At 60.5% G+C, this 57,671-nt stretch carries 51 protein-coding genes and 1 pseudogene (1 of these 52 running past the window's edge); 43 read left to right on the top strand and 9 right to left on the bottom strand.

What is annotated here, in order from left to right; genetic code table 11:
• From H7C19_RS12300 to H7C19_RS35695, 12 genes are all read left to right on the top strand, one after another.
• Window positions 1-1,951, top strand: the 3' portion of a protein-coding gene (locus H7C19_RS12300) for a chitobiase/beta-hexosaminidase C-terminal domain-containing protein (protein ID WP_185142945.1). It extends 977 nt beyond the left edge of the window; 1,951 of the gene's 2,928 nt are visible here — the last part of the coding sequence; the start codon falls outside the window, past its left edge; it ends in the stop codon at window positions 1,949-1,951.
• 100 nt (window positions 1,952-2,051) lie between these two features.
• The gene (locus H7C19_RS12295; RefSeq protein ID WP_185142944.1) at window positions 2,052-3,347 is read left to right on the top strand and encodes a sulfotransferase family protein; all 1,296 of its coding nucleotides are present in this window, start codon (window positions 2,052-2,054) and stop codon (window positions 3,345-3,347) included.
• The gene (locus H7C19_RS12290) at window positions 3,344-5,308 is read left to right on the top strand and encodes an asparagine synthase-related protein (protein ID WP_185142943.1); all 1,965 of its coding nucleotides are present in this window, start codon (window positions 3,344-3,346) and stop codon (window positions 5,306-5,308) included. The genes H7C19_RS12295 and H7C19_RS12290 overlap by 4 nt, the downstream gene beginning before the upstream one ends.
• A gap of 85 nt (window positions 5,309-5,393) precedes the next feature.
• Window positions 5,394-5,531 carry a paeninodin family lasso peptide gene (locus H7C19_RS12285; RefSeq protein WP_185142942.1) on the top strand — a complete coding sequence of 46 codons (138 nt, stop codon included), beginning with the start codon at window positions 5,394-5,396 and terminating at the stop codon, window positions 5,529-5,531.
• A gap of 268 nt (window positions 5,532-5,799) precedes the next feature.
• Window positions 5,800-6,768 carry an HPr kinase/phosphorylase gene (locus tag H7C19_RS12280; RefSeq protein ID WP_246469459.1) on the top strand — a complete coding sequence of 323 codons (969 nt, stop codon included), beginning with the start codon at window positions 5,800-5,802 and terminating at the stop codon, window positions 6,766-6,768.
• Window positions 6,765-7,067: a lasso peptide biosynthesis PqqD family chaperone gene (locus H7C19_RS12275; protein ID WP_246469458.1), complete on the top strand. Its 303-nt coding sequence runs from the start codon at window positions 6,765-6,767 to the stop codon at window positions 7,065-7,067. The genes H7C19_RS12280 and H7C19_RS12275 overlap by 4 nt, the downstream gene beginning before the upstream one ends.
• Window positions 7,067-7,555, top strand: a complete 489-nt coding sequence (locus H7C19_RS12270) for a lasso peptide biosynthesis B2 protein (protein WP_185142940.1) — start codon at window positions 7,067-7,069, stop codon at window positions 7,553-7,555. Before H7C19_RS12275 ends, H7C19_RS12270 begins: the two co-directional genes overlap by 1 nt.
• Window positions 7,533-8,705: a nucleotidyltransferase domain-containing protein gene (locus H7C19_RS12265; RefSeq protein WP_185142939.1), complete on the top strand. Its 1,173-nt coding sequence runs from the start codon at window positions 7,533-7,535 to the stop codon at window positions 8,703-8,705. The genes H7C19_RS12270 and H7C19_RS12265 overlap by 23 nt, the downstream gene beginning before the upstream one ends.
• A 15-nt stretch (window positions 8,706-8,720) precedes the next feature.
• Complete coding sequence (locus H7C19_RS12260) at window positions 8,721-10,526, top strand: ABC transporter ATP-binding protein (protein ID WP_185142938.1); 1,806 nt, start codon at window positions 8,721-8,723, stop codon at window positions 10,524-10,526.
• Window positions 10,527-10,556: 30 nt separating this feature from the next.
• Window positions 10,557-11,243 carry an adenylyl-sulfate kinase gene (gene cysC, locus H7C19_RS12255; protein ID WP_185142937.1) on the top strand — a complete coding sequence of 229 codons (687 nt, stop codon included), beginning with the start codon at window positions 10,557-10,559 and terminating at the stop codon, window positions 11,241-11,243.
• A gap of 24 nt (window positions 11,244-11,267) precedes the next feature.
• The gene (locus H7C19_RS12250; protein WP_185142936.1) at window positions 11,268-11,807 is read left to right on the top strand and encodes a VanZ family protein; all 540 of its coding nucleotides are present in this window, start codon (window positions 11,268-11,270) and stop codon (window positions 11,805-11,807) included.
• 55 nt (window positions 11,808-11,862) lie between these two features.
• Window positions 11,863-11,979 (top strand): phosphotransferase, encoded by a 117-nt coding sequence (locus H7C19_RS35695; protein WP_185142935.1) that lies wholly within the window; start codon window positions 11,863-11,865, stop codon window positions 11,977-11,979.
• A gap of 27 nt (window positions 11,980-12,006) precedes the next feature.
• Here the strand turns inward: H7C19_RS35695 and H7C19_RS12240 are convergent, their stop codons facing one another.
• Window positions 12,007-12,873: a helix-turn-helix transcriptional regulator gene (locus H7C19_RS12240; RefSeq protein ID WP_185142934.1), complete on the bottom strand. Its 867-nt coding sequence runs from the start codon at window positions 12,871-12,873 to the stop codon at window positions 12,007-12,009.
• Window positions 12,874-13,018: 145 nt separating this feature from the next.
• On the opposite strand from H7C19_RS12240, the gene H7C19_RS12235 reads away from it, so the two are divergent.
• Window positions 13,019-13,972 (top strand): phytanoyl-CoA dioxygenase family protein, encoded by a 954-nt coding sequence (locus tag H7C19_RS12235; RefSeq protein WP_185142933.1) that lies wholly within the window; start codon window positions 13,019-13,021, stop codon window positions 13,970-13,972.
• Window positions 13,973-14,054: 82 nt separating this feature from the next.
• On the opposite strand, the gene H7C19_RS12230 is transcribed toward H7C19_RS12235, so the two are convergent.
• Window positions 14,055-14,984, bottom strand: a complete 930-nt coding sequence (locus H7C19_RS12230; protein WP_185142932.1) for a hypothetical protein — start codon at window positions 14,982-14,984, stop codon at window positions 14,055-14,057.
• Between the two features lie 191 nt (window positions 14,985-15,175).
• Here H7C19_RS12230 and H7C19_RS12225 point away from each other — a divergent pair, with 191 nt between their 5' ends.
• The 7 genes from H7C19_RS12225 (at window position 15,176) to H7C19_RS12195 (ending at window position 22,362) form a co-directional block, all read left to right on the top strand.
• Window positions 15,176-15,952 carry an SIS domain-containing protein gene (locus H7C19_RS12225; protein WP_185142931.1) on the top strand — a complete coding sequence of 259 codons (777 nt, stop codon included), beginning with the start codon at window positions 15,176-15,178 and terminating at the stop codon, window positions 15,950-15,952.
• A gap of 136 nt (window positions 15,953-16,088) precedes the next feature.
• The gene (locus tag H7C19_RS12220) at window positions 16,089-17,123 is read left to right on the top strand and encodes a LacI family DNA-binding transcriptional regulator (protein ID WP_185142930.1); all 1,035 of its coding nucleotides are present in this window, start codon (window positions 16,089-16,091) and stop codon (window positions 17,121-17,123) included.
• 161 nt (window positions 17,124-17,284) lie between these two features.
• Entirely contained in the window at window positions 17,285-18,676 is a 1,392-nt protein-coding gene (locus tag H7C19_RS12215; RefSeq protein WP_185142929.1) for an extracellular solute-binding protein, read from the top strand.
• Window positions 18,677-18,735: 59 nt separating this feature from the next.
• A complete protein-coding gene (locus H7C19_RS12210) occupies window positions 18,736-19,689 on the top strand; it encodes a carbohydrate ABC transporter permease (protein ID WP_221469212.1) in 954 nt (317 codons plus the stop codon).
• Between the two features lie 16 nt (window positions 19,690-19,705).
• Window positions 19,706-20,560 (top strand): carbohydrate ABC transporter permease, encoded by an 855-nt coding sequence (locus H7C19_RS35470; RefSeq protein ID WP_185142927.1) that lies wholly within the window; start codon window positions 19,706-19,708, stop codon window positions 20,558-20,560.
• A gap of 12 nt (window positions 20,561-20,572) precedes the next feature.
• Window positions 20,573-21,259, top strand: a complete 687-nt coding sequence (locus H7C19_RS12200; protein ID WP_185142926.1) for a sugar isomerase domain-containing protein — start codon at window positions 20,573-20,575, stop codon at window positions 21,257-21,259.
• 59 nt (window positions 21,260-21,318) lie between these two features.
• Window positions 21,319-22,362: an N-acetylglucosamine kinase gene (locus H7C19_RS12195; protein WP_221469211.1), complete on the top strand. Its 1,044-nt coding sequence runs from the start codon at window positions 21,319-21,321 to the stop codon at window positions 22,360-22,362.
• A gap of 331 nt (window positions 22,363-22,693) precedes the next feature.
• Here H7C19_RS12195 and H7C19_RS12190 read toward each other — a convergent pair whose 3' ends face one another.
• The 3 genes from H7C19_RS12190 to H7C19_RS12180 form a co-directional block, all read right to left on the bottom strand.
• A complete protein-coding gene (locus H7C19_RS12190; RefSeq protein WP_185142924.1) occupies window positions 22,694-22,861 on the bottom strand; it encodes a hypothetical protein in 168 nt (55 codons plus the stop codon).
• An 878-nt stretch (window positions 22,862-23,739) separates the two neighbouring features.
• A complete protein-coding gene (locus tag H7C19_RS12185; protein WP_185142923.1) occupies window positions 23,740-24,513 on the bottom strand; it encodes an OmpA/MotB family protein in 774 nt (257 codons plus the stop codon).
• Entirely contained in the window at window positions 24,473-25,288 is an 816-nt protein-coding gene (locus tag H7C19_RS12180) for a flagellar motor protein (RefSeq protein WP_376775355.1), read from the bottom strand. The genes H7C19_RS12185 and H7C19_RS12180 overlap by 41 nt, the downstream gene beginning before the upstream one ends.
• Window positions 25,289-25,451: 163 nt before the next feature.
• Between H7C19_RS12180 and uvrB the strand changes: the two genes are divergently transcribed.
• The 10 genes from uvrB to H7C19_RS12130 all read left to right on the top strand — a co-directional run bounded on the left by uvrB (window position 25,452) and on the right by H7C19_RS12130 (window position 37,251).
• Window positions 25,452-27,440: an excinuclease ABC subunit UvrB gene (gene uvrB, locus H7C19_RS12175; protein WP_185142921.1), complete on the top strand. Its 1,989-nt coding sequence runs from the start codon at window positions 25,452-25,454 to the stop codon at window positions 27,438-27,440.
• A 436-nt stretch (window positions 27,441-27,876) separates the two neighbouring features.
• Complete coding sequence (gene uvrA / locus H7C19_RS12170) at window positions 27,877-30,735, top strand: excinuclease ABC subunit UvrA (protein WP_185142920.1); 2,859 nt, start codon at window positions 27,877-27,879, stop codon at window positions 30,733-30,735.
• 193 nt (window positions 30,736-30,928) lie between these two features.
• Window positions 30,929-31,591 (top strand): ribose-5-phosphate isomerase RpiA, encoded by a 663-nt coding sequence (rpiA, locus tag H7C19_RS12165; RefSeq protein ID WP_185143008.1) that lies wholly within the window; start codon window positions 30,929-30,931, stop codon window positions 31,589-31,591.
• Window positions 31,592-32,274: 683 nt separating this feature from the next.
• Window positions 32,275-33,705 carry a sensor histidine kinase gene (locus tag H7C19_RS35465; RefSeq protein WP_185142919.1) on the top strand — a complete coding sequence of 477 codons (1,431 nt, stop codon included), beginning with the start codon at window positions 32,275-32,277 and terminating at the stop codon, window positions 33,703-33,705.
• Window positions 33,698-34,402, top strand: coding sequence for a response regulator transcription factor (locus H7C19_RS12155; protein WP_185142918.1), 705 nt, complete (start codon window positions 33,698-33,700; stop codon window positions 34,400-34,402). Before H7C19_RS35465 ends, H7C19_RS12155 begins: the two co-directional genes overlap by 8 nt.
• 128 nt (window positions 34,403-34,530) lie before the next feature.
• Entirely contained in the window at window positions 34,531-35,250 is a 720-nt protein-coding gene (locus tag H7C19_RS12150; RefSeq protein WP_185142917.1) for a YwaF family protein, read from the top strand.
• Entirely contained in the window at window positions 35,247-35,711 is a 465-nt protein-coding gene (locus H7C19_RS12145; protein ID WP_185142916.1) for a hypothetical protein, read from the top strand. Before H7C19_RS12150 ends, H7C19_RS12145 begins: the two co-directional genes overlap by 4 nt.
• A 125-nt stretch (window positions 35,712-35,836) precedes the next feature.
• On the top strand, window positions 35,837-36,019 hold the full coding sequence (locus H7C19_RS12140; RefSeq protein ID WP_185142915.1) for a VOC family protein: 183 nt from the start codon (window positions 35,837-35,839) through the stop codon (window positions 36,017-36,019).
• Between the two features lie 37 nt (window positions 36,020-36,056).
• Window positions 36,057-36,569, top strand: a complete 513-nt coding sequence (locus tag H7C19_RS12135) for a GNAT family N-acetyltransferase (RefSeq protein ID WP_185142914.1) — start codon at window positions 36,057-36,059, stop codon at window positions 36,567-36,569.
• A 55-nt stretch (window positions 36,570-36,624) separates the two neighbouring features.
• Window positions 36,625-37,251 (top strand): YkoP family protein, encoded by a 627-nt coding sequence (locus tag H7C19_RS12130; protein WP_246469456.1) that lies wholly within the window; start codon window positions 36,625-36,627, stop codon window positions 37,249-37,251.
• Here the strand turns inward: H7C19_RS12130 and H7C19_RS12125 are convergent.
• The gene (locus tag H7C19_RS12125) at window positions 37,248-37,949 is read right to left on the bottom strand and encodes a hypothetical protein (RefSeq protein WP_185142913.1); all 702 of its coding nucleotides are present in this window, start codon (window positions 37,947-37,949) and stop codon (window positions 37,248-37,250) included. The two genes, H7C19_RS12130 and H7C19_RS12125, sit on opposite strands and share 4 nt — an antisense overlap.
• A 148-nt stretch (window positions 37,950-38,097) precedes the next feature.
• Between H7C19_RS12125 and H7C19_RS12120 the strand changes: the two genes are divergently transcribed.
• Both H7C19_RS12120 and H7C19_RS12115 read left to right on the top strand, forming a co-directional pair.
• Window positions 38,098-38,847, top strand: coding sequence for a hypothetical protein (locus H7C19_RS12120; protein ID WP_185142912.1), 750 nt, complete (start codon window positions 38,098-38,100; stop codon window positions 38,845-38,847).
• Entirely contained in the window at window positions 38,847-39,671 is an 825-nt protein-coding gene (locus H7C19_RS12115) for a DUF817 domain-containing protein (RefSeq protein ID WP_185142911.1), read from the top strand. Before H7C19_RS12120 ends, H7C19_RS12115 begins: the two co-directional genes overlap by 1 nt.
• Window positions 39,672-39,868: 197 nt before the next feature.
• Here H7C19_RS12115 and H7C19_RS12110 read toward each other — a convergent pair whose 3' ends face one another.
• A complete protein-coding gene (locus H7C19_RS12110; RefSeq protein WP_185142910.1) occupies window positions 39,869-40,390 on the bottom strand; it encodes a DinB family protein in 522 nt (173 codons plus the stop codon).
• A gap of 93 nt (window positions 40,391-40,483) precedes the next feature.
• Window positions 40,484-41,272 carry an SDR family oxidoreductase gene (locus tag H7C19_RS12105; RefSeq protein ID WP_185143006.1) on the bottom strand — a complete coding sequence of 263 codons (789 nt, stop codon included), beginning with the start codon at window positions 41,270-41,272 and terminating at the stop codon, window positions 40,484-40,486.
• A gap of 319 nt (window positions 41,273-41,591) precedes the next feature.
• Here H7C19_RS12105 and H7C19_RS12100 point away from each other — a divergent pair.
• Window positions 41,592-41,807: pseudogene (locus H7C19_RS12100) on the top strand (transposase); the annotation flags it as partial.
• A 16-nt stretch (window positions 41,808-41,823) separates the two neighbouring features.
• On the opposite strand, the gene H7C19_RS12095 reads toward H7C19_RS12100, so the two are convergent.
• Window positions 41,824-43,443: a nitrite/sulfite reductase gene (locus tag H7C19_RS12095; protein ID WP_185142909.1), complete on the bottom strand. Its 1,620-nt coding sequence runs from the start codon at window positions 43,441-43,443 to the stop codon at window positions 41,824-41,826.
• A gap of 280 nt (window positions 43,444-43,723) precedes the next feature.
• On the opposite strand from H7C19_RS12095, the gene H7C19_RS12090 reads away from it, so the two are divergent.
• The 10 genes from H7C19_RS12090 (at window position 43,724) to H7C19_RS12045 (ending at window position 57,391) form a co-directional block, all read left to right on the top strand.
• Window positions 43,724-43,933, top strand: a complete 210-nt coding sequence (locus H7C19_RS12090) for a hypothetical protein (protein ID WP_185142908.1) — start codon at window positions 43,724-43,726, stop codon at window positions 43,931-43,933.
• Window positions 43,934-44,318: 385 nt separating this feature from the next.
• Entirely contained in the window at window positions 44,319-46,115 is a 1,797-nt protein-coding gene (locus tag H7C19_RS12085) for a cache domain-containing sensor histidine kinase (RefSeq protein ID WP_185142907.1), read from the top strand.
• A 144-nt stretch (window positions 46,116-46,259) separates the two neighbouring features.
• Window positions 46,260-47,612, top strand: coding sequence for an ABC transporter substrate-binding protein (locus tag H7C19_RS12080; protein ID WP_185142906.1), 1,353 nt, complete (start codon window positions 46,260-46,262; stop codon window positions 47,610-47,612).
• A gap of 66 nt (window positions 47,613-47,678) precedes the next feature.
• Entirely contained in the window at window positions 47,679-48,560 is an 882-nt protein-coding gene (locus H7C19_RS12075; protein ID WP_185142905.1) for a carbohydrate ABC transporter permease, read from the top strand.
• Window position 48,561: 1 nt separating this feature from the next.
• Window positions 48,562-49,416, top strand: a complete 855-nt coding sequence (locus H7C19_RS12070; protein ID WP_185142904.1) for a carbohydrate ABC transporter permease — start codon at window positions 48,562-48,564, stop codon at window positions 49,414-49,416.
• Between the two features lie 111 nt (window positions 49,417-49,527).
• Entirely contained in the window at window positions 49,528-51,171 is a 1,644-nt protein-coding gene (locus tag H7C19_RS12065) for a response regulator transcription factor (protein ID WP_185142903.1), read from the top strand.
• Window positions 51,172-51,469: 298 nt separating this feature from the next.
• Window positions 51,470-53,986, top strand: a complete 2,517-nt coding sequence (locus H7C19_RS12060) for a U32 family peptidase (protein WP_185142902.1) — start codon at window positions 51,470-51,472, stop codon at window positions 53,984-53,986.
• A 381-nt stretch (window positions 53,987-54,367) separates the two neighbouring features.
• The gene (locus tag H7C19_RS12055; protein WP_185142901.1) at window positions 54,368-55,732 is read left to right on the top strand and encodes a UDP-glucose dehydrogenase family protein; all 1,365 of its coding nucleotides are present in this window, start codon (window positions 54,368-54,370) and stop codon (window positions 55,730-55,732) included.
• 21 nt (window positions 55,733-55,753) lie between these two features.
• The gene (galU, locus tag H7C19_RS12050) at window positions 55,754-56,629 is read left to right on the top strand and encodes a UTP--glucose-1-phosphate uridylyltransferase GalU (RefSeq protein ID WP_185142900.1); all 876 of its coding nucleotides are present in this window, start codon (window positions 55,754-55,756) and stop codon (window positions 56,627-56,629) included.
• A gap of 102 nt (window positions 56,630-56,731) precedes the next feature.
• Window positions 56,732-57,391 (top strand): hypothetical protein, encoded by a 660-nt coding sequence (locus H7C19_RS12045; protein ID WP_185142899.1) that lies wholly within the window; start codon window positions 56,732-56,734, stop codon window positions 57,389-57,391.
• Window positions 57,392-57,671 lie beyond the last annotated feature (280 nt).

The following is a 57,671-nucleotide window of genomic DNA, read 5'->3' as shown; positions in this document are numbered from 1 at the left end:
GAAGCTGAAGTTCTACGTTTCGCCGGACGGCAAGCAGTACGGCGAGATCGCCGCCGAATCCTATCCGTCCGGCTTTCCCGTGAGCAATTGGCAGCCGTACGCGTACGAGAATATGTCCCTGCCCGCGGGCACGCGCTATCTCAAGATCGAGATGCTCGGCCAGGCCAAAGCCTGGACGCCGCAGGTGTCCGAGGTGGCGATCAACCTGAACACGGCGTCCGTCATGCTGGCGACGTCCAAGACGGCAAACGGCATGCAGGCCACGCTCTCGACGGAGACCTCCGGGGCGCGCATTTATTACCGGCTGAACAAGGGCGCCAACTATCTCCCGTATTCGGGGCCGATTCCGCTGGAGGGTTACGTCCAGCTGGAGGCGTACGCGGTCAATAACAGCCTTAAGCCGAGTCCGATCCGCAGCTACACGGTCAACGCCGGCAAGGACGTGCTGCTAGACCGGTTCGGCCAGATGGAGGATGCGAGCTTCGCCGGCAAGGTGACCTCCGAGTCGCAGCTTGACGACGACGCGGAAGCCGACGCCGCCTACTATGGCGGCTTGAAAGCGCCCGCAGGCCGCGACGCTTACGGGGGATTGGCCGGCAGCAAGATCAAGTACGGCCTCCAGGCCACCGGCTTTTTCGCGATCCAGCAGATGAACGGGCGTCCGGTCATGACGACGCCGACGGGCAATCTGTACTTCAGCCTGGCGGTCAACGGGGTCACGGCCCACGAGACGTATACGCTCGTCAAGGGGCGGGAGACGAAGTTCGAAGCGGTGCCCCCCTACGCCGGCGAATACAAGCCCGCCTATCTCGGGACGGACAACTTCTCGTTTTTCGTGGCCAACAAGTACCGCAAGACCGGCGTCTTCCCGACGGAGCACGCCATCTACATGGAGGCGATCGAACGGCTGCAAAAATGGGGCTTCAACGGCATCGGCGGCTACTCGCCCGAGAAATACGGCGAAGAGGGACTGTTCCCCTATACGCGCATGCTGCCGCTGGAGGGGATGAGCTGGGCCAAGATCGACGGCCTGTCGATCTTCGATATTTACGCGCCCGGCGCGGAGGCCAAGTTGGACGAGGCGTTCGCCCAGTCAGTCGCCCCGTACAAGGACGATCCGATGCTGATCGGCTACTTCATCGGCAACGAGTACGACTTTCACCGGTTCTACGCCGAGGTGCCGAAGCTTAAGGCGAGCAAGGCGGCGATCAAGGGCAAGCTGGTCGAGCGCCTGAAGGCCAAGTACGTCACGATCGAGGCGTTCAATACCGCGTGGAAGACGAGCTTCGCTTCGTTCGACGAGCTGAAGGAGGCGGCGCTGCCGCTGAATTCGTCGCCGGCCTGGCGGGATATGGACGAGCTGTATACGGATTATCTGGACCGGTTCTTCGGCACCGTGTCGCGGCTTTACCGCAAGTACGATCCGAACCATCTGCTGCTCGGCGACCGATGGATCGTGACGACCTTCCACAACGAGAAGGTGCGGGACATGCTCGCGGCTGCCGAGGGCAAGTACGTCGACGTGATCAGTCTCAACTACTATGCGTACAAAATCGAGACGGACCAGCTCGCCGATCTCTATGCCAAGTCGGGCAAGCCGATCCTCATGAGCGAGTTCGGCTACGGCACGTCGGAGCAAGGGCTGGCGCCGCTGATGAAGAATTCGGCGACGAACCAGTTCCAGCGCGGCATGCGGTACCGGAACTACGTAGAGGGCGTCGCGACGCTGCCGTACGTGGTCGGGGCCAACGTGTTCAACTACGTGGACCAGGCGGGTCTCGGCCGCTACTGGCAGGGCGAGTGGGGGGAGCACTACAACTCCGGCCTCGTCAACGTCGCGGATCGTCCGTACAAGGACTATCTGACCGGCGCGAAGGCGACGAACGACGACATCTACAAGGTCATCCTCGGCGAGCGGCCCAAGTTTTATTACGATTTCAGCCAAAAGTGAAGGTCGCAGCGCATCTAGCGAAAGCGAAGGATTGCGATTCGCGCGGATAGGCGAAGGAAAGGCGAAGGGAAAGCGAAATGAATCGAAGGAGGCGCCCCGGATGGTCGACGCAGCGGGCAACAATCTGGTATTCCTGCTCTGCACGCCGCGGAGCGGCAGCTCCCTGACCACGGTCATGCTGCAAAATCACGGCAGGCTGTTCGCCGCGCAGGAGATGTGGTTTCTGATGAGCCTGCTCGACCTGAAGGCGGCGCAGCGGCGGGCATACGGCGGCGGGGCCATCCTCGAGCGGTTCTTTAACGGCGTGCTGCCGGACGACGCGTTCGCGGACGCGTGCCGGTCGTTCGCGGTCCAGGCTTACAACGGTCTCTTGCGCGGCGGCGGCGGCGCGGACATCGTCATCGACAAGTCGCCCAGATATTATTACCTGCTGGAGTTTCTGGACGCGCTGTTCCCGCGCGCCAGGCGCATCTGGCTCCTGCGCAATCCGCTGGCCGTGCTCGCTTCTTACAAGAAACTTGGCGCGTCCCGCGGCGGCGCGGCGGACCTGGCGGGGCTGCTGGAGGGACCCGCGTTCGACATCAAGGCCGCGGATCTCACGATCGGGCTGATGCGCTACCTGCGCTACTTCGCGAATCCCGACCCGTACGTCTACCGGCTGCGTTACGAGGAGCTGGTGGCCGATCCGCGCGGACAGTTGGACGGCGCGTGCCGGTTCCTCGGCACGGCGTACGAGGAAGGGATGGAAAATTACGGCGCCCGCATGGGGACCGCGAAGTCGGAGCTGTACTTCAGCATGGGCGTCGGCGATCCGAACGTGGCGGACCATGCGGCGCCGCATCGGGAATCCGTGGATGCCTGGAAGGACGTGCTCACGAAGCGGGAGGCGGAGCTGTACGTCCGCCTCCTCGGGGCGCAGGTGTTCGAGGAGCTCGGCTACGGCGAGGCGCTGGCGGTCGCGGAGCGCTGGACGGGCGTCCGCTTCGGGCGGGAACCGGACGAGCGGCTGATGGCGCTGAGAGAGCGGCAGCTGTCGGAGACGACCGGATGCCGCTGGGAGCCGGAGTACGCGATGCGAGCGGGCGCTGGCGGCGGAGCGGCGGCGGGCTCGAAGGGCGTGCCGGACTTGGCGGGCCAAGCAGGCTTCTCGGGCGCGGCGGACGAGGCGGATGGCGCCATGCCGGGTGCGAAGACCGACCCGCGGGTGCTGCAGCTGCAGATGACCGTCCGCGCGCTGGAGCTTCGGCTCGAAGCCGGCATCCGGGAGCAGCGGCATCTCCGCGCCCAGCTCGGCGCCATGAAGCGGAAGGCGGACTGGCTGAAGTCGGCGATTCCCTTCGGCAAGCGTCTCTCACGGTTCGCCTCGGCCTGCATGGCCGGCGGAGGCAAGAAGTGAGCGCGCTCGCGGGCATCGTCCGGTTCGACGGCCGGGCGGCTTCGGCCGCGGACGGCGAAGCGATGATGGACGCCATGGCCCGGTACGTCGCCGACGACGCGCGAACATGGCGGGGAGGACCGGCGTTTCTCGGCTGCCGCATCCGCTGGATCACGCCGGAATCCGTCTTGGAGCGCATGCCGGACGGCGATCCGAACGGGCGGCTGCGTATCGTCGCGGACGCTATTCTCGACAACCGCGCGGAGCTGTTCGAGCGGCTCGAGGTGCCTTCCTTCCGCCGCGGGGCGACGACGGACGCAGAACTGATCCTGCTCGCCTACCGGAGATGGGGGCGGGCGGCGCCCGAACGTCTCGTCGGCGACTTTGCGTTCATGATCTGGGACGAGGAACGCCGGGAGCTGTTCGGCGCGCGGGATCTGTTCGGCAGCCGCTCGCTGTACTACCACATCGGCGCCGGGCGGCTCGCCTTCGCCACGACGATGGCGCCCCTGCTGGCGCTGAAGGACGCGGCGGGCGGGCTGGACGAGGCATGGCTCGCCGAGTTCATGGCGATCCCGGAGATGTTCGAATCGACGGACGCCGGAGCGACGCCGTACCGGGGGATCCGACAGGTGCCGCCGGGCCATTCGATCGTCTTCGCGGACGGCCGGGCGCGGCTCGACGCCTACGGCACGATCGAGCCGGACGAGCCGCTGCGCTTGAAGTCCGACGGCGAATACGAGGAGGCGATGCGCGCCGTGTTCGGAGAGGCCGTCCGCTGCCGGCTCCGCACGCACCGCGAGGTCGCGGCGACGCTGAGCGGCGGCCTCGACTCGGGCGCCGTCGCGGGATTCGCCGCGCGGGCGCTGCGGCAGGAGGGCAAGACGCTGCAGACGTACAGCAGCGTGCCGGCCAGCGGCTTCGCCGATTGGACGCCGGGACACGTGGCTGCGGACGAGCGTCCGTACATCGCGGCGACGGTCCGGCATGTGGGCAATATCGAGGAGACGTACATGGACTTCGAGGGGATCAGCCCGCTCACCGAGGTGGACGAGTGGATCGACCTGCTCGAGTCCCCCTACAAGTTCTTCGAGAATTCCCATTGGCTGAAGGGCATTCACGAGCGGGCGGGCAGCCGGGGCGCGGGCGTGCTGCTGACCGGCGCGCGGGGCAACTTCACGGTCTCGTGGGGACCCGCCCTGGACTACTACGCGCTGCTGCTGAAGCGCATGAAGTGGCTGCGGCTCTCGCGAGAGCTGCGCATGTTCGGCGCGAATAAAGGCATCGGCAGACGGCGTCTGCTGCAGGCCCTGGGCAAGCTCGCCTTCCCGGCGTTGGCGGGCCGTTCGCGGGATGCCGGGGGGGCGGACCTGCCGGCGATGCTCATCCATCCCGACTTCGCCGAGCGCATGGGCGTGTTCGACAGGCTGCGCGGCGGCCCGGACGGCCGTAGCGACGGCGGAGTTCGCGGCCGCGGCGGTTCCGCGGCCGCCGATCCGTTCGCGCTGCGCAGGGACAAGCTCGGCAGCCTCGCGGCCGCGAACAAGAACGGGGCGACGGCGACCAAGCTGTCGCTGCGGTACGGCGTCTGGGAGCGGGACCCGACCTGCGATCTGCGGGTCGTGCGCTTCTGCCTCTCCGTGCCGGTCAAGCAGTACGTGCGAGACGGGATGGACCGCGCGCTGATCCGCAGGGCGACGAAGTCCGTGCTGCCCGACGAGGTCCGGCTCAATCAGCGGGTGCGGGGCGTCCAGGGCGCGGATTGGATTCACCGGGCCGCGCCGATGTGGCCGCGCCTGCTCGACGAGCTGCGGCGGCTCTGCGACGATTCGGCCGTCGCCGGCTATCTCCACGTCGACCGCATCCGCGCCGCCGCGGCGGGGATCGGACGGGAGCCGCGCCCCGAGCTCGCTTTTCACCCGGAGATGAGGCTGCTCCTGCGCAGCGTGATTCTGTACCGCTTCATCAAGCGGCATGCCTGACGGGGCCGAAAGGCTTCGCGCGTTAACCTTTCGAATCGATCCAACACCGTTTGTAAAGGAGGTGATAACTAAGGAGGTGATAACTATGGAAAATCGTGCAAAGCAACAATGGCAAACGCCGGAACTCGAAACGCTGAACGTCAGCGAGACGATGTACGGCAAAGGCATGACCGACATCGACTTCGTCACGGTCGAGGATTTGGACATCTACACGCCGAGCTGAGCAGGCAATCTCGAAGCACCAAAGCGTCCTTATACAGTTCGATCGGACTGTATAAGGACTTCTTTATCGATGCGGAAAGGCCGCATCGCGGGCGGAGGCGCGCGCAGCGGTTAGACGCTCAGGAGGCAATAGCGATAAATGCGTGCGCGTAGATCGACAGTTGGCGGTCTTGCCAGCTACCTGCGCTCAAAGTGTGCGCGTACGCAAGATTTGGCGAGTAGATCGGCTACTTACGTTCAAAGCGTGTGAAATCATCCCAAAGAAAAGGATGAATACGATGATCGATGCGGCATTGGCCGAAAGAACGACGACGGTCCACAGGGCTTTCGGCCTTCGCATGGCGAGCCGGATCCCGCTTCCCGAATTGCCGTTGTCCGGCGACGGAACGGCGGAAGAGGCCGCGGACGTTACGATCGGCACGGCCGATCCGGGGCCGCTTCGGGCCGAGCTCGAAGCCGCCGGCAGCAACTTCTCTCTAACGCGCGACGGCAGCCGGTTCCTGTTCCTCATCCCCGAGACGGCAGTATTCTGCATCGACGAGGGGCGTCAGGTTACGGTCGCGCCGCTGCCCGGCGCGGACGGCGAAAAGGTGCGCGTCTATCTGCTCGGCACGTGCCTCGGCGCGCTGCTCATGATCCGAGGGCTGCTGCCGCTGCACGGCAGCGCGGTCGTGATCGGCGGCAGAGCATACGCCTTCGTGGGCGACTCGGGCGCCGGCAAGTCGACGTTGGCCGCAGCGTTCGTAGGCATGGGGCACCGGCTCGTCAGCGACGACGTCGTTGCGGTAGCCGCAGGCGCCGACGGCGGGCCGGTCGTCATGCCCGCCTATCCGCAGCAGAAGCTGTGGCGGGAGAGTCTCGACGGACTCGGCATCCATGCGGCGCCGTACCGTACGATCTACCGGGAGACCGAGAAGTTCGCAGTGCCGGTCGCCGAATCGTTCTTCGCCGAACCCGTTCCGCTCGCCGGCGTGTTCGAGCTTACGCGGTCGGACGGGGAGGCGATGGGCGTCAGCCCGCTGCCCGTGCTCGAGCGGCTGCGCGTCATGCTGCAGCACACGTACCGGCATGCGCTGATCCCCCGGCTCGGCCTCGCGGACTGGCATTTCCGCGCGGCGTCGGGCATCGCCTCGCGCGTCTCCGTCGGCCGGCTGTGGCGGCCGCTGGCCGGATTCACGGCGCGCGAGCTCGCGGAGACGCTGATTCGTTATAACCAGAGAGGAGAGCTGAGAGCATGAGCGCAAGCTTGACGGACATGATGGAAGCCGGGCGGATCGTCGTCAGGGCAGAGGGCAACATGGTGAGCGACATGAACGGGGAGAAGGTCATGTTCAGCACCCGCACGGGCAAGTACTACAACCTTGGCAGCGTCGGCGGCCGAATCTGGGACCTGATCGCGGCGCCGGTCGTCATCGGCCAGGTGGTCGACGCGCTGGCCGCGGAATACGAGGTCGATCGGGAGGATTGCGAATGGGAGGTCGGCGCGTTCCTGAGGCAGATGTACCGGGAATCGCTGATCGAGGTACGTTCGTTCTGATGCGCCGGCTGAGGACGTTCATGGCCTGGCCCGCGGCGCGCAGGCGGCTCATGCTGGAGGCGCTGTTCTTCCTGGCATGGGCGCGCTTCCTGAAGGCGCTGCCGTTCAAGCGGATCGCGCCGAAGCTTGGCCGTCCGATGTCCGAGACGCCGCACGTGCACGATCTGCCCGCGGAACGCGTCGTCCGGAGCATCTCGGAAGCGGTGCGGGTGATGAGCTGCCATACGTTCTGGGAGAGCAAGTGCCTCGTACAGGCGCTCGCGGCCAAAAAAATGCTGGAGCGGCGCAGCATGGACAGCACGCTCTACCTCGGCACCGCCAAGGACAAGCAGGGGAATCTGATCGCGCACGCCTGGCTGCGCAGCGGCCCGGTCTATCTGACCGGAGGCGGGGAGCGTCGCATGTTCACGACGGTGGCGGTATTCGGAAAGGACTATTCGACTGAAAAGATAGAAGGTGAGAGGCATGAACCAAGCGCTCGGGCTTGATATGACCGCTATTCCCCGGGAGCTGACCGCGATGCTGACGGCGCTGCGGAGCGAAGCCGCGCCAGAGGAGAAGGGCCCGCCGGGGCCTCCGTTGCCGAACATCGATTGGAATCAATTCGTGAAGCTGGTCCGCCATCATCGCGTCTATCCGCAGATTCACGCGGATCCGGACGGCGCCGGCTTGATTCCGTCCGATGTCCTGCAAGCCCTGAGCGGCGACTATACGCAGAACACGTGGCGGATGCTCCGTCTGAGCGGCGAGCTGGACCGCGTGAGCAGGTCGCTGACGAAGCGGGGCGTGCGCTCGCTGGCGCTGAAGGGGCCGGCACTGGCCAGACAGCTGTACGGGGACATCTCGCTGCGGACGTCCAAAGACCTCGATATCCTGATTCCCGTGGACGACCTTAGGCAGGCCGAGCGCCTGCTCCAGGAGCTCGGCTACGAGGCGGACGAGCCGATCCCGTACGGTCTCGGAGATTGGAAGTGGAAAATCCACCATGTCTCCTTCACAAACCCGAACACGGGCATCCAGGTGGAGGTGCACTGGCGGCTGAACGGCGACAACGGCAAGGAGCCGCCGTTCGAGGCGCTCTGGCGCGACCGGCAGGCTTGCGCGCTCTCGGACGGTCTCCATATGCCGGGGGACGCGCATCTGTTCATGTATCTCGTGACGCACGGCGCGCGCCACGGCTGGTTCCGGCTCCGCTGGCTGGCGGATATCGACCGGATGGTCCGCCGAGGCCTGGACTGGGAGGCGATCATTCCGCTGCTCCGGCGCTACCACGCCCTCGATCAGACGAGCCAAGCGCTCGTGCTGGCCGACGCGCTGCTGCATACGCCGGTCCCGGCCCCGATGCGCCCGATCCTCGCCGCCGGGCGCGGACGGGCGCTGGCGGATCGCGCGCTCGGCTTCATCCGCGACCCCGTCGTGCTGACCACCGATCCGAGCGCGGGCGAAGTGTCCAAGACGTACAAGCGGTACTTGTTCGAGCTGAAGACGACGCGGCAAAAGTGGTGGTACGCGGTCAGCCGGCTCTATCCCAGCTTCAGGGACGCCGAGGCGCTGCCGCTGCCGAGGCCCTTGTATTTTCTTTATTTTCCGCTGAGGCCGTTCGTCTGGCTGTGGAGACAGTTCCGGCAGCAAACGTGAGAGCGAGGGACGCGGATGACCGATCTTAGGCATTACTTGAACAGACTGCGCGGCTACGCGGGGATGCGGCTGTACGCCCAGCTCGCCGCGATGGTCGCGCTCGGGCTGTTCGACGGCATCGGCATCTACATGCTCGTTCCGATGCTGGGCCTGCTGGGCCTGCTCGGCGACGACGCGGGCGCCGGCAGCCTCCCGCTGGCCGGGGACTGGTTCGAAGCGCTCCGCGGCCTGCCCGCGGACTACGCCCTGCCCGTCCTGCTGGCGGCGTTCGTCCTGGTCATGACGATGCAGGCGCTGCTGCAGCGGGAGCAGAGTATCCGCAGCGCCCGGCTGCAGCAGGGCTTCGTCCGCCACCTGCGACTGACGCTGTACGAAGCGCTGATGCGCTCGAACTGGATTTTTTTCGTTCGGCGGCGCCGGTCGGACTTTCACCACCTGCTCACCTCCGAGCTGGCGCGGGTCAGCCAGGCGACCTACCTGCTGCTGCAGCTCGTCTCCTCGCTCGTCTTCACGATCATCCAGGTCGGGATCGCCTTCTGGCTGTCGGCGAAGCTGACGGCGATCGTGCTGGTCTGCGGCGCGGCGATCGCGCTCGTCATGCGGCGCAGAATCCGGCGGGCGAAGGACGTCGGCAACCGGACGAGCGAGCTGTCGCAGCGTTATTACGCGGGCTTGACCGACCATTTTAACGGGATTAAGGATATCAAGAGCAACCGTCTGGAGTCGTCTTATCTCGACTGGTTCCGCGCGTTGACCGGCCGGATGGAGTCCAACTTCGCGGACTTCGCGCGGCTGCAGGCCACGACGGCGAGCCTGTACAAGATCTCGGCCGCCGCGTTGATCGCGCTGTTCGCGTACTTGGCCGTCGAGGCGCTGCACGTCGGGGCGGGCGAACTCCTGCTCATCGTCGTCCTGTTCGCCCGGCTGTGGCCCCGCTTCACCGCGATTCAATCCGGGGCGGAGCAGATCGGTTCCTCCATCCCCGCGTTCCGCAGCTTGCGCCAGCTCGAGCGCGAGAGCGCCGAGGCCTGCGAGTCGGCGGAGGCCGAGCCTGCGGAGCGCGCCGAAGGCCTGCAGGTGAAGGACGGCATCGCGTGCCGCCACGTCTACTTCAGGTACGGCGACGAGGACGATGCCGAATACGCGCTGAAGGACGTGTGCCTCCAGATCCCCGCGGGGAAAATGACGGCGATCGTCGGGAAGTCGGGCGCGGGCAAGAGCACGCTCGTCGACCTGCTGATGGGGCTGCTCGAGCCGGAGAGCGGAACGGTGCTGATCGACGGCAAGCCGGCTTTGCGGGAGCGGAGGCTCGCGCTGCGCCACGCCGTTAGCTACGTCGCGCAGGATCCGTTTTTGTTCCACGACAGCATCCGGGACAATCTCCTGGCGGTCCGGCCGGACGCGGGCGAGGACGAGCTGTGGACGGCGCTGCGGTTCTCCGCCTCGGAGGACTTCGTCAAGCGTCTGCCCGAAGGGCTGGACACGGTCGTCGGCGACCGGGGAATCCGGCTGTCGGGCGGGGAGCGGCAGCGGCTCGTCCTTGCCAGGGCGATCCTCCGCAAGCCCTCGATCCTCGTGCTGGACGAAGCGACGAGCGCGCTCGACGCCGACAACGAAGCGCGAATCCAGGAGGCGATCGACAGGCTCAAAGGGACGATGACGATCATCGTCATCGCGCACCGGCTGTCGACGATCCGCGGCGCGGACCAAGTCGTCGTGCTGGAGCGGGGAGAAGCCATCGTGAAGGAAGTAGAACGGCAAGGCCTGACGGGCGAGACGTCCGCAGGCGGCGGGAGCGAACCGTCGGCGGGCGCCAGATAAGGTCCGCGATCACTTGGGGAGGGATCGGACATGGCCGTGAACGAGACGATCGGAATAGCCGGCAGGACCGACAAGGAGGACTATTCGGGCGCCGCCTTCGGGCGCGTGACCTGGCAGCGCTCGAGCTTGTCGCGGAAGGACCGCGAACGGGCGAACGGTCACCCGGGCCGGGTACTGTGGTTCACGGGACTGCCGGGGTCGGGCAAATCGACGCTCGTTTTCGCGCTGGAACGCGAACTGCATGATCGCGGGATCGCTTGCCGCGTGCTGGACGGGGACAACGTCCGTCACGGCCTGTGCGGCGACCTCGGCTTCTCGGAAGCCGACCGGCGGGAGAATATGCGCAGGGTAGGCGAGGTATCGAAGCTGTTCGTCGAGTCCGGCATCGTCGTGCTGGCCGCGCTCGTCTCCCCGGGCGCCGAGGACCGCCGGATGGTCAGGGAGATGTTCGGAAGCGGCGACTTCGCGGAGATCTACGTGAATTGCCCGCTGGAGGAATGCGAGAGAAGGGATCCGAAGGGATTGTACAAGAAGGCCAGGAGCGGCCAGATCCCGAGCTTCACGGGGGTCGGCGCGCCCTACGACGTTCCCGAGCGTCCCGAGCTCGTCCTCGATACGCACAGGCGTACGGTAGCGGAATGCGTCGCCGCATTGATCGGCTTCCTGAAGGAGCGAGGCGACCCGGTATGCAAGCCGAACGAGGCTTGGCAAATCTAGCGGTGGACAGGAGGGAGCCGTATCATGTTCGATAAAAAGAGGTGGGGACGACGCGTCTCGCTCGTTCTGTTGTGCTGCGTCGTCGTCGCCATTTTTAAGCTGTCCTCTCAGCCGTACAGCGTTCAGACGATTCAGCCCCTGTTGAGCAAGACGCTGTCTTTCGAAAAAGCGGAACGGATGCTGCCGGGCGTGGACATCCGCTATGACGGGAAAGAATATCGCCGTGACGTCAATCCGTACGGCATGATCGAATTTCTGTTCCGCAAGGGCGCCCATTTGTTCGTGTACGGCGTGCTTGCGGCCGTGACCGCGCTCGTGCTGCGGCTGTTCCGCCTCCGTCCGGCGGCCGCCGTGGCACTGTCGCTCCTGGCCGTCGCGTTCGTCGCCATGTTGGACGAGTGGAACCAGCGCTATACGCCGGCGCGCACGCCGACCTATCAGGACGTGCTCGTCGATCTCGCCGGCGGCGCGCTGAGCCTGGCTTTGTGCTTCGGCATATCGGCGCTGTACCGGCGATTCGCAAGCGCCCGTCGCCGGGACACGGCCGAGAGCGGTCGCCGATAATTCCCGTTAGGCCTCGCAGAGCGGCCCGCCATAGGCGGGCCGCTCTTTTGTTCGCTTGGCAGAGCTGCGCGAATCGAAGGCAGGCTGGGTGCATCGGGATCTGTGGCGGAACAATCTGCCAGTGGAAGACGACGACGTCACCGCCTTGCTGGACTTCGCCCGCTGCCTTTAGGGCGGCAGGTTCTCGGAAATGCCGGAACTACAATTGCTTTCTTCGCTTCCGGTACTCCATCGGCTGTTCGCCCGTCGTTTGTTTGAACCACTTGCAAAAGTAATGCACGCTGCCGAATTGCAGTTTGTCGGCCATGACGGTAGAGGTGAGGTCCGTTTGCTCCAGCAGTCTTTTGGCGGCTTCCAGCCGCATCTCCGCATGATGCGCGTGCGGGGATTTGCCATACCGGCTGCGGAACACGCGGGACATGTAGTCGTGGCTGTAAGGAGTCCATTGCGGCAGCCATTCTTTTCGGTAGGGCTGATCCGCCGCCTCTTCGAGTTTCTTTCGTACGAACGCCGCGTGCCTATCCAACGGTGAAACGGGCTGCGCATGGTCCAGGATCCAACGGTGCACGCGGGCGGCAAGCTGGATGAAAATCCCGCGAAGCAAGACGGACTCGTATGGCTTGGCTTTGCGGTATTCTTCCACTAACGACTCGAAAAAAGGAAGCGGCCATGTCCCTGTCTGGGCATGCGGCGGGAGCAGCGTGTCCCGCCGGATCGCCGTATTCTTGTCCGATTCCGGAGCGGGTGCGATCCATTCCAACACATCGAAAGGCTCCCCGTTCAAGCTCCCGTTCGGCGAGAAGTGCACGCCGTATAGGACAAAAGGATCGTCATGGCTCGCTTGAATGAAGTGCGGTTCTCCGAGGCCGTAACTGAAGAAGCTTCCCGCGTGGGCCGGATAAGCGCGCTCCCCGATTCTGACATGCCCAGTGCCGCGTTGAACGTATAGCCACTGATGATCGCCGATCACTCTCGGCCCCCACGATTCGCCGGGACCGCAAATCAGTTTATTGGCGAAATGCACGACAGGCTGAAAACGATCGTTATCGGGTGTCCAGATTTCCATGGCGTCTCCCCCTCGTTCCGTCCGACTCCCCCTTCCAAACTAAAACAAATTCCCACAAAGTGCAATCCGATCCTTCGTCTTGCAAATACAAATGACTAAGGATGACGTTACAATGAAGGAAATGGGATGAAAGGGGATCGGACGCATGAACCATTCGCCGATGCTGGACAACGACAAGAAACCCATCTCGGGACAGTTCGTCGATTCGACGCCGATATTGGAAAACCCCGCGCAGCTCCGCGAACGCGCGCAAGAAGACGGCATGCTGTTTTTCAAAGGATTGATTCCGCAAGAGCGCGTACTCTCTTTAAGACTCGATATCCTCGGCAGTCTCGGCAAATACGGGGTGTTGAACAATCGTTATCCGACGATGGAGGCTATGGCGGATGTCGAGGCAATTAACCGGTATGATGCCGATAAATTACAATGGAACGGCGTAGGCGTCACTTTGGAGATGTACCGGGATATTCAAAAACTGGAGTCGTTTCACGCACTGGCGCATGCCCCGGAATTGAAGGCGATGTACCGGACTTTGTTCGGCGCCGAGCCGTTCCCGCATCCGCGCAATATCGGGCGGATCATGCTGCCCCATCGCGACCTCAAGGCGACGCCTTCGCACCAGGATTTTCTTCATATTCAAGGCGCGACGAACGCTTGGACTTGCTGGATGCCTCTCGGAGACGTGCCCCGGAAACTCGGCGGACTTGCCGTTCTCAAGGGAAGCCATAAAGCGGGCCTCTTGGGCGTCGCGAATGCGCCCGGCGCCGGCGGGCTGGAATCGATCTTGTGCGGCCTCGATTATCGTTGGGAGACGACGGACTATGAGCCTGGGGACGTGCTCACATTCCATAGCCTAACCGTTCATAAGTCGATGCCGAACGCGGTTCCCGGCAAAATCCGTCTCTCGGCGGATTACCGTTACCAGCCTGCCGATGAAGTCATTGAGCCGGCTTCTTTGCTCCCGCACGGCCCTTATACGTGGGAGGAACTGTACGAAGGCTGGCAGCGGGCGGATTTGCAGTATTATTGGAAGGATCGCGAATTCTCGTTGGCCGCGTTCGACGAATCGATCAGATGGCAGAAGGACAAAATTTGCTGAATCATTAACGGAAGGAAAAGGCGGGGGCGGCCCCGCCTTTTTCGATTTGCATCGCATTTTCGACCGGCTAGGCTAATCCGCTTTACTTGGGCATCGTTCTGTAAGTGTTGTACCACTCTACGGCGATTCCCGCATAGCCCGGATGATCCTTGTAGTATTTATCGATCAGCTTGAATTGGCCTTCCATATACTTCAATCCCTCGTCGTAATACGTGATGAAAGGAGGGAGTCCCGTTCCTTCCGGGGTCGTCGTTTCGGCGCCGACATAGGCTTTTTTCCCTACGGTTGCGGCATAATCGACGTCATGCTGGGAGACCTCGATTTGCGCTTCGGCGTTGTCCCGATAGGACATAATGGCAACCGAATCGACGATGTCCAGGATGTGATGATCGAGCGGTTTCTCTACGCCGTTATAAGTCAGACTGATCGGGGCGGGTTCGGCTGTCGCGTACCAGAATGGGATCGCTACCTCGAAAATCATGTCTTTGTCCGCGTGGACCAAATCTTCGCATTGTTTCAGAACGTCAAGGAATTGCGAGCCGTAGCTTTGCACGTTGTCGAAAAAGTCCGGCATGCCGAACGGTTCGATGTCGTGCTGGAAGCCGTCGAACTTTGCTAGGGGATGCGTTTTGTTATAATCCATTACGTTCTGCACCGGTTGCAGCGCATAGGGATGATTGGATTCAAGCGCCCAGTAGGGGTCTCCATCAAGCCCATAAACGCGGATCTTGTTTTTATGGGCGGTCCGGATCAGGGCCTCGAATGCATCGGGATATGTCGTCACGAGGCTCCCCGTATAAACGACGAGCAAGTTGATGTTATGCTGTTTGGAAAATTGAATGAGGTCGTTTCGGTTCTGCTCGGTGGACACGGAGGAATCGAAGTCCCATACCCACATGGCGCGGTTAACCCCGTCTTTATTTTCTCCGGCAAGACTCCCATCCTGCGCATAAACCGTTCCCGCAAAAGCCACCATGGAGATCAACGTCAGCACCAATAGCCATTTTCTCATTTTGGTTCATCCTCCTCCATATTCATCATTCGCCTGCTTCGAAACCGTGCAAATGTCCTCCTTTCGAATGGAGTTCATATGTAAGCGCTTTACCAAGATGCATATAAAGAATACGATGAATTAATTCAAAAGTACATACTAAAATTAAATTTATATTCAATAAATTGAATCGAAACAAACGATGTTATATAATGAATGAAATTTCCCGAGGAATGGATGTGACTGGGCGGATGCCATTCAAGTATCTTTCTGTGATTAACGGGATGCTGTCGAGGCTGGCGGAAGAGCAAGGGGAAACCATGAATGCCGTAGCCTCTCTTTTAGAAAATCGTTTTCGTGCTGGAGGCGTTCTCCATGTGTTCGGATCCGGACATGCGGGGATTGTGACCGAAGAATTGTTCTACCGGGCCGGGGGGTGGATTCCGGTAAATCCCATTTTCGCCGACGGCATGATGTTGAATACCCGGCCGATCACGAAGACCACGGCGCTAGAACGGCTTCACGGCTATGCGGAGATCGTAATGGAGGGCGTTCCTCTTCAAAACAGCGACGTCCTGCTGGTCCATTCCGTGTCGGGAAGAAACGCGCTGCCGATCGAAATCGCGCTATGGGCGAAATCGAAGGGGATCCCGGTCATCGCTTTAACCTCAACCGTCTATTCATCCGCCCAGGGTTCCCGGCATCGCAGCGGTAAACGACTATACGAGATCGCGGATTACGTGCTGAACAATATGGCCGAGGTGGGGGATGCCGCGATTGAATTGCCGAAGTCCCGGCTCAGAACGGGTCCGACATCCACTGTGATCGGTATCGCGATATTACAGGCCATTCTTGCCGAAGTGGCGGAGCGAATGGAGAATGCGGGCTTGCGGGCGCCGCTTTTCGTCAGCGCCAATATCGATGGCGGCGAGGAAGCAAATCGGTTGGCGATGGAGCCGTACAAGGGACGGCTGAGCTACTTGTTATAGGTGGGCGAGCGGCAGCCGTATTCTTGACTTTTGCAACTTGTTGAATAAATATGATAGGAACGGAGTGGAAATATTGAATCCTATTAAACTGTTGCGATGAGGGAAACCTACTTTTGACGGATGAGAGGTATTGTCGATGGCAAAAGGAAGAACGACGATGAAAGACATTGCGCAAGCGTTGGGGGTCACGCCTTCCACGGTTTCGTTGGCCATGAAGGACGATCCCCGAATCAGTCTGGAGACGAAACAGCGGGTGATGTCCATGGCGCGAACGATGAATTTCCGGCTGAATCCGCACATGGCGAACCTGAACCAAAAAACCCATACGATCGGCATCAGCATTTACGGCTTCGATTTCGCCAACCATCCTTTTATCGGCGGCATGATCGGCGGCATTCAAGCGGAAGCAGGCAAACACGGATTTTCCGTCATGCTGTGCAACAACAACACGGAACGGATCGGCAACAGCAACAAGTCGTTTTTCGTTAATCTGGCCGAGGAAGGAAGAATCGACGGCCTGATCATCCATCGGGGCCATGCGGAAGACATACGCAAGGTTACGAATCTAGGCATCCCCGTCGTGCTTCTGAATACCCACCACGAGTCTCTTCCCGATATCCCGGTCGTACACGTGGATTTCGAGCATGCCATCTACGCGGCGACCGAGCATCTCATTGAATCGCTGGGCCACGGCAGAATCGGATTTATCGGCTCCAGCCTGTACGATCAGGTAGGTCGCAAAGGTTTGGAGGGCTATAAAACGGCGTTGGAGAAATACGGACTGCCCTACGACGAATCGAAAATCAGATTTGCGGAGTACGACGACCCGGAGCAGGAGTACAAAATGGCTTACGACCTGTTGTCTTCCGAAGACAGGCCCACCGCGGTCGTGACGATCGACGATTACTTCGCCATGTACACGATAAACGCGGCATACGATTTGGGATTATCCGTACCGGAAGAACTCAGCGTCACGGGCGTCTATGATTTTCCCACATCCGCCATGCTGTCCAAACCGCTCACGACGATACGGATTCCGCTCGACGAATTGGGCATGAAAGCATTCCATCTGTTGAACCAGCAGCTGCAGGGAACCGAGATCCCGCAAAAACAGTATTGGATCAGAGGCGATCTCATCACGCGGAAAACGACCCGATTTGTAAAGTCATAACAACAAAAACTTGTCCGATCCGGGCAAGTTTATTTTTTACATTTCAATTCAATAAAATGAATTAAAATTGAATTTTTGTATTTACAATGCATTTGATTTCCGTTAATATTACTACCGTAAGATAAAACGCTTACATTGCACAATTTAAGGGGGATAAGGCTGTGAAAAAACCGATTTTTTCATTACTAGCCATCGTACTAATCCTCGGCTTGGTTTTGGCCGGATGCGGCAGCAAGAACGATGCGGGTGCAGCTTCGGATTCCGGAACGTCATCGGAAGCGAAGGGGGCGGATAGCGGTTCGCCGGACGATCAGAAGCAGGTAACGCTGAAGGTTGCCTTTTTCCAAGGAGGATATGGCGATGTCTGGTTCAAGTATTTGAAAGAACAATTCGAAGCTTCCCATAAAAACGTAACCGTAGAGCTGGAAGGCAGCCCGAAAATGGGCGAGATTATCGTTCCCCGCATCGAGGGGAATACGAACGTTCCGGACGTCGTGTTCCTGAACGGTCTCGATCAAATGAAGAAGTGGGGCCCATCGGGCAAAATGGTCGATATCACGGATCTATACGCCGCGCCGATGCCGGACGGCAATACGATTCAAGATACCGCGACGGAAACGGCCCTGCAATCCCAGCAATGGCTGGGCAAGCGTTACAGCGTACCCTGGTCCCAATCGCCCCTCGGCATCGTTTATAACGTCGATATCTTCGAAAAGAACGGCTGGACCTACCCGACGACGTGGGAAGAGATGGAGAAGCTGGCCAATGAAATGAAGGCCAAAGGGATCGCGCCGTTTACATACCCGGGCATCTATGCCGGATATCTTAGCGCGCTGGTCTTCCCGGCTTATACCCAATTCGGCGGCGACGCATTCGTAAACAAACTCACGAACCCGCAGGAAAGCGATATCCCGGACCTGTACAAAGATCCGGCCTTCCTGAAGACGTATACCCAATTGGAGAGCCTATTCAAAAACGGCTGGATCATGAAGGGCACGCAAGCGCTGGATCATACCGCATCCCAGATGGAATTCCTGAATGGCAAAGCCGCGATGATCTTTAACGGAGCGTGGATGGAAAACGAAATGAAAGACTCTCTTCCGGAAGGCTTCCGGATGAGAATCATGCCGATCCCGCCGACGTCCGACGCCAAAGTGAAAGAAATGATGGCGGTTGCGGATTCCAGGGATTGGGGCGGCATCCCGTCCGCGTCCAAACATATCGATGTCGCGAAACAATTCCTGCTGCTGGCGTCGACGGAGGCGTCGAACCGCAAATTCACCGAATTGACCGGCGCGCCCCGCGCCTTCAAGTATTCGATCGACGGAATGAGCCTGAGCGACTTCACGAAAAGCGCGATCGAAATGTTGAGCGCATACAAAACCGTTTCCTACATTTACGAACCGCAAGCGATCGGCGACGGGCCAAGCGGCGTCGACTTCTACGCGGCGATCGCGTCAGGCGACATGACTCCGCAGCAAGTCATCGACAAGAACGTCGGCGCAGCGCCGGATAAGTGGAAGGAACAACAAAAAACGATTAACAGCAAATAACGGATTTTGAATCTTCGGGAAAGGAACGGAAGGTCTGAATGCGGTCGGTTCAGGCCTTCTTGTTTCCAACCGGAAAGGAGATCGGCATGGGCGGAGGCGGAAAGTCCGGCTTCAGGAACAAAAGCAAAGTACAACGCAGCATCTTCATTGCCGTCATGCTGGCTTGGCCGTTATTGTATTTCGCCGTGTTCGGCATCTATCTGCAGGTCCAGACCGTCTTGTATTCCTTCCAGCGCTGGAACTATGTGTCGGGAACGCAGGTTTGGGTGGGCTTGGACAATTACAGGCAGGCCGTTAAAGAGCTGATCGGCGGTTCTTACTGGAGAACGGGCATGACGAACGCGCTTCTCTTCATTCCGGTGAACTACGCGCTCATCGCTTTGTCTATTCTGGTAGCCGTTATTTTAAGCCGGAAATTTCCTTTTGCGAGCTTCTACCGGATCGTGTATTTCTTTCCCACCATCTTATCGGTCGTCGTTCTGACCATGGTCTATCAATTCAGTCTGCACCCCACGAACGGCATCGTGAACGGCCTCCTCGGTTTTCTCGGATTGGAGGATTGGCAGCGCTCCTGGCTGGGGGAACGGCAAACGGCATTCCCCGCCGTCATCGTCTATTGCCTGTGGGCGGGCATCGGCTTCTATAACGTCATGTTCACCGGGGCGCTGCAGCGGATTCCGGGCGAGTATTACGAAGTCGGGAAATTGGAAGGCATCACGTTCTGGAAGGAGCTGTTCTCCGTGGTCCTTCCGACCATCTGGCCGACCATATCCACCTTCATCATTCTCGGTACCAGCGGCGCTTTTCTGGTCTACCTTCAACCGCTGCTGCTGACGAACGGAGGTCCGAATCACTCCTCTACGACCGCGGCTCTCGAAATGTTCCAAGCCGTGCTCGGAGCCGGGAATTACGGAATGGCCGCGACCTTCGGCATCCTTTTTGCGGTGATCGGTTCCCTGGTTACCTACATCGTCAAGCGCGTAGTGGACAGGGTGGATACGGCGGATTACTAAGAGGGAGGCAAAAAGTGTGGAACTCGTTCGGCGGACGCATGCGGGTAAACGGTACTCGGCATGGAAGTGGGCGCTGCAGCTTCTCTTTTTGGGTTATGCCTTGTCCCTGATTTATCCGTTTGTCTGGATGGGGATCAATTCTCTGAAGAACAATCGCGAGTTTTACAAAAGCGTATGGGCGCTGCCGACGACATGGGAATGGTCGAACTATGCAAACGCCTGGCAGGAAGCGCACATCGGTCAATATTTTCTGAACAGCGTCTGGATGACCGCGGTAGGCACCTTTACGACGGTCATGTCCGCGGCTTTGCCGGCATACGTGATGGCGAAATATAAATTCAGAGGATCGACGTTCATCTACAATCTGTCGATCTTCAGCATGCTGATTCCGGCGATCGGCACGCTAGGGCCCTGGTATATGCTCATGAGAAATCTGGGCTTGTTCAACGAGTGGGGCGTCATGCTCGGCTATACGGCGGGAATCGGATTCAACATGATCGTCCTGATGTCCTTCTTCAAGGGAATCAGCTGGGAGTATGCGGAGGCCGCTTTCATCGACGGCGCAGGGCACTTTCGCGTGTTTTTCTCCGTCATGCTTCCGCTCGCCAGACCCGGTCTGGTGGCCATTGCCACGGTCTCGATGATCGCGATATGGAACGACTACTTGAATCCGTACATTCTCATACAGGATCCGAAGAGGTATACGATCGGAGTCGGACTGTTCTATCTCGTGGAGAAGCAGAAGTACGCGTCCGATTTCACGACGTTATTCGCCGCGATGTGGATCGCCTTGCTCCCGGTGCTGATCGTTTACGCCTTCATGCAGGAAAAGCTGATCAACGGTTTTACGGTAGGCGGAATAAAAGGGTAAGGGAGTGTGCGTATGCTGGCTGAACGGCTGCTTCAATATTACAAGGAACATATCGATAAGCTCGCTGCGTCCGAATTGCCCCCTATTGAGCGTTTTGCCGAAGCCGCGGCGGACCGCATTTCGAAAGGCGGCGCCTTGTATTTGTACGACAGGGGGCATCTGCTCAGCCAGGAGCTGTTCCATCGGGCCGGGGGGCTCGCCTTGATCCGCCCGCTGGAGCTGCCCGAAAAGGGAACGGATATCGGCCGGGCGGAACATGCGGTGAAAGAATCCGGTTTACGTTCAGGCGACGTGCTGATCATCGGTTCGGTGTCGGGCAAGAACGCATTCGTCGTGGAACTGGCCGTTCAGGCGAAGAAAATCGGCGTAACGGTCGCCGCGTTAACTTCATTGCCATTCTCGGCTCTGGTGGAATCGGACCATCCGGGAGGGCAGCGGCTTTTCGAAGCGGCGGATTACGTTTTGGATATCCATGCCGAGGCCGGAGACGCCATTCTGGAAGTGCCGGGGCTCGAAGAGAAAATGGCCCCGATCTCGGGCATATCGGCGGCTATGATCGGCTGGTGCCTGAAAGTTCAGATTGTCGAGCATCTATTGAAGCGGGGCATAAAACCCACGGTATATATTAGCGTCAATCTGCCGGGCGGACCCGAGCGGTTTGATTCCGCAAACCAGCGCGCGCGAGAATTGGGCTATTAAACACAGCATGCTGGACAAGGTTTGGAGGGAACGACTTGGCAGTCATACAACCATATATTTTGAGCATCGAAAGCGGCGGATCCAAAACGATCAGCGTCATATTGAACGAGGATGCCGAGCTTTTGGGTTTCGGCATAGGGGGCTCGGCCAACGAGGTATTCGCCGGACACGAGATCGCCGTCCATTCCATCGTGGAATCGATTCAAGCCGCGCTGGACGACGCTTCCGTCCATCCGCGGCAAATTACCATAGTCGCCGCTTCCGTACTCATGTCGCGCGAACTGTTGAACAAGGCCATATCGGCTGCGGATATTGCCGCGGAGGTTCATGCGTACGAAGAAAAGGAGACATCGCTTGCCGCCTCGTTCTGCAGCGATCATGGCGTGCTCGCCTCCAGCGGCACCGGGTCCTTTATATACGGACGCTCTATACATGGGAAGACCATGGTGCTGGGCGGTTTCGGATCGATTCTCGGAGATGAGGGGAGCGGTTACGAGATCGGTCTGCAGGGACTGAAAAGCGTCATTTATTCGTTGGACGGCCGAGGCCATCCGACCAGTTTGGTAGAGGAGATTTGCAAGAAGTGGGGGGTTGACTATAGGGACAGAACCAAGCTTCAGACGGCTTGGGAGCTTGCGGAGAAGGTTCACGATCTGTATCCCTACCGGCACCGGGGTTTGCTGGCGAGGCTCAGTCTGTCCGTCGCCAAGAGCGCGAAGGAAGGCGATATCATCTCGCGGCAAATCATCCAGAATGCCGGCGGCGTCATGGCGGAGCTGACCGCGGCGTTTCTGAAGCAATTCGAAGTCGGGGTACGCCCCATTCCGATCAGCTACTCGGGAGGCAGCTGGAATATCGGAGAGATGATGTTGGAGCCATTCCGGCAGAGGCTTGCGCAATTGGTCGACGTCCCTTACGTCATCGTTCCGCAAAAACTGCAGCCCGTGTTCGGTCCCTTCTTGCTATGGTTTAAACATCGGGGCATGCCGTGGAACGACATGCTGATTCGCCGGTTGAAGAAACACGATAAAACCATCATCGCGCAATACGGCAAATACCTTTACGACCACCAAGAGGCCGGACGCAAAACGATCCGATCATAGACGGTTAAAGCAAATGGCCGGTTGGGCCGCTTGCGCGTTTCGGGACCGAAAGGGACGGAAATCAGGTGTCCGTAATCGTCCGGAACGCGTCCAACTTCTTAAAAAACCCGCCACCCATTCACAGAGGTTGACGGGTTCAATCAATCCATTAATAACGGACAGCACGAAGGATAATGACCAACAGAATGAAAAGTACAAGTACAAGTAAAACTAAAAGTACAGATACTGCCAAAATAGCACCGCCTTTATCGCGGCTATCGCTGACACATTCAATCATCATTTGGCCGTGATTATTAATTGGAAGTTGTTCTAAAAGAACCCTTATCTAAACTTAAAAAAAGAAGGGGTCGAAAAAATCGAATCGACGCTCGAACGGAAAACGCTCAAAGCGTTCAAAACGATCGAAACGATCGAAACGATCGAAACGATCGAATCCAAACGGGAAAAAAGCTTTTGTATGCACGGCTTTCTTTGTAATCCGTTTTTTCGGTTTTGTCATTTGCTGTCACCTCCGTTCAAGCGAAGGATAGTTGCATTTTAGTTTATGATTGGATAAGCATTTGGTTAGTTCAATCGCACAGATCCATCATTTATCAACAAACACCTGTAATAAAGGGTTGAATTTGTTGCTGTATGGGATTTTTCTCTTGAGCGATCGACCTATCCCGGTACGTTGGCTCAAGGTTTTCTGTCTGACACAAGGAACTGTTGTGAAAAATACAACTCCGCTCAGCTATGTGGCTAAGCGGAGTTGTATGTGCGCATGATTCTTTTTCTGATTTACCTAATCAGATTGCACGCAGAATAATGACCAACAGAACGAAAATTACAAGTGCGAATGCAGCACCGCCCATTCCGCCATAACCCCCACAAGAATGGCCTACACCACCAACACCGTATCCCATTTCTTTCACCACCTAATTGATTATCTGTGATTGTTTATCACACCCTCATCGTATGAAGAGACATGAATACGGCCAGTGCATTCGCCCTTACAAATAAATATTTCACGCCTATCCGTAAAATCTCAAGGTACTTGAAGTAACAGGAAACGGGACCTGACTGGTTCAATTACCTCTCTTTTCAATGGCCGTCAAGAACAACAAAGTAAACGCGACAAGCAGCAACACAGCTTTTCCCAACAAATTAATCACCAACGATCGCTCCATTCAAGACGTAAAGATTCAATTTTCAAAGTACCGCTCTAGCTGCCTCGCTTATTTGGGGGAAAGGATAACCATTCGCTGCGCGTTCGCCAGATTTCGTTATCATGGGGACTCATCATCACCGGACTCCATATGAAAGCTCCCTATCGCCACTCTGGATACCGAAGAGGTTGCGATAGGGAGCTCTATTCGTTTCTATCGTTTTCTTGATTTAGGAGGCATCCGGCTGCCGCAGCACGAGGATCTCGACGCGGCGGTTCTTCTGGCGGTTCGCCTCCGTGTCGTTCGGGGCGATCGGCTGCGTGTCCGCGTAGCCGGCGATCTCGAACACGCCCTCGTCCAGCTTCTCCACGTCCACGAAGTACCGCAGCACGGATAGCGCCCGGCCCGCCGAGAGCCCCCAGTTGTCTTTGTAGACGGCCCCGTCCTGAAGCGGGAGGTTGTCGGTATGGCCCTGGATGGAGATGGTGTTGCGCAGATTCCCGAACAAGCTGGACAGCTTGGCCAGCACCGGCAGCGCATCGGACTTCAGGTCGGCCTTGCCGAGATCGAAGAGGAAGCGGTCCGACAGCCGGATCGCGATGCCCTTGGGCGTATCCGCGACGAATACCTGCGTTTCGAGGCGGTTGTCCTTCACGTAGGCCCGGATGACCTTCAGCAAGTCTTGCAGCTGCTGCTCGTGCGCCTGGATCTTCACCTCCGCGCGCTCGGGCGTCGGTTCCGCGCTGGGCGAGGGCGTCCGGTACTTGGCGGCGTCGATCCCGCCGTTCACGCCGGTGCCGAGCTCGATGACGCTGTCGGCCTGGCGGAACTGAAGCTGCAGGGACTGGGCCAGCGTGTCGTACTTCTTCACGTCCACCTGGCTCATCGCGTAGAGGATGACGAAGAAGATCATGAGCAGCGTGATGAGATCGGCGTACGTGATCAGCCATCGTTCGCTGTTGTCATGCGCGCCCGACTTGCGCTTGTTCCGGCTCCGCCGCATCGGCGACCACCTTCTTCCCCTGCGGAATGTCCTCCAGCAGCATGAAGGAGGTCAGCTTCTTGCGGATGAGGTTCGGATTCTCCCCGGCCTGGATGGCGAGGATCCCCTCCAGCATCAGCTCCATCGTCTGCACCGTCTCGGCTGTGCGGGCGCGAATCTTGGAGGCGACGGGGAGGTAGATGACGTTCGCCGAAGCGACGCCGTACAGCGTAGCCGTGAAGGCGACCGCGATCGACGGCCCCAGCGAGCCGGGGTCCGACAGATTGCCTAGCACGTGGATCAGCCCCATGACCGTGCCGATGATGCCCATCGTCGGGGCGAATCCTCCCGCCGATTCGAAGATCTTGGCCTGCTGTTCGAGCTTCCGCTCGACCGCGTCGATCTCGACTTCGAGGATCTGCCGGTTGAGCTCGGGGTCGGTGCCGTCCACCACCATCTGCAGGCCGTTCCGCAGATACGGGGTCGGATGCTCCACTACGCGGTTCTCCAGCGCCAGCACCCCTTCCCGGCGGGCGACGGTAGCGAAGTCGACGAGGTCGTCGATGAGCGCCCGCGGGTCTTGGGCCTGCGGGCGGAACGCGAGACGCAGCGCCTCGGGAATCTGCTTGAGCCGATGCGCGGGATGGCTGACCGCCACCGCCGCGAAGGTGCCGCCGAAGACGATCAGCAGCGCCGATTTCTCGATGAGGCCGCCCCAGTGCCCGCCCTCCCACAGGAAGCCTCCGATGAGGGCGGCGAGTCCTGCGAGGATCCCCCATGACGTCGTATGATCCAGCCGTTTCATGCAACCGCTCCTTTGACGGCGTTCCCTTAAAAAGTTATAATGGATGGGAACACATATTCTGTTTCGTGCCGGCAGTATATCCTATTTATCGGGATATTCGGGGCTGGAATAATATAGGACTTTGGTCTATGGGACAATGGAGGTGCGCGTCACGATGGCAGAGCCGTCTGTATTTAAGCTGATGTCCGAATACGAACCGCAGGGAGACCAACCGGAAGCGATCCGGCAGCTGACCGAGGGGGTCGAGCATGGCAAGCGGCACCAGACGCTGCTCGGGGCGACCGGCACCGGGAAGACGTTCACGATCGCGCAGACGATCGCGAAGGTCAACAAGCCGACGCTCGTCATCGCCCACAACAAGACGCTCGCCGCCCAGCTGTGCAGCGAGTTCAAGGAGTTTTTCCCGGAGAACGCCGTGGAATACTTCGTCAGCTACTACGATTATTATCAGCCGGAGGCGTATATCCCGTCTTCGGATACGTATATCGAGAAGGATTCCAGCATCAACGACGAGATCGACAAGCTGCGCCACTCCGCGACCTCCTCGCTGTTCGAGCGCAAGGACGTCATCATCGTGGCGAGCGTCTCGTGCATCTACGGCCTCGGTTCGCCTGAAGAGTACCGCGACCTGCGCCTTAGCCTGCGGGTCGGGATGGAGAAGTCGCGCAACGCGATCCTCCACAAGCTGGTGGACATTCAGTACCAGCGCAACGACATCAACTTCACGCGCGGCACCTTCCGCGTGCGGGGCGACGTGCTGGAGATTTTCCCCGTCTCGGTCGGGGACCGGGCCATCCGGGTCGAGCTGTTCGGCGACGAGATCGAGCGGATCACCGAGATCGACGTGCTCACCGGCGAGATCATCGGCCAGCGCGAGCACGTGTCGATCTTCCCGGCGTCTCACTTCGTGACCGCCGAAGAGAAGATGAAGCGCGCGATGGTGAACATCGAGCGCGAGCTGGAGGAGCGCCTCGCCGAGCTCCGCGAGGCCGGCAAGCTCCTGGAGGCGCAGCGGCTGGAGCAGCGCACGCGGTACGACCTCGAGATGATGGCGGAGATGGGCTTCTGCTCCGGCATCGAGAACTACTCGGGACCGCTGACGTTCCGCGAGCGGGGCGCGACGCCGTATACGCTCATGGACTTCTTCCCGGACGACTATCTCGTCGTCATCGACGAATCGCACGTATCGCTGCCGCAGATTCGGGCGATGTACAATGGCGACCAGGCGCGCAAGACCGTCTTGGTCGACCACGGCTTCCGCCTGCCGTCGGCGAAAGACAACCGGCCGATGCGCTTCGAGGAATTCGAGGCAAAGGCCAAGCAGCTCATCTACGTGTCGGCGACTCCGGGCCCTTACGAGCTGGAGCACTGCCCGACGATGGTGCAGCAGATCATCCGGCCGACGGGGCTCGTGGATCCGGTCATCGAAGTCCGCCCGACGAAGGGGCAGATCGACGACCTCCTGGGCGAGATCCGGACCCGCATCGCGAAGGACGAGCGCATCCTGGTCACGACGCTGACGAAGAAGATGGCGGAGGACTTGACCGACTACTTGAAGGAAGTCGGCATCAAGGTCCGGTATCTCCATTCGGACATCAAGACGCTGGAGCGGATGGCGATTCTGCGCGATCTGCGGATCGGCACGTTCGACGTGCTGGTAGGGATCAACCTGCTTCGGGAAGGGCTGGACTTGCCCGAGGTGACGCTGGTGGCGATCCTCGACGCGGACAAGGAAGGTTTCCTCCGGGCGGAGCGCTCGCTCATCCAGACGATCGGGCGGGCGGCGCGGAATGCGGAAGGCCGCGTCATCATGTACGGCGACAAGATCACGGACTCGATGGAGAAGGCGATCGGAGAGACGGAGCGCCGGCGCACGATACAGATCGCCTACAACGAGAAGCACGGGATCACCCCGCAGACGATCCGCAAGAAGGTGCGCGACGTCATCGAGGCGACGAAGGTGGCCGAGCAGAAGAGCACGTACCTGACCGGCATGGAGAGCGTCGACAAGCTGTCGAAGAAGGATCGCCAATCCGTCATCAACCGCCTCGAGGCGGAGATGAAGGACGCCGCGAAGAACCTCCAGTTCGAGCGGGCCGCCGAGCTGCGCGACGCGCTGCTGGAGCTCAAAGCGGGCATGTAAGGAAGCGGGAACCTCTTTGCCGGGCAAGGTGCGGCGGGAGGTTTTTTGCGCTTAGGTCGCGGCAGGGCGTTTCCTGGGATTCGCGCCGCCTGCAGCAGAGATTCTCTGGAGCTGAGCTCGCAGCAGGATATCACCCGGGATTCGCGACGCAAGCGGTTTAACGGCCGGAGCGGGACCGATGCCGATGCGGGCGGGAAGGAAGCGGACCGGCCGCCGTTCATCCCTCGCGATTCGGGGTAGAGGTAAGAGTGACTCCTCTTTCCGGCGCGGAACGGGAAGGGAAATGACGAATTTGGCTATCGCGGGCCGGATTTCCATTTGCATGCCAGTTCCGGACGCCGTATAATGAAATGAGAACACATATTCTTATGTACGGATCGACTGCGGCCGGTTTGACGCAAGCCCCGCCGTGACCGTTGCGAAAGGGGCTTTCCCGTTGGGTAACGAAAGCATCGTCATCAAAGGCGCCCGCGCCCATAACCTGAAGAACATCGACGTGACCATTCCCCGCGACAAGTTCGTCGTGCTGACGGGGCTTAGCGGCTCCGGCAAGTCGTCGCTGGCGTTCGATACGATCTACGCGGAGGGACAGCGCCGCTACGTGGAGTCGCTATCCGCCTATGCGCGGCAGTTCCTCGGCCAGATGGACAAGCCGGACGTCGACTCCATCGAGGGGCTGTCGCCCGCCATCTCGATCGACCAGAAGACGACGAGCCGCAATCCGCGCTCGACCGTCGGCACGGTGACGGAGATCTACGACTACCTCCGGCTCATGTTCGCGCGCGTCGGCCATCCGCATTGCCCGGATCACGGCGTGGAGATCACGTCGCAGACCGTCGAGCAGATGGTCGACCGCCTGTTGGAGTACCCGGAGCGCACCCGGCTGCAGATCCTGGCGCCGATCGTCTCCGGCCGCAAGGGAGAGCACGCCAAGCTGCTCGCCGACGTGCAGAAGCAGGGCTTCGTGCGCGTGCGCGTCAACGGCGAGATCATCGACCTCTCGGAGACGATCGAGCTGGAGAAGAACAAGAAGCACTCCATCGAAGTCGTCGTCGACCGGATCGTGGTGAAGGACGACGTCGCCACGCGGCTCGCCGATTCGCTCGAGATGGCGCTCAAGATGGCGAACGGACGCGTCATCGTGGACGTCATGGACCAGGAAGAGCTCATGTTCAACGCCAATTTGGCTTGTCCTATCTGCGGCTTCTCGATGGAGGAGCTTGCGCCGCGGATGTTCTCCTTCAACTCGCCCTTCGGCGCCTGTCCGGAGTGCGACGGTCTCGGCGTCAAGATGGTCGTCGACCCGGCGCTGCTCGTCCCCGACCGGTCGAAGAGCATCGATGACGGCGCGTTCGAGGCTTGGGCGGGCAGCACGTCCAACTACTACCCGCAGTTTCTGAACGCCGTCTGCCGGCACTTCCGCATCCCGACGAACGTGCCGATCTCGGATCTGGACGACAAGCTGCTGAACACGATTCTGTACGGCACCGGCTCGGAGAAGATCCGGTTCCGCTACGAGAACGAATTCGGTCACACGCGCGACGCGCTCGTCCAATTCGAAGGGGTCGTCCCCAACCTGGAGCGCCGCTACCGCGAGACGGCTTCGGAGGGGATCCGCGAGTTCATCCAGGAATATATGAGCGCGCAGCCCTGCGCCAAGTGCAAAGGGCACCGGCTCAAGAAGGAGTCGCTCGCCGTCACCGTCGGCGGGGAGAACATGGCTTACGTCACCGGTCTGTCGATCGGAGACGCGCAGCGGTTCTTCGCCGGACTGACGCTGAACGAGAAGGAAAAGCAGATCGCGAACCTCATCCTGAAGGAGATCAACAACCGTCTCGGCTTCCTCGTGAACGTCGGCTTGGATTACTTGACCCTATCCCGCGCGGCCGGCACGCTGTCCGGCGGCGAGGCTCAGCGGATCCGGCTCGCGACGCAGATCGGCTCGAGTCTGATGGGCGTGCTCTACATTCTCGACGAGCCGAGCATCGGCCTGCATCAGCGGGACAACGACAAGCTGATCAAAGCCTTGGAGCATATGCGCGACCTGGGCAATACGCTCATCGTCGTCGAGCATGACGAGGACACGATGATGGCGGCCGACTATCTGATCGACATCGGCCCGGGCGCCGGCATCCATGGCGGCACGGTCGTCTCTTACGGCACGCCGGAGCAGGTGATGGCGGACCAGAACTCGCTCACCGGCGCTTACTTGAGCGGCCGCAAGTTCATTCCCGTGCCGCTTCAGCGCCGCAAGCCGAACGGCAAGTGGCTCGAAGTGAAAGGCGCCAAGGAGAACAACCTGAAGAACCTGAACGCGAAGATTCCGCTCGGCGTCTTCACGGCGGTCACCGGCGTGTCGGGCTCGGGCAAGTCTACCCTCGTCAACGAGATTCTGTATAAGACGCTGGCCCGAGACCTGAACAAGGCGCGGATGCGTCCCGGCGAGTATCGCGAGATTCTCGGCATCGAGCATCTCGAGAAGGTCATCGACATCGACCAATCGCCGATCGGCCGCACGCCGCGTTCGAATCCGGCCACGTACACCGGCGTGTTCGACGATATCCGCGACGTCTATGCGATGACGAACGAGGCCAAGGTCCGCGGCTACAAGAAAGGCCGATTCAGCTTCAACGTCAAGGGCGGCCGCTGCGAAGCGTGCAAGGGCGACGGAATCATCAAGATCGAGATGCACTTCCTGCCCGACGTCTATGTCCCTTGCGAAGTGTGCAAGGGCAAGCGCTACAACCGCGAGACGCTCGAAGTGAAGTACAAGAGCAAGAGCATCGCCGAAGTGCTGGAGATGACGATCGAGCACGCGACGGAGTTCTTCCAGAACATCCCGCGCATTCACCGCAAACTCCAGACGCTGCTGGATGTCGGCCTCGGCTACATGACGATCGGGCAGCCGTCGACGACGATGTCCGGGGGCGAGGCCCAGCGGGTGAAGCTGGCCGCCGAGCTGTACAGACGAAGCACGGGCAAGACGCTGTACATCCTTGACGAGCCGACGACCGGACTTCATGCGGACGACATCGATCGTCTCCTGCAGGTGCTGCAGCGGCTGGTCGACTCGGGCGAGAGCGTGCTCGTCATCGAGCACAATCTCGACGTCATCAAGACCGCCGACTACCTCGTCGACCTCGGACCGGAGGGCGGCAGCGGCGGCGGCACGATCGTCGGCACGGGGACGCCGGAGCAACTGGCGGCCAACGAGAAGTCCTATACGGGCAAGTACCTCGGCCCCGTCCTGGAGCGCGACCGCGCACGTACCGAAGCGGCGCTCGCGCGCGCCTAAGCGATCAAGAGAACAGGCAGCCTGCGCCTCGCGAGCTGCCTGTTTTTTGCGCTTATCGCAAGGTGGCCTCCGTTTCTCGCAGTTGAACGCGCCGGGCGGGAGTAGGATAATGAGAAGATCATCATACGCGCATCAAGCCCTTTAGGACGTTAAAGTTGAAGGACATCAAATGGCGGAGGTCGCAAACGTGGATATTAATCCTAAAAAAATCGCAGCGGAAGAAGCGGTCAAGCTCGTCGAAGACGGGATGATCATCGGACTCGGCACCGGCTCCACCGCCTATTGGGCGATCGAGCGGATAGGGCAGCGCGTGAAGGAAGGGCTGCGCATCCAGTCGGTCGCGACGTCGAAGCGTTCCGAAGAGCAAGCCCGCCGCCTCGGCATCCCGATCATTCCGCTGGAGGACATCGAACGCATCGACCTCACGATCGACGGCGCCGACGAGGCCGATGGGGACCGCAATCTGATCAAAGGCGGCGGCGGTGCGCTGCTGCGGGAGAAGATCATCGCGACCCACAGCAAGCGGCTGGTGATCGTGGCGGACGAATCGAAGACGGTAGATACGCTGGGCCGCTTCCCGCTGCCCGTCGAGATCGTGTCGTTCGGCGCCAACTTGACCTTGCTGCGGTTAACGGCGCTGGAGGGGCATCCCCATATCCGCATGGAAGGCGACCGGCCCTACGTGACGGACAACGGCAATTGGATCGCCGACTGCCGATTCGAAGCGATCGCCGATGCGCCGAGGTTGGAGCGGGAACTCAACCTGATCCCCGGCGTCGTGGAGAACGGTTTGTTCATCGGAATGGCCTCCTCCGTGTACGTGGGTCATGCGGACGGTTCGGTCACGGTTCAATAAGGCAGCGTTCTGCCGATCCGCAAAATAGTATCGATACGCCGCCGAGTCGGACGTTTCGGCACGCTGTAACGATAAAAAGTATCGTTACAGCGCCAAGTCAGGCGGTTCGGCACGCTGTAACGATAAAAAGTATCGTTACAGCGCCAAGTCAGGCGGTTCGGCACGCTGTAACGATAAAAAGTATCGTTACAGCACCGGATCAGGCCGATCGGCAAGCTGTAACGATAAAAAATATCGTTACAGCGCCAAGTCGGGCGGTTCGGCACGCTGTAACGATAAATATTATCGTTACAGCGCCAAGTCAGGCGGTTTGGCACGCTGTAACGATAAAAAGTATCGTTACAGCGCCAAGTTAGGCGGTTCGGCACGCTGTAACGATAAAAAGTATCGTTACAGCACCGGATCAGGCCACTCGGCACTCTGTAACGATAAATATTATCGTTACAGCAGCAAGCGAAGCAACATGGCGGCTTTTAACGATAGAAAGTATCGTTACATGGGCAACTGTACGCTTCCGTACACACGATCAAAACCACTTCTATTCGTATCCGGCACTGCGGAACGGACGGATGAGGAGATGGCGATCCGTTTCCGTCCCGCGCCCGAAGAGGGGATTCCGCCGCCGTTGTCGAAAAAGTATCCTTCACGCAACTTTCGACGACGGGAAGAGGAGGGCGGGGCGAGTGTTATTCGTATGGCCGGCCTTATGGGCGGTGGCGCTGTTCCTGCTCGTCTCCGATCCGCGTTCGTCCGCGATCCGCCGCCTCTCGGCCGTCGCTTTTCTCGGCGGCACCGGCGCTTTGGCCGCGGTCGTCGACGGCACTTTCATCCCGGGGCTCGCTTCAGAAGCCGCGATCGCGCGGTGGGAGCCGACGCTCTATCGGGTGCAGGTCATAGCTTCGCTCGCTTCCTACTATGGCGTGCCGTACGCCTTCCTGCTCTTCGCGGTCGCGTTCCGGCCCGCGGGCTGGCCGCGGAAGCTGCGGCGTTGGCTGCCGGCCGCGCTGCTCCTGCCGATCGCGCTTTGTCTGCTGCTCTTGCCCCCGTACACCGAGCGCTACCCGATCGCCTTCAGCGTCGTCGTATGGTGGGCGGCGCCCTATATCTTGTTCGGCGCGCTGCACATCTTGCTGCACAGGCCTCGCCATGCGCCTTTTTCCCCGGCTTACTGGATCGTCTGTCTGGCGGTATTGCCGCCGGTGCTCTTCCTGCTGACGATGAATTACATCCTGCCGAGCCTCGGATGGCTGCGGATGTGGGTCTACAATACTTGGATCGTGGGGCTCGCGATCGCCATCTTCGTCCTGGGTTTGTTCACCTACGGGTTCATGGGCACGCGGCTGCTGATCGATCGCCGCAGACTCGACTCCACCCTGCGCGCCGTCACCTCGGGGACCGCGATCCTGAACCACGCCATCAAGAACGACGCGGGCAAGATCCGCCTGTTCGGCGAGAAGATGAGACGTTATGCCGAGGAGACCGGCCAGCCGGAGCTGGCGGCCGACGTCGAGACCGTGTTGGGCGCCACCCGCCATATGCAGGAGATGATCGCGCGCGTGCACCGGAGGACCGACGATCTGGCGCTGCAGCCGGCCGAAGCGGACCTGGGTGAGCTCGTTCGGCGCACGCTGGCGGCCTTCGAGCCGATGCTCGCGGAGGAACGGATTCGACTGCTGTGCGACTTGGCGGAAGGATGGCGCTGTCAATTGGATGCCGCGCAGACGGGCGAGGCGCTGAGCAATCTGATCGCCAATGCGATCGAGGCGATGCGCGCCGCGGACCGCGGCGAAGGGGTCCTGCAGGTTCGGTTGACCGAGGGACGGCGGGAGCTGACGATCGAGATCCGGGACGACGGGCCGGGCATGGACAAGGCGCAGGCGGCTCGGGCGCTGGAGCTGTTCTACACGACCAAGCGCGGCGGAGCCAACTTCGGGCTCGGCCTCCCCTATGCGTATCACGTCATGCGCAAACACGGCGGCTCGCTGCAGATTCGGAGTCGGAAGGGCGCGGGAACGAGCGCGTTCCTCACCTTCCCGAAGCGGAAGGTGCAGGCGGTGAAGGCGGAAGGCCGGCCGATGGCGGAGACGGAGAGGAGCGAGACACGGCATGGATAACATTCGCGTATGGATCGTCGAGGACGACGTGGACTGGCTTCGCGGGCTAGCGGCCTATCTCGCGGGCGAGCGGGATCTGGAGGTGACCCTTGCGACGGACCGACCGGAAGCGGTGCGCCGGGCGCTGGCGGACGGAGAAGCGCCTCCGGCCGACGTGGTGATCATGGACATCATGCTGCACGGCGAGCCTGAGGGCATCGTGCTCGCGGAAGAGACGGCCGCCGTCTCCGGCGCGCGGGTCGTCATGCTGACCTCGATGGAGGAGAAGGAGCTCATCTTCCGTTCCTTCCAAGCCGGCGCGATCGACTACCAGCTCAAGTCCGACTTCGAATCGCTGCCCGGCGCCGTACGTGCGGCCGCGGCCCGGCAAGCTTCGATCAGTCCCGCCGCGGCGGAACGGATGCGGGAGGAGTTCCGCAGACTGAAGCTGCTCGAGCGGGAGTTCGAAGCGAAGAAGCTCCGGGACCGCATCACGCCGGCCGAGCTGCAGCTGCTCGAGATGGTGGACCAGGGCTACTCCCAATCCCAGATGGCGGACAAGCTCGTCATCTCGATCCGGACGGTGAAAAACCATATCAATCACATTCTGAAGAAGCTGAAGGCCGGGGGCTCCAAGGAAGCGGCGCAGCAGGCGAAGGCGATGGGGTTGTTCGATCGCCCGGCGGAATCCGGAGACGGGGAAGATCGGACACCCTGATAGCCGCATCGAATAAGACATGCCGAATCGGGCATAACGGATGGTACCACGCCAAGTTGGTACTATTTTTTTTGCGCCGGTTTTCTAGAATAAAGAGGGAATCAAGCCTGTTAAGGAGGCGTATCGGCATGGCATTCGAAGCCTACTCGCTCGCTCATCTCGCGGCCCTTGCCGCCGTGGCCGCATCTATCGCAGCGATCATCGGTTTTCGCGGCCGCTTGCGGACGCCGAAGGTCAAACGGACGGCGAGAGCCGCGTTCGTCGCCGCCGTCGTCGTCTGCGAGGGCGCGATGCTCGTTCGCCGCGCTTGGACGAACGATTGGGGGTTCGAGGCGCTGCCGTTCGAGCTCTGCAGCTTGATGATCTGGCTGTCCGCTGCCGCCGTGTGGACGGGTAACAAGAGGCTCTACGAGCTGACGTTTTTCCTTGGTATCCTGGGCGCGGCGCAGGCGCTGCTCACGCCCGATCTGAATGTCGGGTTCCCCGACTTTCTCTACTTTCACTTTTTCTTCGGACATCTCGTGATCGTGGCTGCGAACGTATACATGACCGCGGCGGAGGGCTATCGGCCGACGAGAGGGTCGATCTGGCGGGCGTGGATCGGACTTCACGCGTTGGCCATTCCGGCTGCGATCGCGGATCGCCTATGGGGGACGAACTTCATGTTTCTCGCCCGCAAGCCGCCGGGCGCTTCGCTCCTCGATCTACTGGGGCCGTGGCCGTGGTATCTGCTCCAGTTGGAGGTCGTCGCCGTGGCGCTGATGCTCCTTCTGTACGGCGCCGTCTTGCTTGCGGACCGTCTGCACGGTCGTCATGCCGGATCCCTGCAAGGAGGCGGCCAACGATGACTGACGCTAAGAGGAAGGCCGCTCCGAGAGAAACCTATTATCTTTGCGCCACCACCTGGATCTGCGCATTCGTGCCGGCCGTCCTCTATTTGGCAGGCTTCGGAATCCCTCTCCGCAGCTTAGGGTTTCATGAAGGCTGGGGAGCGCGATGGGGCATCGGTTGGGCTTGCGTATCCATGGTGCTGGGCGCTGTTCTGCTAAGAGACATGGCGAGGCTTCGGAGAGAGGAACGATCCGGCGTCGGCCATCGCCTCTACGGCAGGATGCCGGCTTTTCTGCTTACGCTTTTCCTCGCCCTCATGCAGTTGCCCCCGATCTTGATCTGGTCCGGGATGGGCCTGATGAGCGGCGCGGGCGAAGCGAGGATCGGATATGCGGTGCATGCAGCCGCCCTGCTGCTCTTGTCGATTCAGTTGGCGATGCTTCTGTTCATGGGCCTGAGAGGCCCGCGCGACGGATAGGCGCTATTCGGCCCGGGAGGGGGCAATTTGTACTTGGCATGACTACGGTTCGTTCCCTCTCTATACGCGTTTCTGTTAAAATAAGGGCATCTATCTTCGAGGTCCACATCGGCACGGAGGACGGCGTGAACCGCGAAGCGACGAAAGCCCATATCGCCTACGAAGTCGAAGATCTGGCCGCCGTCGCCGAGCTGCTGCGTAGCCGCGGCATCGAGCCGATCGCTTCGGTGCCGATCCCGGGTTACGACCGCTTTGAGTTCCGCGATCCGTTCGGCAACCGGGCGGAGTGCATCCAGCCGATCGGCTAACGGCATTCGTGATTCATAGGAGAAAAGGGGAAGGAAGATGGCGGAGCTGCATTACAGGTCGGCCGGCGCCGCGGACGTGCCGCTGCTGGCCGAGATGAACCAAGAGCTCATCCGGGACGAAGGAAGCCGGAACAAGATGTCGCTCGCGGAGCTCGCGCAGCGCATGGCAGGTTGGCTCGGCGCGAAGGAGTGGGAGGCGCGCTTGCTTCTCTGCGGGGAGGAAGCGGTCGGATACGCGCTCTACCAATATCGGGAGCAAGGCGCCGAAGCGTACCTTCGCCAGTACATGATTCGGCGCGAGTATCGCAACCGCGGCTACGGGCTCGCAGGGATCCGGCTGCTGCGGGAGCGGCTCGGCGACGTTCCGACCCTCTCGCTCGACGTCCTGGACGCGAACGCCGCAGGACGCCGCTTCTGGGCCAGAGCCGGCTTTGTTCCCGATTATATCCATATGCGGTTGGAGCAGTCCCGACCTGCCGACCCCGACCTGGGTCGGGCGCCGAACCCGCCGTCCGACGATTCTGCCTGCTTCGATCCCTCGGTACAATGAAGTCAACGAGGCCTGCTAGGTTCATAGTCAGGCCATAACGAGGAGCGTGAGCAAGATGGAAGGGAAGACGGGCAGCACGCTGGCACTGGACAGCAGCCGCATGGACGTCGAAGAGAGCGGCAGGCGGAGCCTGGGGCAGAACGCATGGATGGCGTGGGAGGGGCTGTTCGCGATGGTACAGAAGCTCGGCAGCGAGTCGGTCACGCATTATGGCATCTGCAAGGTCGTGGTGAAAAAGCATCGCGGGCATCCGATCGACTGCGCGGACGGTACCCGCATCGAGAAGGGCGACCGGATCGGCGAGCTGCATCTGGACAATACGAAGGTGCTGGCGTTGACGGGGGCGGCCAGCTCGGAACGCGCCGCCTTGACTACGGCTCGCCTGGCCCGGGATTCGCTCAAGCAGATTCAGCATGCGCTCCATCACCGGGACGAGCTGTCGGAAGTGAAGGCGCTGGTCGGCGTCACGCTGCTGCATCGCGGGCTGATCCACGGCCTCGGATTCGAGCAGCGCGCCCTGCCTTCCGGGTGGTTCGAGCGGAGCAGTACCGTCTATCTGCGTTTGCTGCTCCGGTTCCTGCATCCGGAAGGCAGAGGGCGTATCCGCCAGAGACGGGAGAAGCTGGTGCCGATGATGCTCATCCATACGCGCGGGACGATGGCGCGGCGATTCTCCTCCTAAGCGCGGACTTCGCTCATCAAGCTGCCGATGGCCTTCGGCAAAGCCGAGGTGCCGGACGGCGACCAGTAATATCGCAGCCCGTCATAGCCGATCAGGTAGGAACGCCCGATCGGCTCGCCCGTCTCCAAGACCGCTTCAAACCAGACGTCCGCTTCCGATGGCGAAGCGGGCGTATATTCGTCGGGCTCGCTTTGGCCCAGCAATTGCATGAATGCCGCGGCTTCCGATCCCGCCAGCGTGCGAACCTTAACGGGTTTGCCCGTCTGCTCGGCAAGCCGGTATACGGTGACCTGCACGACCTGCTCCTTCGCTAGGTCCTCAAACCCCTGCAGGCGCGCCTGCGTCCACTCGCGGGTGGCATAGAGACGGTACCCGTTCACGGCTGCCGCATCCTCCACCGCCAACAACCCTTGATTCCCATCCCCGCTCACTTCATAGAGCTTCGTCCCTTTGTTCCGGTAAGCGGCGTCTCCGTTCTTGGACTTGTAATTCGGACGGTGTACATGCCCGTCTAGGCGGAATTTGACCTTGCCGATCGGTTCGCCGATCGCGGAGACGTCGACCAGCGCGACTTCATGCAAGCCCTCGAAGGTTCGGTCGCTCCATCTGATGAAGTCCACCCAATCGATGATCGTTTGCGAAGCGCAGCCGGTTAACGTCAAGACAAGACTCAGATACAGCACAGCCCATCGTTTCATTTGTCGCTCTCCCTCTTTTTTCTCCATCAGCAACCCCTGCAGCCGTTTTCGCGTCTAATTCTTGTGTTGGGTAAACCTTGCTCTAATTGGAACGTCTGCAACGCGCCGAAAGTTGCACGATGCAAGGCATACGGAGGAGACGAGGAAGATGATGAAGACGGAGGATCGCGGTGCTGGTCGTCCTTCGGTTCGCGCGAGAGGCCGGGCAAGGGCGTTCGGCTCGCTGCTCTTGATTGCGCTGCTGCTAATCACCGCCGCCTGTACAAGGTTCCAGATTGGCGTCGACTGCCGCAATATGGAGAGCGACCTCATTGATGCGCTGCAGTGGGACGACGTATTCATGTTGGGCACATCTGCGGAAGCGGCACCCGACACGATTCGGACCCGGGCGAAGCCGATCGGCGAAGTCCGCTTCAAGCTGGCATGCGCGGCGCACAAGTGGGCGAACGGCGATGCGTCCTACCTTGCGGAGGGGACTCCGATCTATGCGCTGGAGGATTACAAGCCGACGTTTCGCGTAGTCGCGGATGGCCGCGTGTATCAAGCGATCGACAATCCGAACGCCAAGTTCATGAGAGACATGTACGATATCGAGAACAAGGCGGCGCAGGTCTCGCTCAAGGGAGGCCTCATCGTCTTAGATGCTGCCGAGACGCAGACATTCATGGCCTTATACTTAAATAGCGCATACGAGGGGATGAGGGCATTCGAGAAGAATCGACTGGCGGACCCAATCGGATATACCATCCGGCTGAAGGACGGCAGCGAGGTGGGCGGAACCTATTATCTGACGAACGGACCGGTCATGTATCCTGGCTTTCGGGTGTCCGATCCGCTGCGAGAGCTCGTCGAAGGGAAGCTCCGGGAAGCGGGATATCTGCCCCCGGAGGCCGCCTAATGCCGGGGGCCGTCCGCGAGCTGGTCCGGTTCGGCTGGAACCAGGCGCTCTGCTGCCTGTTCCCGGTCGTTATCTTTGCCGCGCTCGCCTTAACCAAGCTGCCGGATCATCCGGTCATCCCGCGCTACGACTTGATCCTCCTCGTCTGTATCGCAGCGCAAGCGGGAATGGTGCTGTTCAAGCTGGAGAGCGCGGACGAACTGAAGGTCATCACGCTTTTTCACGTGATCGGACTCGGTCTGGAGCTGTTCAAAGTGCATATGGGCTCCTGGGCGTACCCGGAGGATGCTTGGAGCAAAGTGGCGGGCGTTCCGCTGTACAGCGGATTCATGTATGCCAGCGTCGCGAGCTATATCTGCCAAGCCTGGCGCCGGTTCGATCTGCGCTTCCGGCAATGGCCGAACCCCTTGGCGACAACGGGAATAGCCGTCTTGATCTACGCCAACTTCTTCGTGCACCATGCTATCCCGGACCTGCGATGGCTGCTGATGCTCGGTCTGGCGGCGCTATTCCGGCGAACTTGGGTAACCTTCGCGGTAGGCCATCGGCGCTATCGGATGCACGCGCTCGTGTCGTTCGCGCTCATCGCCTTCTTCATCTGGATCGCGGAGAACGTGTCGACCTTGCTCGGGGCATGGCGTTATCCGAACCAGGCGGCGCATTGGGAATGGGTGCACTGGGGGAAGATCAGCTCGTGGTTCCTGCTCGTCATCATTAGCATCATCATCGTGGCGCAGCTCAAGGATTTGAAGTATCGGGTCCTTCCGGGCGCGGCAGGCGCGATTGAGGAAGCCCGGACGAAGGCGCCATCCCGGAAAGGGTGACGGCTGCGCGAGCGCCGGCGGGATGCCGGCTGCCCGTCCGAGGCCGCAACGCCCAGTTCGCGAGGCCCGGCGAATTCGGTCCGACGGGCGCCGTGGCTCGGCAATTCCGCCGGTCCATGAAAAACCGCCGGGACGATGCGGTCCCGGCGGTTCTCGTCGTTAGGCGTGTAGCCGTCTAGGAAGCGGCAAAGCCTGTTTTACTTGGCGGTCAGATAGCGTTCCCGGAGGATGTTCAGATGGTGCAGCTCGTGCCCGACGATGATGCAAGCCAGCGCGCGGGCAGAGACGGGGTGTTCGCTTGCGGTTCCGAGGCGCACCCAAGCTTCTTCCTGCAAGCCGCGCAGCAAGGTGAGCGTCGCGTGGCGTACGGCCAAATAATCCTCGAGCGCCTGTTCAATCGTCCATTGGGCGAAGGGGGCCCCTCCGACGAGGACCTCCTGGTCGTAGCCCGGCAAGGGCGTGTCGTCGCCGCGGGCGATCCGGAGGAGGCGGTAGGACATGATCCGCTCGTTGTCCGTAATATGGCCGATCACTTCCTTGATGCTCCACTTGTCGGGTGCGTACCGATGGTCTCCCTGCTCCTCTGATAGCGAGGCGAGCAGGGCGCGGGTCGACTCCGTCTGCGCCTCCAGTATCTCGATTAAGTTGCCTTCCGGCACCGGCCGAATGTAGGTCAGATTATGGGTACTGTACTCCTCAGCCGTCGGACGAAGAAACATACGCGAACAACCTCCTTTTAACTTTCATTAAGAGGTTAGATTCGCCGGCCGTTTTTGTCAATAGCGGTGTTGCGGTGTGGCCGGATCGCGCCGCTAACCGATCAGCAGCGACTCCGCCCCGTCGATGTAGATCACCGAGCCGGTGATGAGCGAAGACTGGGGGGAGGCGAGGAACGAGACCAGCTCCGCCACCTGTTCCGGAGACCCGGGGCCGTCCTGCAGCGGCATGCTGCCTTCGGGAAAGAGGACCGGAATTTTGGCTTCCTCGGCTTCGGGCGTCCGGTTCGTATTTTTGCCGATGTTCGTGCGGATGGCGCCCGGGCAGATCGCGTTGACGCGGATCCGGTGCGGAGCGAGCTCCAGCGCCGCCATCTTCGCAAAGGCGACCTGTCCGGCTTTGCTCGAGCTGTAGGCGCTCGCCCCCGTATTGGAGAAGATGCGGGTGCCGTTGACCGAGCTCGTGACGATGATGCTGCCGCCCTGTCGCTTGAGATAGGGGATCGCATACTTGACGGTTAGAAACGTCCCCCGCAGATTGATCGACAGCGTCTGATCCCAGTCTTCGGGAGACAGATCCTCGATCGGCGTCCACGTCCCGTTAATGCCCGCATTGGCGAACACGATGTCGATGCGGCCCCAGCGTTCGCCAGCCTGGCGGATGCCGTTCTCCACCGATGCGGGATCGGAGACGTCGGCCTCCACGGCGATCGCTTCGCCGCCATTCTCTTGGATACGATCCTGCACCTTGTCGTTCGTCTCCTCCACCCGGTCGAGCAGGCAGATCTTGGCGCCCAGCTCGGCCAATCGGAGCGCGGCGGCGCGGCCAATACCCGAGCCGCCGCCGGTGACGACGGCCACTTGGCCTTCCAGCGTTTTGTTCATGCTCAAGCGCGTAATCCCTCCTTCGGTTATTTAGCGTGCCCCGCATGCGGCACGCTCGTTCACATTCTCCTTACCGAAGGAGGACGGGATTGAATCGGGCGGGGAGGGGCAGAAGCGATAAGGGTGCTGGGTTCTCCCAAATAAGCGGAGGTTCCCCTTGACAGCCGTTCGCTGTTTCCCATTCAAAAAGAGGCCGTCCCAAAAGGTCATAAATTGACCCAAGGGGCGGCCCCTTTTGTCTAATGTTAGACAAACAAAAAGAAACCACTCTTTGGTAAAATGGAAGTGTCGAGCAACCATTCACAAAGGAGAGGTTTCTTTGTACATTCAATATACCATGGACCAACTTTGTCTGCCAATGGATCTGGAAGAGGATATTCCTCCAAATCATCTCGTTCGAGTGGTCAATACGGCCGTCAATCGACTGGACGACCAGATTTTTGCCGCCGCTTATCCCGGCGGCGGTCGAGACAGCTATCACCCTAAGATGCTTACCAAAGTTATCGTCTACGCCTACACCCAGCGAATCTACTCCTTTCTCCGTGTGTTATTTAAGCGGCAGGAGGGGCGATAATCTCGGTCCACTTTTCTTGTAGGGTCGGGATGCCTACGCGTTGGACGAAGTCGTGGAACGATTCGCCGTCGTGGCGCTGCTCCTTGTAGAATTCGACCAGCTTCGCGATGCCGACTTGGACTTCTTCGCCCTTGATGCGGCCCTTGAGTACCGTGTTGAACTTCGCTTCCGGGCCGAGTTGGCCGCCGACGGCGATATCGAACGCGTCGACCATGCCTTCGGGCGTCTTGATCAGCGAGCCCTGGAGGCCGATGTCGGCGACATGCTTCTGGCCGCAGCCGTTCGGGCAGCCGATGAAATGGATGCGGACCGGCGTATCGATCGCGACATGCTCATCCAGGTAAGCGGCCACGCGGCGCGCGCGTTCCTTCGTCTCGACGATGGCCAAGTTGCAGAATTCATTCCCGGTGCAGGATACCGTACGGCTCATGAACCGGTTCGGGCTCGGCGTCAGACGCTGCAGCAGCGGATGCGCGAGCAAGGCTTCGACTTTGTCGTCCGGCACGCCCGTCAGCAGCACGTTCTGCGAGATCGTCGTCCGGATCGTGCCGTCGCCGTATTGGTCGGCCAGATCGGCCAGCTGATCGAATTCGTCGCTGCTCGTGCGGCCGACCGGGATGTTCAGGCCGACGTAGTTCAGGCCGTTTTGCTTCTGCGCGTGCACGCCGTCGAAGTACGAGCCGTTCCAACCGACGACGCGGTCGTCGCCGCGCGGCGGCATCTCGCCGATCAGCTTCACAAGCTCCTCTTGGAACTTCCCGACGCCCCAGTCCGCGACCAAGTACTTCAGGCGGGCATAGTGGCGCTTCTCGCGGAAGCCGTTGTCTCGGAACAGCGTCGTGACGCCGATCGCCACCTTCAGGCACTCGTCCGGCAGGATGAACATGTCGAGCTGCTTGCCGAGATGCGGCTTCGCGGACAGGCCGCCGCCGACGCTCGCGTGGAAGCCGACGACTTCCTTGCCGTCGATGACCTTGGAGGCCGGCGTGAACGCCAGGCATTGGATCTCCGCGGAAGCGTTGTTATAAATATTGGCGGAAATGGACATTTTATATTTCCGAGGCAGGTTGGAGAAGTCCCGGTTGTTCAGGAAGAACTGTTCGAACTGGTCCACGATCGGCGTCGTGTCCATCAGCTCGTCGCGGTCGATGCCGACCAGCGGGTTGCCGACGATCGTACGCGGGCAGTCGCCGCAAGCCTCGACGGCCGACATGCCGACGGAGGCGAGCCGGTCGAAGATGTCCGGGAAATGCTCGATCTCCAGCCAGTGGTACTGAATCGCTTGGCGGGTCGTCACGTCGATCAGACCGCGTCCGTAGTCGCGTCCGATGTCCGCGAGGACGCGGGCTTGCGCGCTGGTGAGCACGCCGCCGGGAATGCGGATCCGCATCATGAAATGGCCGTTATTCGGTTTCTGCTGATACACGCCGGCCCATTTGAACAAGTTGAAGTCTTCCTGCGGAATGGAGGCGAAGCCTTCCTTGGCATACTTCTCCACGATGTCGCGAATAATGTCCAGACCGTCCTTCTCGATCTTGTAGAACTCGAATTTATTCAGCTTGTCGGGATCTTTCATCCACACCGCTTCATAGGCCATTTCGCGCGTCTCCCCTTGGATCGGAATGGATAAGTCTCCTTAATTCCGATTTACTTAATGTGTAATTAATCGTAACATAATCACCCCCTGCCTACAATTGAGAGAGGGCGGTCAAGTCCATAAAACTTACTGATACGAACACATGCCGTTGCTTATAGTTGAGCGGGGGTCGAATCCTGTGACAAAGTTGTTACGGCGGCTTTTTCGGACTTGCAACCAAGGCGGGCGGACGATAACATAGAGGATAATGGGAAAGTTATGATATTAAGGAGGTCACCGCATGTTTCTGGCGGCTAACGCGGCGGAGGAAGCTGCAAGCACGTTTACAGCTTTCGACGTATTCATGGTTATTATTACGGTGCTGATCGCGATCGGACTCGTGCGCCTGCTCATGCAGCGCCCCGGCAAGAATGTGTTCGCGATCGGTTTCACGGTCGTCTCCTTGATCCTGCTCCTGATCGCGGACGTGAAGATGGTCAGCGGTTGGTAAGAAGAGACATGACGGCACAAGTAAAAACGGTTTCGCCGACCTTAGAAGAGGGCGAGACGTTTTTATCGGAGACCATTTGGAAATGAATAAGCGTGAAACCTATCCATTCTAAATGGTGGACGAAGACGGGCCAGAGAGCGCAAGCTCTCCGGCCCGTCTTTTTTTAACGTATCCGAAAGGATAAGTTTCGCCGAACCTTGCTTTGCCGATGCGTCTCAGATCCAAAAGAGTCGCCGCTTCCGGGAAGACGGCGAACCGGCAAGTGCGCGACTTCGGCTTCTTCGGAGGCGACGTTCGTGAAAACGCTCTACGTTCTTCCCTGCGCGAACCGGGATTGTGCTAGGATGAAGGCAACAATCCTTCCCTAGGCGAGGTTAAGCGAGAGATGATGAATCGGCCCCGGCATAGACAGCCCTGGAAAATCTCCACGATCCTATACGCGCTCCTGTTCGGCATGGTGGTGCTCCCGATCGGCTTGATCAGCGCTACGATCCTGCGCGAATACAAATTGGACTTGCTGAAGCAGACGAGCGCGCGGACGCTGCAGACGCTGCGGTCCGCCACCTACTCGGAAGAGCAGGAGATCGGCAAAGCCGCCACCTATTCGGCCGCCGTCGCGATGGATAAGGAAGTGCTCGGCTACGCGACGCGGTTCCGCCAGTCTGCGGGGCAGGAGCGGCAAGACGCCTTCACCTTGTTGACCAAAGCGCTGGACAAGTACGGCTTGTCCATGTCCGGACACGTCCTCTCGGTCAACTTTTTCTTTAAGGACGGCGGCGCCTTCTCTTATATGAAGGATATGACGTCCCCCGAAGCGGAGCTGCGAACCGCGGATTGGTACCGGAACGCGAAGGCCGTGCCGGACCGGGTCCACTTCATCGGCATGCAGACCGGCGTCTTGTACGACGCCGACCGCGACGACACGATCGCGACCGCGATCTCCCCGAGCGCGCTGCAGATGCTGCACGACATCGATATGATCTACTTCGTGTTCAACCGGGACGCGTTCGAGGAGGCGCTGCGCCAGAACCCCTACAGCCGGACGTCCCAGTTCCTCCTGTCGACCGGGGACGGGCGGATCGTCGCCTCCAGCGCGAATCTCGCGGACCGCGCGCTGCCGGCCGAGCTTCAGCGCGGCATCCGCGATGCCAAGGAAGGCTCCTTCATCGCGGAGATCGGCGGGCGCAAGACGCTCGTCGCGTTCACGACCGTCGAGACGGCCGGCTGGAAGACGGTCTACCAGATCCCGTACGGCGAGCTAACCGCCAATTACAGCCGCATGTTCCGCTTCGTCCTGATCGCGACGCTCATCATCATCGCGGTATTCCTGCTCCTCTCTTTCTACCTGGTTCACCGGTTCGCCAAGCCGATTCGGGCGCTGGTCATGAAGATGTCGCGCGTCACGCAGGGCTACCTGAACGCCAAAGTCGAGGCTTCCGGCAGCCGGGAGATGGTTCTGCTCGGCCATGCCTTCAACCATATGATGGATCGGATCAAGGCGCTGATCCGCCAGCGCGAGGAGGAGGAGAAGGCGAAGCGGAAGGCCGAGTTCGCCGCGCTCCAATCGCAGATCAATCCCCACTTTATGATCAATACGCTGAATTCGATCCGCCTCATGGCGCTCATCAGTAACCAGGACAACATCCGCAAGATGACGCACGCGCTCATCCGCCTGCTGTCGTCATCCTTCAACCGCGGGGGGAGCTATACGCTGCTGTCCGAAGAAGTCGAGAATCTGAAGCAGTATTTGTTCATCATGGAGACCCGCTACGGGAATCAATTCGACGTCGTCTGGGACGTCGACCGGCAAGCGCTGGACTACAGCATGCTGAAGCTGCTCCTCCAGCCGATCCTCGAGAACAGCATCGTGCACGGATTGTCCGGCAAACGAGCGGGAGGCCGCATTCGGATCGTCATCTCCAAAGACGACCGGGCGCTGTCCATCGAGATCGCCGACGACGGGGTCGGGATGACGGAGGCGCAGATCGCGAGCTTCGGCTTCGCGGAGAGCGCCGGGAACGACGCCTTCAGCGGCATGGGCATCGCGAACGTGCACCGGCGCATTCAGCTCCACCACGGTCCGGATTACGGGATCGCGATCGCGCGCAACGCCTGGGGAGGAACCACGGTGCGTATCCGTTGCCCGCTGGTGACGGCCGAAGCGATAGAAGAGGGGGCTTGAGCGACGTCCTTGGCGGCAGAGCGGTAACGCCATAGGCGGTTCAAAAAACATCAAATCCACTTCAAAAACGATCATTTGTTAACGCATACATCTGTCCTATCATTAAGGGCAGGTAAGCTAACTACATGTATGGGGGTCGTATTCATGATCACAAAGAAGCGGGCTAGCTCGCTGCTCGCGCTCGCCTTGTTCTCGTCGGTTGCCCTAACCGCTTGCGGCGGCAACGACAAGGGGAACGCGTCCAGCCCGTCCGCCAGCCCGACGGACAGCGCCGCCGCTACCGCATCCGCCAGCCCATCCTCATCCGACGCATCGCCTTCGGCGGCCGACGCCGAGCCGGTGAAGCTGAAGCTCGCCATCTGGGACGCGAAGGCGGATCTGGAATACTGGACGGAGAAAGCGAAGGACTACACGAAGCTCAAGCCGAACGTGACGGTGGAGCTGGAGAAGGTGCCGGACAACAACGGCCAGTATCTGAAGGTCCGATTGGCGGCGAACGATCTGCCGGACTTGTTCTTCCTGAAGCCGAGAGACTTCCAGGTGTACAAATCGGCGCTCCTGCCGCTCGACGAACTGGAGGCGACCAAGAACAACAAATATCCGACCAAGATCGACGGTCAAGTGCTCGGACTGCCGCTCGTCTCGTTCTCCGAATTCGTCTACTTCCACCCGAGCATCTTCAAGGAACTGAACCTGGAGGTGCCGAAGACGCTGCCCGAATTCATGGCGTTGCTCGCCAAGATCAAGGAGAACGGCAAGTATACGCCGCTCTCGCTCGGCGCGAAGGACAGCTGGACGCTCTACCCGCTCGCCGAGTTTGGTCCGCATATGCTGTCCGGCGACGTGAACTATCTGGCCAACCTGGCGAAGAACAAGGAGCCGTTCGGCGCGGGCAGCACGTTCGATCAGACGGCGAAGCTTATCCAGGAGATCGCGGACAAGAAGTACGCCGGTCCCGATGCGCTGTCCCTCTCGTACGATCAGTCCACGCAGCAGTTCGAGACGGGCAAGTCGGCGATGATCGCGCTGGGACAATGGTATTACGCTTCTTATATGGAAAAAGTGAAAAACGACGACGACCTCGGCGCGTTCCCGCTGCCGTTCCGCAGTACGGAGAGCGAGAAGCTGATGTCCATGACCATGTCCGATATGAACGTGGGGATCAGCAAGGATTCCAAGCATCCCGACGAAGCGAAAGCCTTCCTGGAATGGATGCTGACCGGTGACGCCTACCAGGCTTACATCAACAAGGTGCAGCAGTTCTCCACGGTGAACGGGATCGAGAGCGACCTGCCGTTCTTCCGGAAATGGACTCAGCAGTATCCGTTCGAGCCGTTCGTCTACGACGGCACGGACGCGGGCTATGCCAAGGTCAAAGGCGCTGCGCAGTACGATCCGGCGCTGACCGGTCAGGACGTCTTCTCGGGCAAATCGATCGAGAAAATCGAGAAGGACCTGAACGCCAAATGGAAAAAAGCCGTCGAATCCAACCCCTAAAGCGAATCAGGAAGGGTGCTGCCGCTGTCGCGGCCTAGCGCCCTTCTCCTTCAACAGGAGGATCCCATGAGCTACAAGCTTCAGAAGAAAGTCGTGATTTTTTCGTTTCTCCTGGTGCCGGTCGGGTTGATGCTGTTCTTCCTCCTCTATCCGACGGCGCAGCTGTTCCGCTACAGCTTTACGAACTGGGACGGGTTCAGCCCAAGTTTGAAGTATATCGGCTTCGACAACTACACCAAGCTGCTATTCGACTTCCCGGATGCCTGGCGGGCGATCCGGAACAACGGATTGTACTTCGTGATTCATACGCTGTTCATCCCGATCGAGCTGATCGCGGCCGTCCTCCTTAACCGCGCAATGCGCGGCAGCGGGTTCTTCCGCTTCACGGTGCTCATGCCCTACATCATCAACGGGATTGCCGTCGCTTACATGTTCAGCTACATCTACAACCCGATCAACGGACCTCTGAACGAATCGCTGCGGGCGCTCGGGCTCGGGTCCTGGATCACCGGCTGGCTGAGCGATCTGGGCGTCGTGAACTACGCGCTGATCGCCGTCTCGATCTGGCGGTTCGGCGGCGTGCACGTCATTCTGATGCTGGCCGGCTTGCAGTCGATCCCGAAGGACCTGTACGAGGCGGCGGAGATCGACGGGGCCAGCTTCTGGCAGCAGCTGCGCCATATTACGCTCCCCGGCATCCGCACGACGATGGAGATCGTCCTCTTCATGAACGTCACCGGCGCTTTGCTCCAGTACGATATTCCGTATGTCATGACCGGCGGTGGACCCGGCACGGCGAGCAGCACCTTCGGCCTGTTCTCGCTGCAGACGGCGTTCACGTACAACAATTACGGTCTGGCCTCCTCGATGGCTGTCAGCTTGCTGATCTTGATCATCGTGTTCTCTTCGCTGCAGAATTGGATCATCAAGGACAGGAGTGAAGCCTGAGATGGAACTTGCAACCGCAGCGCCGAACAACCGCCGCTGGCTGGGGAGCGCCGTATATTACGTCTTCTTCGCCGTCATGGCCGTGCTCGTCTTCGTGCCGATCCTGCTCGTCCTGTTCGGCTCGTTCAAGACCAACGCGGAGCTGGCCGACACGTCGCCGTTCTCCTGGCCGGCCAATCTCCTGAACTTCGACAACTACGTCACGGCGTACAAGGAAGGCAACATGCTGCGCGGCCTGACCAACACGGCGATCCTGGTCGCCGCGAGCATGGCCGGCAACGCGGTGCTCGGGACGATGACCGCGTATATCGTGAACCGGTTCGACTTCCGCCTGAAGAAAGCGATCCTGGCGCTCTTCATGCTGGCGATGATGATCCCGTCCTATACGACGGAGATCGCGCGTTTCCAGCTCATTCACGGCATGAACCTGTATAATACGTTGTACGGACCGCTGCTGATCTACGTCGGCACGGACATCATGCAGATCTATATCTACACCCAGTTCCTGCGCAAAATCTCCGAGCAGCTCGACGAGAGCGCGATGCTCGACGGGGCGTCTTACTTCCGGATCTTCCGGTCGATCGTCTTCCCGCTGCTGCTGCCGGCCACGGCGACGCTGGCGATCCTGAAGAGCGTCGCGATCATGAACGATATTTACGTGCAAATGCTCTATATGCCGAGCAAAAAGCTCGCCACGCTGCCGACCGCGCTCATGTCGTTCGTCGGGGACCGGACATCCGACCTGACGGCGCTCTGCGCGGGCATCGTCCTCGTCTTGCTGCCTAGCGCCTTGATCTATATCCTGTTCCAGCGGTTGATCTTCAAGGGACTGATGGACGGGGCGATCAAAGGGTAGGCGGAAAGGGGACTGCCGCGGGGCCTCGGAAATGCGGGTCGCATGAACGCGCGAACGGCGATGCATCGCAGGCGAGCGGCCTAAAGAACGAGAGACGGGAGGCGACAAGCGATGTATACGTTAGTGATCGTAGACGACGAGCCGCTCGTGCGCCTGGCGCTTCACCGCATGATCGATTGGCCGTCCCTGGGCATTCGCGTGGTTGGCGAAGCCGGAGACGGAGAAGAGGCACTCGGCCTTCTTCTTGCGATGGGCGGCGCCGATCTGCTGCTGGTCGACATCGAAATGCCGCGTATGGGCGGCATCGAGCTGCTGCGCAGATGCGCGGAAGAGGCGGCGCTGTCCCGTCGTCCGCTGCCGATCGTGCTGAGCGCCTACGGCAACTATGCCTACGTTCGCGAAGCCTTCGTATTGGGCGCGTTCGATTATATCGTAAAGGCGGACATGGACGAGGAGCACATCCTCCCGGTGATGCGCAAGGCGCTGTCCGCGCTTGCCGGCACGGCCACGGCTTCGGGAACGGCGCGGCGGGAAGCGAGCGATGACGAGAACCAACGGCAGCAGCGCGAAGATTGGCTGCGGTGGCTGCTGACGACGGATCCGGAACAGGCCAAGGGAGACTTCGAGCAGCTTCTGTCGGAAGGGACGCTCTGGACGTCGAACCTGTCGGTCGCCGTGCTGCAGCTCGCCGACGCGGCGAATGAAGCGGAACGGCAAGGCTTCGTCCGGCAAACGGTCGAGTCGGTGCTCGTATCCGCGGGGGCTTGCCACTCGGTCTGCCGGATGGGCGACGGCGCGTACGCGCTGCTCTTCTCGTTCCCCGAGGACCGGAGCTCGGCGGGGCTTCGGGAGAAGCTGCACGCTCTCTTGATGACGGTGATGGCGCGGCTCGCCAGTTACGCCAACGTCGAGACGGCGATCGGCATTAGCGGGCAAGGCCAAGGCGTGAAGCAGTGGCACCGGATGTACGCGCAAGCGCAGCGGCTGGCCGAGCTTCGCTACTACGAGGGCTACGGCAAGCTGCTTAGTCACGATGCTTACGGCAGCCTCATCGCCACAGGGGAAGAGCGGGACGGGAGCTGGCAGGAACGGGCGAGCGGAAGCCGCGAAGCGGTGATGCGCGCCCTGAAGCATGCCGATGGAGCGGCTTGGGCCTCTCCATTCCGGCAGCTCCGGCAGACGTTGGCCGCGTCGAAGGCGCAGCGGCCCGCGGCGACCCAAGCCTTCCTCGTCGACATGCTGTGGGAGCTGGGATCGTTCCTGTACGCGCGGGGGCGGCGTTGGGAGGAGCTCGGCGCCGGCTACAGCGAGCCGAGTGACGTCATCCGCCCCTGCAAGACGCTGGAGGAAGCGCTGCTCGCAGTCGAACGGATCGTGGCCGGCATCTACGCGATCGTAAACGAGTCGGCAAGCAAGCCCGGCGCCCGCTACAGCGAACCGATCGCGTTCGCGAAGAGCTGGCTGGACGCGCACTACCGCGAAGAGATCAACCAGTCGCGCGTGAGCGAGCTGGCGGGGGTCAGCGAGAGCTACTTGAGCAAGCAGTTCGCCAAAGAGGTAGGCAGCAACTTCCTGCACTATTTAACGACGCTGCGCATCGAGGAAGCGAAGCGGCTGCTCGGTCAAGGCGTCCGGATCGCGGACGTGTCCGAACGCGTCGGCTACGCGAACCCCGAACACTTCAGCCGGCTGTTCAAGCGGATGACGGGGCTCAGTCCCAAGGGGTACCGGAAAGATCAATTCGAACAAGCCTAAGCTTAAGGGATCCTATTGCGATGCTATCGCAACTTCTCGGTCAGGGAGGCGGCTCACTTTGCGCGGCCATACCGAAAATCTACTCCGGCGCGGCGTGATGTTGGCAACTAACATGGTCGGTTGCAGTCGGCGTACGATCCATATTCCGGCTTCATTACGGGTAGATGCTCCGCTCCGTTCTCCTAGCCTGCGCGCGCATTGAGCGCCGGGCTTTTTTGCCTTTGGCCTACGGGCGCGGGGTTTGCTATACTGAAGGGAGTTGACCGCCCGTCGCGGCGGTATGGAGGTTACCGAAGAAATGACGAACAAAGCCGCCGTGCGGCGTGAAGATATCGAATTGCTGGCGCCTGCCGGAGATTGGGATTGTATGCGGGCTGCCGTCGCCAACGGCGCGGACGCGATCTTTTTCGGCGTGGAGAAATTCAACGCCCGGGCCCGCGCGAACAATTTCCGGATGGAAGAGCTCCCGGAGATTATGGCTTTCTTGCACCGTTACGGAGTCAGAGGGTTCCTTACCTTTAACATCCTGGTGTTCGAGGAGGAGCTGTTCGGCGCGAAGGAACTGGTCGAGGCCTGCATCGACGCGGGCGTAGACGCCGTTATCGTACAGGATCTGGGGCTGGTGAAGATGATCCGCGAGATCTCGCCGGACTTCCCGATCCACGGGTCGACGCAGATGACGATCACTTCGCCGGAAGCGGTCGAATTCACGAAGCCGTTCGGGCTCGAGCGGGTCGTGCTGGGTCGGGAGAACAATCTGAAGCAGATTCAGAAGATCGGCGAACAGGCGAAGCTGCCGATGGAAGTGTTCGTGCACGGCGCGCTCTGCGTCTCGTATTCGGGCCAATGCCTCACCTCCGAGATGTGGGGCGGTCGTTCGGCCAACCGCGGCGAGTGCGCGCAAGCCTGCCGCCTCCCGTACGATCTTATGGTCGATGGCGTACAGAAGCCGATGGGCGATATCGCCTATCTGCTGTCGCCGAAGGATCTCGCGGCGCTCGACCTGATGCCGGAGCTGATCGAAGCGGGCGTCACGTCGTTCAAGATCGAAGGCCGGCTGAAGAGCCCGGAGTACGTGGCGAACGTCGTGAGCAAATACCGCCGCGCGATCGACAAGTACTTCGCAGGCGATGAATCCGAACCGACGACGGAGGAAGTGCGCGAGCTGCAGCAGAGCTTCTCGCGGGGCTTCACGCACGGCTTCCTGGAAGGCACGAACAACAAGAAGCTCGTGGAAGGGACATTCCCGAAGAGCCGGGGCGTCTACCTCGGCCGGGTGGAGAAGGTGCTGCGGGACAGCATCGTCTGCGTGCTGGAGGCGCCGCTGAAGCGGGGCGACGGCCTCGTGTTCGACGCCGGCGATCCGACGAAGAAGGAAGAGGGCGGCCGCGTCTACGACCTGCGCCGAAGCGGCTCGAAGCTGGAGGGGGAAGTCCCGGAAGGCGAGCGCATCGAGATCGTGATGGGCCGCAACGACGTGGATCTGCTGCGGGTGCATGAAGGCGACCGCGTCTGGAAGACGAGCGATCCTGCGCTCGACCGCCGTCTGCGGAGCACGTTCGAGACGGAGAAGCCGTACCGCACGTTCCCGCTCGCGGTGACGGTCGAAGGCCGCGAAGGCGCCCCGCTGCGCACGATCTGGACCGACGTCCGGAAGGGGACGACCGTCGTTGTCCAATCGGAGATGGCGCTGGAGCGGGCGGAACGCCGGCCGCTCGGTCCGGAAGTGCTCGAAGAGCAGCTTGGCCGCCTCGGCGGATCGCTGTTCCGTTTGGACCAGCTTACGGTGGCGCTTGATGGCGAAGTCATCGTCCCGAAAAGCGAGCTGAATCGCATGCGCCGCGACGCCGTCGAGCAGCTCGACCTGATGCGGGAGCAGCCGCCGGTCTACGTGAAGCGCGAAGCGGACGTCTACGCGGACGCGCCGGCATCTGCCGCTCCGCAGCTGGCCGGAGGCGGCAAGCTGACCGCGCTCTGCCGGACGCTAGAGCAGGTTAAGGCCGCGGTCGGCACCGATGTCGCGATGATCTACGCCGACTTCGAGTTTATCAAGCAGTTCCCGGACGCGATCGCCGTCTGCCGCGAAGCGGGCAAGCCGATCGCCCTCGTTACGCCGCGCATCCACATGCCCGGAGAAAACGGCTACCACCGTAATATCCTGAAGCTGAAGCCGGACGCGGTGCTCGTGCGCAATACCGGCGCCCTTTACTTCTATTTGAAGGAGCGGATGGAGCATCCGGGCGAGGCGCACCCGACGCTCATCGGCGACTTCTCGCTGAACGTGGCGAACCACAAGACGATCGAGCTGTTCCGGGAAGCCGGCCTCGATTGGGTTACGCCATCTTATGACCTGAACATTCAACAGATGGTCGACATGCTCCGCCGCGCCGATACGTCGCGCCTGGAACTGGTCATCCATCAGCATATGCCGATGTTCCATACGGAGCATTGCGTCTATTGCACGTTCATGAGCGAAGGCACGGACTACACGAACTGCGGGCGGCCGTGCGAAGAGCACCGCGCCTCCTTGCAGGACCGCATCGGCATGTCGCATCCGGTCCGGGTGGACGAGGGCTGCCGGAACACCGTCTACAACGCCATCGAGCAGTCGGGCGCCGAGTACCTGCAGACTTTCCAAGAGCTTGGCGTTCCTTCCTACCGGGTGGAATTCCTCGAGGAAGACGCGGACAAGGTGCGCGAAGTGCTGTCGCTCTACCGCGCCGCGATGGAAGGCCGCATCAGCGGCACCGAGGTCTGGCGCAAGCTGAAGGCGATCAATCAGCTCGGCGTCACGCGCGGGCAACTGGTGAAGTAGGGAGTAGGATCAGGCAACCCGTGCGGAACGTCAAAACGATTGTTCTGCGCTGTGAGGAAACGTGCGCGTGATCGTCAACAAGGATCGTTGTCCGTCTTGCGGGTATGCATAAGGGATTGGTCCAAACGATCGTTGGCCGTCTTGCGGAAGCATGGTGAATATCCGAATGGTCGTTGGCCGTCTTGCGGGAAGAACCGCAAGGCGGCTTTTCTTATGGCCGGCGAGCCGTGTTTTCGGTTTGGACTTTTATTAATTTCCTTCCTCGTTAACGCGTCCGTGCGCAAAAATTTACGCCGGGTTTACATAAACCGGTAAATCCCTTGTTGCCCCGATGGTAAAATCGAGTTCACGATTCTGTTCATCGCGAGGAGGATGAGGCGCATGAAGTTGGCGGTAGTGGGGGCCGGTCTCGTCGGTTTGATGACGGCGGCGGGCTTTGCGGAGTTGGGACATCGGGTCGTATGCTGCGACAGCGACGCCGGAACGATCGGATTGCTGGCGCGGGGGATCGTGCCTTATCGCGAGCCTAGCCTGGAGCCGATCGTGCAGCGCAACGTGTCGGCGGGAAGGCTGCGATTCGGCGAGGAGCCGGAGGAGATCATGCGGAACGCCGAGATGGTGTTCCTGGCGGTAAATACGCCATCCGCGGACGATGGCCAGCTTCAGCTCGCTCCGCTATGGGCGGCAGCCGACAAGCTCGGCGAGTGGTCGGACGGCACCCGTCGAATCGTTGGGATCTTAAGCACCGTCCCGGTCGGCACGGCGGAGCGCCTGGAAGCGCGCCTTCGCGCCCGTCTCCCGGCGCACTGCGGGGTCGACGTCGCTTCCTTGCCCGCATTTCTGCGGGAAGGCTATGCCGTGCGGGACTTCTTCGAGCCGGCCCGCATCGTAATCGGCACGGCGTCTTCGGAAGCAGCCGAGCGCCTCGATCTGCTGCATCAGCGTCTGCCGGGTCCGATCGTGCACGCCGATCGCCGCAGCGCCGAGCTGTCCAAGATGGCGGCCAACGCGCATCTGGCGTTGAAGATCTCGTTCGCCAACGAGCTGGCGGCGCTGGCGGAGCAGACCGGCGCCGACTATCCGGCCGTCGCGCAGCTGATCGGCCTCGATCCGCGGATCGGGCCGCACTACCTGGGCGCAGGCCTCGGCTTCGGCGGCTCCTGCCTGCCGAAGGACGCGCGCGCGCTCGTGCGCCTCGCGGACGAGGCGGGCGCGCCGCAGACGCTCGTCTCGGCCGCGATTCGCGCGAACGCGATGCTGCCGCTGCGCATGGTGCGCAAGCTGGAGGCCGCGCTCTCGGGTCCTTCGCGGCGCAAGGTGGCGCTGCTCGGGCTAACCTTTAAGCCCGGCTCCGAGGATCTGCGCGAGGCGCCGTCGCTGCGGCTGATCGCGGAGCTGCTGCGCCGCCATCCGGGCATTACGCTCACGGCGTACGATCCCGCGGCGGGCGCGCCAGCGATTCGGCATGCGCTCCCGAGCGCCGTACAGTTATGCGATTCCGCCGAGGAAGCGCTGACCGGCGCCGATGCGGCCATTCTGGTCACGGAATGGCCGGAGTTTCGGAAAATTCCCGCCGAAGACTACAAAAACTGGATGAACCGTCCTATAATATTAGATGGACGTAATGCGTTAGACGCAGCAGCGCTCAATGCGCAAGGCATCGTCTGCATCGGCGTCGGCCGCCTGCCGGCTACGCCGGCGGAGCCGCAGCCGGTTCATCCGATGCGGCTTGCCGAGAATGCTTAAATAGAGAGAGGATGCACCTGCATGAAGATTCGCAAAGCCATCATTCCCGCCGCCGGACTCGGAACCCGGTTCCTGCCCGCCACCAAAGCGATGCCCAAAGAGATGCTGCCGATCATCGATAAGCCGGGTATCCAGTATATCGTGGAAGAGGCCGTCGCCTCCGGGATCGATGATATTATCATCGTGACGGGGAAAGGCAAACGCGCGATCGAGGACCACTTTGACAGCTACTACGAATTGGAGCAGAACCTGCTTCAGAAGGGGAAGCTCGATCTGTTGTCCGAAGTGCAGCGGGCATCCGATCTGATCGATATCCACTACATTCGGCAAAAAGAAGCCAAAGGACTCGGGCACGCCATCTGGTGCGCGCGCAAGTTCATCGGCGACGAGCCGTTCGCCGTCCTGCTCGGGGACGATATCGTCCAATCCGAGGTGCCTTGCCTGAAGCAGATGATGGACGTTTTCGATGAGGTCCAAGGCAGCGTGCTGGCCGTGAAGCGCGTGCCCCAGGAAGAGATCTCCCGCTACGGGATCGTCGATCCCGCGGAAGGCGCGGATCTCGACTCCTCCATCGTTCGGATTCGTGGGGTCGTAGAAAAGCCGGCGCCCGAACGGGCTCCATCCAATATTGCCATCATGGGCCGTTACATTCTGACGCCGGCGATCTTCGATCTGCTCGAGACGCAGGATACCGGTGCGGGCGGCGAGATCCAATTGACGGATGCGATCTACCGCCTAATCGAGCGAGAGCCGATTTACGCGTATTCCTTCGAAGGCAATCGCTACGACACGGGAGAGAAGATGGGCTACCTGAAGACCATCGTCGACTTCGCGCTGGAGCGGCCCGATCTAAAGCACGAGTTCCGCAATTATCTGATGCGCAAGTTGAGCGAATAGCGCTTAGCGCAAGGGCATGAAGCACATGCCGCTTGTCTCCGAAGGGAGACGGGCGGCATTTTTTGTTGCTTAAAAACGGAGGGAAACGGAGGAAGCGGTGTGGTGAACGCAAGAGAGATCGATGCATTCGTGGAGGAGCAGAAGCGCTCGGCAGTTGGGCAGAGATTGGAGATGCTTCGGAAAGATTGGGGCGGAACGAGGAAAATGCTCGAATCCGTGTTACTGCCGGTATTCAAGTCGTTCGAAGGATTCGTGCTTGAATACGAGTTGGTGAGCCTCTCCGGGATGCGTATTTACGTGGACGCCTTCTACGAACCGCTTGGCGTGGCGTTTGAAGCGGAGGGGTATGTCGTACATGGAGAGACCATTACGAGGGAGCGTTTTGATTTCGAGAAGATGCGGATCCGAACCCTGGGAAATCGCGGGTACAAGTATTATCCGTTCAGTTGGGACGAGATGGATAAGAGGCCGGAAGCCTGTCAACGCTCGGTGTTCGAATTGTTGGGTAGAGCGGCGAGCATGCCGAGTTCGGGTTTGTTCCAACTGCCCGTTTACGAGCGTGAAATATTGCGGTTCGGGTTGCTGCGGGCGAACGGCTTCTCGCTGGGAGAGGCAAGCGCATGCTTGCACGCAGGTGAAATCACCGCCAGAAAAATCATTCGCTCCTTAATGGCCAAACAGCTGGTCGAATCGAGCGGAAACGGGTCGCAACGTTTTCATCGTTACCGATTGACCGCTTCGGCCTATAGATATTTGGCCTGAGATGAAGCGTCCTTGCCCGCTGTAACGATAAAAAGTATCGTTACAGCGGACAGAGCGGGTCCGAGGCATGCTGTAACGATAAAAAGTATCGTTATAGCGGAGAAGCCGGGGCACGGGCATGCTGTAACGATAAATAGTATCGTTACAGCGGAGAAATCGGGGCTCGGGCGTGCTGTAACGATAAAAAGTATCGTTACAGCGGAGAAAGCGGGGCTCGAGCGTGCTGTAACGATAAAAAGTATCGTTACAGCGGAGAAATCGGGGCTCGAGTGTGCTGTAA

Source organism: Cohnella nanjingensis (assembly GCF_014212125.1).
Lineage (GTDB): Bacteria > Bacillota > Bacilli > Paenibacillales > Paenibacillaceae > Cohnella > Cohnella nanjingensis.
The sequence above is the reverse complement of the archived record's forward strand: the minus strand, read 5'-3'. Positions and strand labels throughout refer to the sequence as shown.

Excerpts from the sequence above, each read along its gene's own strand:
- H7C19_RS12295 (WP_185142944.1), top strand. The coding sequence starts at position 2,052 with ATGGTCGACGCAGCGGGCAACAATCTGGTATTCCTGCTCTGCACGCCG.
- H7C19_RS12285 (WP_185142942.1), top strand. The coding sequence starts at position 5,394 with ATGGAAAATCGTGCAAAGCAACAATGGCAAACGCCGGAACTCGAAACG.
- H7C19_RS12280 (WP_246469459.1), top strand. The coding sequence starts at position 5,800 with ATGAATACGATGATCGATGCGGCATTGGCCGAAAGAACGACGACGGTC.
- H7C19_RS12275 (WP_246469458.1), top strand. The coding sequence starts at position 6,765 with ATGAGCGCAAGCTTGACGGACATGATGGAAGCCGGGCGGATCGTCGTC.
- H7C19_RS12270 (WP_185142940.1), top strand. The coding sequence starts at position 7,067 with ATGCGCCGGCTGAGGACGTTCATGGCCTGGCCCGCGGCGCGCAGGCGG.
- H7C19_RS12265 (WP_185142939.1), top strand. The coding sequence starts at position 7,533 with ATGAACCAAGCGCTCGGGCTTGATATGACCGCTATTCCCCGGGAGCTG.
- H7C19_RS12260 (WP_185142938.1), top strand. The coding sequence starts at position 8,721 with ATGACCGATCTTAGGCATTACTTGAACAGACTGCGCGGCTACGCGGGG.
- cysC (WP_185142937.1), top strand. The coding sequence starts at position 10,557 with ATGGCCGTGAACGAGACGATCGGAATAGCCGGCAGGACCGACAAGGAG.
- H7C19_RS12250 (WP_185142936.1), top strand. The coding sequence starts at position 11,268 with ATGTTCGATAAAAAGAGGTGGGGACGACGCGTCTCGCTCGTTCTGTTG.
- H7C19_RS12240 (WP_185142934.1), bottom strand. The coding sequence starts at position 12,873 with ATGGAAATCTGGACACCCGATAACGATCGTTTTCAGCCTGTCGTGCAT.
- H7C19_RS12235 (WP_185142933.1), top strand. The coding sequence starts at position 13,019 with ATGAACCATTCGCCGATGCTGGACAACGACAAGAAACCCATCTCGGGA.
- H7C19_RS12230 (WP_185142932.1), bottom strand. The coding sequence starts at position 14,984 with ATGAGAAAATGGCTATTGGTGCTGACGTTGATCTCCATGGTGGCTTTT.
- H7C19_RS12225 (WP_185142931.1), top strand. The coding sequence starts at position 15,176 with ATGAATGAAATTTCCCGAGGAATGGATGTGACTGGGCGGATGCCATTC.
- H7C19_RS12220 (WP_185142930.1), top strand. The coding sequence starts at position 16,089 with ATGGCAAAAGGAAGAACGACGATGAAAGACATTGCGCAAGCGTTGGGG.
- H7C19_RS12200 (WP_185142926.1), top strand. The coding sequence starts at position 20,573 with ATGCTGGCTGAACGGCTGCTTCAATATTACAAGGAACATATCGATAAG.
- H7C19_RS12190 (WP_185142924.1), bottom strand. The coding sequence starts at position 22,861 with ATGACAAAACCGAAAAAACGGATTACAAAGAAAGCCGTGCATACAAAA.
- H7C19_RS12185 (WP_185142923.1), bottom strand. The coding sequence starts at position 24,513 with ATGCGGCGGAGCCGGAACAAGCGCAAGTCGGGCGCGCATGACAACAGC.
- uvrB (WP_185142921.1), top strand. The coding sequence starts at position 25,452 with ATGGCAGAGCCGTCTGTATTTAAGCTGATGTCCGAATACGAACCGCAG.
- H7C19_RS12155 (WP_185142918.1), top strand. The coding sequence starts at position 33,698 with ATGGATAACATTCGCGTATGGATCGTCGAGGACGACGTGGACTGGCTT.
- H7C19_RS12150 (WP_185142917.1), top strand. The coding sequence starts at position 34,531 with ATGGCATTCGAAGCCTACTCGCTCGCTCATCTCGCGGCCCTTGCCGCC.
- H7C19_RS12145 (WP_185142916.1), top strand. The coding sequence starts at position 35,247 with ATGACTGACGCTAAGAGGAAGGCCGCTCCGAGAGAAACCTATTATCTT.
- H7C19_RS12135 (WP_185142914.1), top strand. The coding sequence starts at position 36,057 with ATGGCGGAGCTGCATTACAGGTCGGCCGGCGCCGCGGACGTGCCGCTG.
- H7C19_RS12130 (WP_246469456.1), top strand. The coding sequence starts at position 36,625 with ATGGAAGGGAAGACGGGCAGCACGCTGGCACTGGACAGCAGCCGCATG.
- H7C19_RS12125 (WP_185142913.1), bottom strand. The coding sequence starts at position 37,949 with ATGAAACGATGGGCTGTGCTGTATCTGAGTCTTGTCTTGACGTTAACC.
- H7C19_RS12120 (WP_185142912.1), top strand. The coding sequence starts at position 38,098 with ATGATGAAGACGGAGGATCGCGGTGCTGGTCGTCCTTCGGTTCGCGCG.
- H7C19_RS12115 (WP_185142911.1), top strand. The coding sequence starts at position 38,847 with ATGCCGGGGGCCGTCCGCGAGCTGGTCCGGTTCGGCTGGAACCAGGCG.
- H7C19_RS12110 (WP_185142910.1), bottom strand. The coding sequence starts at position 40,390 with ATGTTTCTTCGTCCGACGGCTGAGGAGTACAGTACCCATAATCTGACC.
- H7C19_RS12105 (WP_185143006.1), bottom strand. The coding sequence starts at position 41,272 with ATGAACAAAACGCTGGAAGGCCAAGTGGCCGTCGTCACCGGCGGCGGC.
- H7C19_RS12095 (WP_185142909.1), bottom strand. The coding sequence starts at position 43,443 with ATGGCCTATGAAGCGGTGTGGATGAAAGATCCCGACAAGCTGAATAAA.
- H7C19_RS12090 (WP_185142908.1), top strand. The coding sequence starts at position 43,724 with ATGTTTCTGGCGGCTAACGCGGCGGAGGAAGCTGCAAGCACGTTTACA.
- H7C19_RS12085 (WP_185142907.1), top strand. The coding sequence starts at position 44,319 with ATGATGAATCGGCCCCGGCATAGACAGCCCTGGAAAATCTCCACGATC.
- H7C19_RS12080 (WP_185142906.1), top strand. The coding sequence starts at position 46,260 with ATGATCACAAAGAAGCGGGCTAGCTCGCTGCTCGCGCTCGCCTTGTTC.
- H7C19_RS12075 (WP_185142905.1), top strand. The coding sequence starts at position 47,679 with ATGAGCTACAAGCTTCAGAAGAAAGTCGTGATTTTTTCGTTTCTCCTG.
- H7C19_RS12070 (WP_185142904.1), top strand. The coding sequence starts at position 48,562 with ATGGAACTTGCAACCGCAGCGCCGAACAACCGCCGCTGGCTGGGGAGC.
- H7C19_RS12065 (WP_185142903.1), top strand. The coding sequence starts at position 49,528 with ATGTATACGTTAGTGATCGTAGACGACGAGCCGCTCGTGCGCCTGGCG.
- H7C19_RS12060 (WP_185142902.1), top strand. The coding sequence starts at position 51,470 with ATGACGAACAAAGCCGCCGTGCGGCGTGAAGATATCGAATTGCTGGCG.
- H7C19_RS12055 (WP_185142901.1), top strand. The coding sequence starts at position 54,368 with ATGAAGTTGGCGGTAGTGGGGGCCGGTCTCGTCGGTTTGATGACGGCG.
- galU (WP_185142900.1), top strand. The coding sequence starts at position 55,754 with ATGAAGATTCGCAAAGCCATCATTCCCGCCGCCGGACTCGGAACCCGG.